Below are 45,533 nucleotides of genomic sequence, written 5' to 3'. Positions count from 1 at the left end.
GGCATCTCTAACGCTTATTTTAGCGTACCAGCCAGCTACCTTTGCATTGGGGCATCTCACTTTTAAAAGCAGTGGCAGTAACACTTTAGCTATTTCCGGAGATGTCTATTTAAGCAATGGTTTCTCAATGATCCACACGACGCAGCTGGTATAAGACGAATTGAGACTGCTTATGATAATCTCTATGGTGATCCTGATACCTTACCTTATCTTTATGGTTGTCCTAATGACAGTAACAAAGCCAGATTTATTAAACAAAAACTAAAAAACAAGCCCCAAGGAACAGTAGTATACTTAGATATGCCTTGCATAGACAAATTCATGAGTGAAGTTGCTGCTAGTACAAATCAAGCAGTAATAGCAGGTTTGCTTCTCTGCGGGCTATTTGGGGACGGTGCAAAAGGATTGAAAGAAATAAAAAAGAAAGGTGGGCATACAGCAGTGCAGTATCCGGGCGAGTGCTGTCATGAGATACGTGGAAAAGATACCGCAACTATGCCGAATACTGCATTAAATATAGTAGAACCCAATGAGCATGACATTGTTACGTTAGAGCGCACACCATACAAGACAACATTATCTCAATGGTTATCTGACTTAAAAAATAAAATAAAATAATCTAGATAACGCTTACCCCACGCTTTCTCTACTTCCTTCTGAAAAACCAAAGTGCTGTGAACATAGCGATCGCGGAGCAGACCCTTTAATTAATAATGCAGAGTCGCTTTAACAGCGGTGGGTTTATGGACTTGTTTGGGATGGCTGATGGGTTAGCTTACACTCTATGTCTGTAAGAAGTAGCTTACATAATTAGACTAAAAGCTAACCTTGTAGTTGATTCAGCAGGTTACTTCAATTAGATATTCTTATCTATTCCTCTTATGTATACTAAGCCTTATTTGCAGGGAATCTAACCTTTTGTAGACGCTAGTGAAAGTATCATTAAGACTCTCAGAGGCAATCCTTAATGCGCTTTCCGGGGTCTCTTTGAGGTGAGTGTCAACTAGCTTTATAAGTCTCACAGTTGAAGCTAACTCCTCTATGCAAGCCTCTATGGCTACAACCATTTCTATATAAACCGGGTCTTCCATTTTCTATTTCCTTATTTATTGATAGTAGTAGACAATTACCTGACAATGACTTCTTTTACTAAAAGGGGCTAAATAAAGCTAGGTTAGTTAATGTTCAGTAATTTGATAATTTCACCTTCAGATACATTGTAAATACTGGATAGCAAAGCTACTGATTTTTTATCTGTACACTCAAGTTGTTTAGCGATCGCAATTGCGGTTTCCAGGGGCAGGGCTTGGTGGTTCGATTGAGTTAAAAGGTCAATGGTGGTTCGAGTAGTTTGCCTCCGCTTATAAACTTGGTCATTCATGCTAGGACTATGACCAAGACTCATAGCTCGCTTTTCAAGACTAACCCCTGCCATCATTCCGTTTAAGTTGGCTAAATGACGTAGAGCATGACTCTGTGTAAACTCAGTACCTTTCAACCAGTTACATAAGTTGTTTCTAGCAGTTTTAGTATATTTGTGGCGGATTGAAACAGGATTAGTAGTTTCTAAAGTAACTTGGGGCAGTATTCCTCCCCTGATACCTAGAACTTCAATCAAGTTTGGGTGAGTGGGTGGTAATAAGGGAACTGTCAGCCTATAGCCTGTTTTGGTTGTAGTGCCAATTAATGTTTCATCACCTACAACAGCAATCATCTTACTATTATTAGGGTCATTCAACGCGGGTATAGTTATTCCATCCTTGGTTATAAAAGGGGAATCTATATTTTTAACAGCAAACACTTCACTAATTCTTAGCCCATAAATGACCTGCATTGAGAAAACAAATAACCAAGATTTACGAGATTCAATGTTATATCTTTTATCTCCAATAGGGACATCTAGTATACATTCTCGCATCTCTAGAAAACCTTCAATAGACACACTTTGCAAATCGTCTCTAAACTTAGATTGAGTTGATTTAATCTTCTGAATCTCTTGGTAAATAGATTGGTAGCCACACAGTTCAGTCAGCTTCTTCATAGCCCTAATGCACATACTAAACATCTTACTACCCGTTTCCTTAGTGTTTATCGCGGTTAATATATCTGAGTAATTAACTATGTTCTCTAACGGCAAGAGTTTAAAGTACCTACCATAGGCATCATTCCAGCAACTTTGATGAGAGGGATTACTTCTATTACGCGGCTGCCTCTTTCCATTACAACTAGACCAGTAATTATTTTCTACTAGTTGAATAGCCTCTGCAAAGGTAATCAGGTCATTTTTGATTACATTACTTTCTAGAATTGTCTCTTCATACCAGTGCCAGAAGTCTATCTCACTGGTAAATTTCTCTAACGCCTGACTCACCAGTTGAGCTTTCTCTAGGGATTTAACTATACCTATCTCAGTGAATTCACAATTGCAGGCTTTGGAAGTTCTTTTATCACCTATTTTGAACTGAAGAGCCACATAGGTAGCAGATGCTCTGACTTCTCTCTTTAAACCTACCCCTTTAGGAGTCTGCTTTTGTATGCTTTTAAATAAAGCTAGTAAGCGTTCATAACCAATTAAATGATTATCCAGATTGCTTGCTGTATCTGGGTTTGAACTTTCCCTCATTTTTCCCTCATTCCACCAATAAGTTGAGGGAAATCTGAGGGAAAATCTACATAAGTCAGGTTATTAACTGGTCGAAAGTGCCGATAATCAAATCACTTTCACAATTAAATTCCCGCTTCAGCCAGTTTTTTAACTGCAACACTAGCGCCAATGTCAAAAGTCTGATATCATGAGTCCTAGTGTGGGTGAGTAGCTCAACGGTAGAGCAGTTGACTCTTAATCAATTGGTTGCGGGTTCGATTCCCTCCTCACCCACTAATAGTTTTTGACTAAATGAAGATAGTTTATACCTAGTCGCTAAGTAAATATCTAGCTTCTTCGCGTTGTGAGAGAAAATAGAGAGAGTGCGATCGCTCCAAAGACTGAAAACGCTCCAAATAGCGAAAAGTTTTTGATGATATTGAGTTAAAATTGCTGTTGCGGTATCACAAGCTTGTGGCGAGATAAGAATATAAGGGAAAGCAATCAAGTAAACCAGGCTTGAGGAATGGTTGCCCTCAATTGTAATATTTCATTGCTACAATGGAATGTTTGCCCGGATGTACTTATTAGTACAAAAGTTCTATATTAGATTAGGTACATAGGGTATCTAATCCCAATTCTAAACTATGGCACGTGGCGAAACCCTCAGAAAGCTATTCAGAAGCTTCTCTCGCAATGAGAGAGAGGAGTTTTTGGCTGCGGCTATGGAACTTATTGAAGAAGAAAAAAATAAAAACCATATCCTGCTGGCTAGAGATTTGGAAAAGCTGCTGCACAATGGAAATGGATACACTAAACCCTTAGCTGCTAACCTAGCTCCCTGGAACCAGTTTCCTGAACCGCCTAAAGACAAAGATACGGGACTAGCCTTACTTGAGGTAAAGAAGTTCGATCTGACATGGGATCACATCGTCCTCAGTGAAAAAATTTTTGATATTCTGCAAGAAATTGTCCTCGAAAACCGCAAACAAGACATTCTTGCAGCGTATAATCTCAAGCCCAAAAACAAATTGCTTTTCTGTGGACCACCTGGTTGTGGTAAAACCCAAACGGCAAAAATCCTCTCCAGTGCTTTGGGGCTACCACTGGTTTATGTGAACCTAACAGCCGTATTCTCTTCTTATTTGGGTGAAACTGCAACCAATCTTCAGAAAATTTTTACCTATATTGAAAACGGTGAATGGCTGGTTTTATTTGATGAGTTTGATGCGATCGCTCGTGATCGAGATAACTTAAATGAACATGGTGAAGTCAAACGCTTAGTGAATAGCCTGTTACAACTCATTGATAATGCGACGAATCAAAGTATATTTGTTGCAGCGACTAATCATGAGAAACTATTGGACAGTGCAGTTTGGCGACGATTTGATGAGGTGATCTTCTTCGATAACCCATCGCTTGAACTAAAAACGGCGCTTTTGAGTCGTTATTTGTCTGGTATCCGTTATACTGCTATTAATCTATCTACTTTTGCAGATCGGCTAGAGAATGCTACTGGAGCAGATATAGAACGTATTTGTTCTGATGCAATTAAAGCCGTGATTCTACGGGGGGAACGTATCTTAACTGCTGATGATTTAGAAGTTGCGATAGGACGTTTTTTAGAGAGGCAAAGTATAATAGCAAACTCAAAATAATTATCTACGCCAAGTCCTCATGGTAAGTCAGTTTGAACACCTAAAATTGCCAAGAATAATCAATATCGAATTACCACGACGACGACATCGTGGTGGAGGCGGTGGTGAAAAACGCACTGATTTTATTGAACATGGTAAGCGTTTATTAGATCAAATTTCTGGACTGACTGAGCCTACAAATCAAAATAGTAACCCTTTCCGTCTTGACCCAAAATTAATTTTTAAGATTAAAGCTGCTAAAAAACTTTCAGACGATCTAGTTAATCAGATAGCACTAAACATCCTAGCACGTGAACCGGATAAAGCCATAGTTGTCTTCTCGTCTGACATGGAGCTAATACAATTTAAGAAACGTTTAGAAAATTACAGTCAAATTACAGAAGGACATGAATATTCATATTTAGGGGCAATTGACGAATTAGTTCCCCTCGAACGTGAAGATCGCATTGGTCGTCTGTTAGAACTCAAGCCTGTACAATCAAATGAACTTGCAGCTTTAGATTTGGAATTATGGCACACAGGTGATCGCAAAGAGATGAAAGCATCTTTAGAACATATTGCCGAAACGCTAAAATACTTTTCCAGCGATATTGCTCCCGTGAGAATGAGTGATAGCTACGTTGGTGATTATCTGTGCATAGCTAGAATTAAGGTCACTTACGAAGTTTTAGAGTTTTTACTGGAGTTAGAAACTGTTAAAGAAATTGATCGCCCTCCCCAACCTGCATTTGAGAGAACTGCTGATTATAATTTACCAATTTCTAGTTTTCCTGAAGTTGTTTCTCCACCTGAAGAGAATTGCGGTATTCTTGTTATAGACTCAGGTGTACAGCGTGGTCATCCATTAATTGCTCCAGTGCTGGGTGAAGCTGAAGTATTCCCAGATGCAAAACGGCAGTTCATAAAAGGTGGCGCTGATGATGTACATGGACATGGTACAAGTGTTGCTGGAATTGCTATCTATGGAGATGTTGAAAACTGCATTAAACAACTTTCATTCGATCCAACAGCTTGGTTATTTTCTGCCCGTGTGACAGATGAAAACTGCAAATATGATGAGGATCTTCTTGTAGAAACCCAACTTGATCAAGCTATTCAAGCTTTTGTGGAACAGTATCCCAATTGTAAAGTTATTAATATCTCATTAGGCAATGCTGAACAAATCTATATAGATGGTATGAAGCAGTTTCGATTAGCTGCAAAGATAGATGAAATTGCTTATCAATACCAACATAAAAATATTATTTTTGTGATTTCAGCAGGGAATACTGAACCACCTCATGAAGAGGCAAAATCAGATGAGCAATTAAGGACTGACTACCCCAATTATCTACTGAATCAAAACGCTCGAATTATCGATCCGGCTACTTCTGCGATCGCACTAACTGTAGGTTCTTTATCTTATGGTCGTGGTAGTATTACAGAACCTTCTGATGTTCGTCGTCAGGCGATCGCAAAATCACCAAAATACCCCTCTCCTTTTACCAGAACTGGTTTTGGAGTAGATGGAATGATTAAGCCTGATGTTGTAGATTTTGGTGGAGATACTGTCATAGACCTCAAATATCGTGAAGGTCTAAATTTACCTAAAACCAAATTGCGACTATCAGATACTGTCGCTGGAGTTTCTGTTGTTACTCTCTGCAAAGACCTGAGTTCTTTATTTCATATCTGTAGTGGTACGAGTTTTGCTGCACCTCGTGTTGCTAACATTGCGGCTCAACTCTTCACAAAATACCCAAATGCCAGTTCTAACCTCATTCGAGCATTGATTGTCAACTCTGCGGTTCTTCCTAAAGAAATTCCAGACCAATTCCAATGGAACAGTAAACAGTCTCAGGGTGAAAAGACAAAACAAATTGAAAAGCAGTTAGCAATTTATGGCTATGGACAGACTGACTTAGAACGTGCAATGTATTCTGCTGAAAACTACGTTGTTCTATCAGAAGATAATATCTTCATTCCAGTAGGCAAGTTTCATATTTATGAAATTCCCCAATTACCAGAGGAATTTTTTGATGTAAAAGGTACTCGCACACTATCAATCACCTTGGCTTTTGACCCTCCAACTCGTCCAACTCGTGGAGATTCATATTTAGGAGTCACAATGGAATTCAACCTTTTCAAGGGAATTGATCGGGAAAGTATCGTGAATGCTTATGTAGATGCTAGTAAAAGTGGTTCACCTGATAAATTTACAGAAATATCACTGGAAAACTTAAACAAAAAACATAAAGGAAAGAGTATTATTACCGAGTTATCTCCAAGTTCCACCCTTCGGAAGAAGGGAACAGTGCAAAGGGGACAAGTAGAAATAACAGCCAACGCTAAAAAATATAATAATTTGCCTATGAACCTAGTTGTGAGTTGTAATCGTAAATGGGCAAATCCAGATGAAATTGAAATGCAACGTTATGCCTTAGTTGCTTGTATTAGTCATTCTGATTCTCAAGTTAATTTGTATAATCGTCTTCAACTCCAGATTACCGAGAGAAATAGAGAGCAAGAGCGACAACGAGGAAGAGTTTAACTGATGATAGAGTGTGGAACTTACTGCCTCATCTTGGAATTAAGTCAGCGATCGCTTTTACTTCAATTATTCCATGTATATACACAACTACTTCCTCGACTCCTGACCATCTCCAAACCCTTGACGAGCAAAGATTTCAATCATCTCACTGCGGGTTAAATTATTTTCCTGCGCTAATTCATCCAATTTTGCCCAAGCCGTATCTGTAAGCCGGATAGACCGCAACTTTTTAGACTCATCACCATAATCAGCCTGAAATCTCCCCCCAGTTGTGCGCTTGCGTCTGGGTGATTTATGCCTTGTTCCAGAATACTTGTCACCATGTATATCTATTTTACTACTGGTGATTAAATTAACCAGATTATCAATCAAGTGATCGCTCTCCATCGGTAAAATCTCACGACCATGCAACATATCCTGAGTAATCGTAAAATACACCAAAGTCCCCAAAAAAACTCGTGCTGCTACTGGTGCATCAGGTAATTGCAATTCTGGATGCGCTGCAAAATATTGAGTAATGACATCTAAACTAGTTTTATCTACATTGCGAACAAAAACTTGAGCTAATGACGGAAAACGCCCAGACTCAGCAATAATCAACCTCACAAAACTTAATAACTCCTGTGAACAAGCGATGTTATCTAAAATACTATTGGCGATGCGACGCAGAACTATCTCCGGTTCTCCTGCGAGAAATTGCGGATCTTCAGGATTAAAAATCTCCAAATATGTTTTCTGCGCTAATTTTTCAATCAGTGCAGTGAATAATCCTTCCTTATCCTGAAAGTAGCTGTATACCGTTGTTTTCGATACACCAGCGGCAGCTGTCACTCTATCCATAGTGGTTGCAGCGTAGCCGTGTGTCAAAAACTCCTGCATTGCACCAGCCAAGATAGCATCAACTTTCTCCACTAACAGCAATCGTTCTACAGGACTTTCTTCTACTTCTTTGTTCTTTTTTCGCATATCAGCTACCCAGATTAATTCCCAGATTAATTATTTTAGCGATGACTCTTGACAAGATTGTAATGAACGGTTTAGTTTAGTTACAGACAACTAAACTAATTAGTTTAGTTCCCATCTTAAATCATAGGGGAAAACTTATGGTGCGTGATGTAACAACTAAAAATTCCGCATTTTTGAAACCTACTTCCCGTCAACTGATATTGCTGACAACAGCTTTATTCATGGCAATTCTGGGAATAAAAGGGTATAAAGTATTACAAGCTCAATCCAAAACCACTGTAATCCAAGCTGCCCAAATAACTACACCGCAAATCAAGACGGTGACAGCATTAGGGAGAATTGAACCTAAAGGAAAAGTAATTAAACTTTCCGCGCCTACATCTAGTCAAGGTAGCCGAGTAGAGACACTGTTGGTTAAAGAAGGAGATAAAGTCAAAACAGGGCAAGTAATAGCCATTTTAGATAATCGTCCTCGTCTCCAAGCCGCTTACCAAGAAGCACAAGCAGCGGTGAAAGTTGCCCAGGTAAACTTAGAAAAAGTACAAGCAGGCGCGAAAGTAGGCGAAATAGAAGCACAAAAAGCCGATATTGCCAGAATAGAAGCCCAAAAGCTCGGAGATGAAACCGGACAAAGACAAGCAGTTGCCAGATTAGAAGCGCAATGGCAAGGTGAGACAAGCGCACAACAAGCAACAATTAATAGACTACAAGCCGAACTCAAAAATGCTCAAGTAGAACTGCAACGCTATCAGCAACTTTACCAAGATGGGGCAATTTCTCAGTCTTTATTTGATACTAAACGTCTCAGTTTTGATACCATCACCCAACAGTTAAGTGAAGCCAGAGCAAACCTCAACCGCATTGATAGCACAGGACGCAAGCAAATTAGTGAAGCCAAAACTGCCCTAACCCGGATTAACGCCACTGGTAGCAAACAAGTTACTTCTGCCAAAGCCACCTTAAACCAAATAGCCGAAGTTCGTCCGGTAGACGTAGCAGCAGCCAAAGCCGAAGTTAGCCGTACCATAGCTGCCGCACAACAGGCCAAAGCTAATTTAGACCAAGTTTATGTGAAATCACCCCAAGATGGTGTAATATTTGACATTTATACTCGTTCCGGTGAAGTGGTATCCAACGACGGAATTGTGGAAATTGGGCAAACCAACCAGATGTATGCAGTTGTAGAAGTTTACCAAAACGATGTAAGTAAAATTACTCCTAAACAAAAAGTAAAAATATCTAGCAACTCCCTAGCAGGTGAATTGCACGGAACAGTAGATTGGGTTGGCTGGAAAGTACAACGGCAAAATGTGATCAACTCTGACCCCAGTGAAAATATTGATTCTAGAGTTGTTGAAGTTCATGTACAGCTAGATCAAGAATCAAGTAATAAAGCCGCAAAATTTACCAATTTACAAATCAAGGCAGTAATTTCACTATGATAGGATTTATTCAAGGACTCCAACGACGCACACCTCTAGGATGGTTACAACTCAGCCATCATCGAAGTCGCTTGTTAGTTGCTATATCAGGGATTGCTTTTGCAGATGTGCTAATTTTTATGCAGCTTGGCTTTCAGAACGCCTTGTATGACAGCAATACTACCTTAAATCGTGGAGTGCTTGCAGACATCGTTTTGATCAGTCCGCAAAGCCGGAATATGCAAAATATGTCCACCTTTTCACGGAGGAGGCTGTTTCAAGCTGCTGATGTACCCGGTGTGAAATCCGCCCAAGCCATGTATATCGGTTTAGTCACCTGGAAAAATCCCCAAACACGTCGCAAGACTTCAGTACAAGCAATTGGCTTTAATCCTGAGCAATCTGCATTAGATATACCAGAAATCAACGCTCAATTAGATAAACTAAAATTAGCAGATAACTTTCTTTTTGACCGTGGTGCTAGAGGTGAATATGATCAGGTTTTTAGCAAAATTGATGCAGGTCAAAGTGTTCCCACAGAAATAGAAAAACGGACAATTAATATTAGTGGATTATTTAAATTAGGAGCATCCTTTGGGGCTGATGGGACGTTAGTTTCTAGCGATGAAAACTTTTTACGCATCTTTCCCAAACGAAAGGTAGGAAGCATCGATCTTGGATTAATTTCCATTCAACCAGGATATGAACCAGAACAGGTAGCAGCAGCATTAAAATCACACCTTAAAGATAATGAAGATGTGAAAGTTTTCACTAAACAAGAATTTATCAAATTTGAAGAAGATTATTGGAAAAAAGAAAGTCCCATCGGCTTTATATTTACTGTAGGTGTATCTATGGGATTTATTGTCGGTGTCATTATTGTTTATCAAGTTCTTTCCACAGATGTAAATGCCCATATTAAAGAATACGCCACATTTAAAGCAATGGGATATCAGAACGCATACCTATTAGGCGTAATTTTTGAAGAAGCAATTATTTTAGCAGCATTGGGTTTTATTCCTGGATTTATAGTACCTTTAGGACTTTATCAACTGACTCGCAACGCCACAAACTTACCAATATACATGACCTTAACAAGAGCGTTAATAGTTTTTCTATTGACAATCATCATGTGTACAATTTCTGGCACAATAGCCACTGGTAAACTACAATCAGCCGATCCTGCGGATATGTTTTAAATACATCAAAATTACTCTCTGCGTCTCTGCTTTAAAAATCTCTTTGAAACCTCAATTATGCAAACTATTAATTCTCCCAAACCAGTAATCTCCATCCAAAACCTTGACCATTATTTTGGAACTGGACAACTCAAAAAACAAGTTTTATTTAATATCAACCTTACAATTAACACAGGTGAAATTGTCATCATGACAGGACCATCTGGGTCAGGTAAAACTACATTATTAACCTTAGCGGGTGGATTACGTTCTGCTCAATCTGGAAGCTTGCAAATATTAGGTGAAGAGTTATGCAAAGCTAATGCTAAACAACTCACCCAAGCGCGACGAAATAACGGTTATATCTTCCAAGCTCACAATTTACACGGTAGCTTAACCGCAATTCAAAACGTGAGAATGGGTTTAGAATTACATCCGAAAATCTCAACTCAAGAAATGCTCAATCGTTCAAAAGTAATGTTAGAAGAGGTAGGATTAGGAAATCGAATTAATTACTATCCAGATAGTTTATCAGGAGGACAAAAACAACGGGTAGCGATCGCACGCGCATTAGTTAGTAACCCAAAAATTATTTTAGCGGATGAACCCACAGCCGCACTTGATAAACAATCGGGACGGGATGTGGTAGAATTAATGCAGAAATTAGCGAAAGAGCATGGTTGTACAATTTTGCTAGTTACCCACGATAACCGCATTTTAGATATTGCTGATCGCATTGTTTACATGGAAGATGGTCATCTGGTTAGAGATGGTGTAGGTGTTATGACTGCATGAAAGTAAAATTACAAGGATAAAAATTAGGAATTTAATTAATCAGGTAAAAAGTCTTGATTTAAACATTCATCTGTATTAAAAGGAGATTCTACAGGAAAAATATCCAGCACTAAACCAGTTTCATCACTGGCTTGTTTTCTAGCATCTTGATAACATTCAATAAATACTTCTTGAAAATAAGTCTTTAGGCTAGGACTATCTTTAAAACTTCTTGTCAATCTACGCCGATGTTCTCTAATAGTTGATTTCCAACTGTTAGTTCGTTTTTCTGATTGATATTTGTATTTTAGCAGGTGCATTAACAGAATAATTAGGTTGCTTTCTAGCGCCTGTTTTTCATTTCTGCCCATGCTTTCAATTTCTTCAATCAGATTTTCTAAATCAACATCTGCAAATTTACCTGCTTTTAACTGTTTGGCTGTTGTTTCTATCCACAGATAAAAATCTTGGTTGTAGAGATTAGCGTTTGTAGTTGCTGTTGCTTGAGGTGCTGTCATATAATTATATAATTATTTAACCTCCTGTGATTCTATTATAACAAATCCTGGAGGAGACATTTGGCAAATGCTTTTAGCCAGATTTTCGGCAAAGGGAGCATATCCTAATTTGTCATCTTTCGGATTAGTTAAAGGATTATCTGCTGACAAAATATTGAAATCTTCAGTTTCCACGTTAGAATTACTCCTAGTTTTTGATCGCTTTCATTAAATACTGCGTCAAAGTAAAAGCATCAACACCTAATTCTGTCCTTTCTTCTGCTGCTAAAATACCTGCTTGAGAATGCCACCAAGCCGCAGTTGCTACAACATCTTCAATAGGAGTTTGTTTATTTGCAGCTTGCGCCAATAATCCACCCATTAAACCAGTTAACACATCACCGCTACCACCACGGGCTAAAGCTGGGGTACTTTCAGGATTTATCCAAACGACACCTTCAGGATTAGATATGGCTGTTCTTGCCCCTTTTAACAACACTATAGCCCCAGTTTGAGCAGATGCGGTTTGTACTGCTCTTATTCTGTTCGTATAATCAATATCAGGAAACAAACGCTCAAATTCACCTGTATGGGGTGTGAGTACAGTTGCAGCTTGACGTTTTTGTAAAGTGGAAATAGTTCCTAATTGTGCCAAAATATTTAAAGCATCAGCATCAATAATTAAAGGAACTTCACTTTCAATTACCTGTTGTACTATTGGCATAGCATCTTGAGTTAAACCGGGGCCGCAAGCAATTACAGTAAAAGAACTTAAATGGGTTTTTCCTGGTAATTGTAAATGAGAAATTGCTCCCGTTTCTGTTTCTGGACAATCGATAATTAATGCTTCTGGTAAATGTGACACCAACAGCGGTTTAATAGATTCAGGTACAGCAATTGATAACATCCCCACACCGGAAGCCCGCGCACCCAAACCAGTTAAAATTGCTCCACCCGCATAACGTCGTGAACCACAAATTAATAATAAATGTCCTGATTTATATTTATGTGTAACTGGGGAACGAGGTAATGGTAAAGTCGCAAGTGCGGTTGTTTTAGTAATGCGGTTTATTTTCGGTGGATTTCCTAAAACAGCATGAATATCTGCTAAGGGAATATCAAAATCAATTAATTCAGCTTTGCCAATATATTCTAATGCTTGTTCTTGCAATAAACCCTGTTTCCATAAACCCAAGCAAAAGGTGTAATTTGCCCGAATTGCAGTTCTTAAAACCTCACCTGTATCTGTATGCAAACCGGAAGGTAAATCAATACTAAAAATCTGCTGATTCCATTCATTAAAATGATTAATTGCGGAAGCAATAGTATCGGTAATTTCTCTTTCTAAACCAAAACCAAATAATCCATCAACTAAAAAATTACAATTTGGTAATTCTTCAAGTTCTTGATAACAAGTAATTCCTATACTTTGAGCATATTGGAAATGTTGAGAAGTTAATTCTTTTAGTTTAGAAAAAGGTTGATAAATCCAAACTTGATAACCACGAAAATGTAATTCACGAGCTACTACTAAAGCATCACCACCATTATGACCGGGACCGACTAGAATTCCTACACGCTGTCCTTGGGGAATAATAGCCTGTAAGCGATCGCTAATTAATCTCGCTACTTTTTCCATTAAAGCCGCAACAGGCATCCCAGCGGCAAATATCCGCCCCTCAATATCCCGCATTTGTGCAGCAGTAACGATAACTTGTTCTTTAGTCATTTGGAATAGGGAACAGAGAATAGGGAACAGGGAATAGGGAATAGGGGAAAAACTTTTCCCAGTTACGAATTACGAATTACGTATCCCTAGCGGGACCGGAGGCACTATTACGAATTATTTGGTCACTCATTTTCCGTAGTAAACTCTAGCATCACCGTAACCTGACTTTTGTAGATAATTATTCCATTGTTCTGCCATCGAGCGATCGCTAAACGGTCCCACAGCTATATGCGCTCCTCGTGGTTGATTTCTCTGGAACACATTGCTATTTCGACCTATGTTTTTTTGAATTTGTTGGGCAATGTATCGTAAATTATTTTTGTTACTGGGAATGATCACATAGTAAGCATTAACAGGTTTAGTAATCACAGAATAACTACTAGGAGAGGAAAACGGCACCGCTGCACCCGAATAGTAAGCTATTGGCTCCGTATTAGAGAAACTGACAACACGAGCGCCACTAACACCTTTTAACTCCAGTTCTCTCACTCGTTCTTGGGCGTTAGATTGTCGGGTAAAAATACCTGACTGGATAACGTTACGTCCATTGTACTCCCGAATATAAGCACTGCTCTCCACCTGACGGACTTGTTGAAGTGTTTGCATATTACTGCTGTCAACATAGACAAAGTAACGCTCAAAGTTTTGGTTAGATTGACTAATTTGTGTGGTTGAGTAGGAATCAGAATTTTGGTTTGGTTGATTAAACTCCACCGGTTCCATTGGTTGCAACTGTGGTAATGCTGATTGCGCTATTAAAAAACCATTTTTGGATATTTGGGCTTGTGCTGGGTTATGTTGGGGAATTAGCACCAACAATCCCCCAAAAACTAGAAAAAGTATGGATAGGGAAGTAAATTGACTGGGCATTTTACTAGACATATATTTTTTAAACCAAATAATCTTACAGTTACATATTTTTTACCAGACATCATTTTAAATAGGCAATGAGGAATTTTCAATACTTGTAACTAAGATAAAAACCGAAGTGCTTTTCTCGCCAAGCTTTACGGAAGTATATGCTACAATTGGAGAGTCTGGTAATTGCAGTGCTGTGCTAAGATGAAAAACCTGCACTAGCAATAAAAATTTAGCACTTTTAAAAGTGTGGTTTATGAAAAAAGTCGTCGTTGGTCTTTCAGGTGGCGTTGACAGTTCTGTAGCTGCCGCTATTCTACATAATCAGGGCTATGATGTAATTGGTTTGACCCTTTGGCTAATGAAAGGCAAAGGGCAATGTTGCTCTGAAGGAATGATCGACGCGGCTCAGATTTGTGAACAACTGGGCGTTCCCCATGAAATTGTCGATATTCGGGATGTCTTTCAAACAGAGATTATCGATTTCGTTGTCACTGGTTATAGTGCGGGAATTACGCCGTTGCCTTGTTCCCAATGTAACAAGACAGTGAAATTTGGACCAATGGTAAAATATGCTCGTGAAAAATTGGAATGCGATCGCATTGCTACCGGTCATTATGCCAAAATTCGCTACGATGAAACCAGCGGACGTTACCAATTGTTACGTGCAGTTGACCGCAACAAAGACCAATCTTACTTCCTCTATGATTTGTCTCAAGATTTATTAGGTGCTTCTATATTTCCCTTGGGTGAACTGAATAAAACCGACACCCGACGCATGGCGGCTGAATACGACTTAAAAACAGCTGATAAACCAGAAAGTCAAGATTTATGCCTAGTGGAAAGTAACGGTTCCATGCGGGCATTTTTAGATAAATATCTAGCTCCTAAACCAGGTGATATTGTCGATACCACTGGTAAAATTTTAGGTCAACATGATGGAGTGCATCATTACACCATCGGACAGCGTAAGGGTTTGGGGATTGCTGCACCGGAAGCGCTGTATGTAATCGAACTAGATGCTGTAAATAATCGTGTTGTCGTGGGCGATCGCACCAAGGGAACTGAGGCAGAATGTACAGTAAATAGAGTAAATTGGGTTTCTATTGCTGAACCAGCAACCCCCATTCGTGCAGAAGTGCAAATTCGCTATCGTTCTCAACCTGTACCCGTGACAGTGATTCCTTGTGAAGATTCCCGTGTGCGTTTAGTGTTTGATGAACCTCAATTCAGCATTACCCCTGGACAAGCTGCGGTTTGGTATGAAGGGGATAAGGTTTTAGGTGGAGGGATTATTGAGCAGTTTTAGTTAAGAATAAACCCATACTTACCCCTCCTCGCTCTTTGGTGGAGGGATTTTTTGTTTTTACTGGTAATAACAAATTATGTTTTAAATCAGGACTGATGCCAAGCGTGATAAAAATCTGGATAGGGAAGATGTTGGGCGCATTCCCAGATGAAGGAATACTGGTAATCATCCAGATTATTACAGCAATTTAATTGTTTCAATAAAAACAATCGTTCTTTATTATCAATGACTATCTTTCCTAAGGTTTCTATCGCCTTTAACTGGGTTGAAGAACTATCTGAGCTATTAATAATTTGTACTAAAACTGCAACTGCTTTTTGATTACCAGGATTGATTTTACCTAAGCCTTTAGCCACTATTGAACGGGTTGATTCATTCTCTGATGTATCTAGTAGTTGTGATAAATTTTTAATTACTTGTTCATTGTCAGGAGCTATTACCTCTAAGATTTCAAGTATCAGACTATGAGTGTATTCATTTTCTGATTTATTTATAAGTTGCAATAAAGTGGAGATAGCTTTTTCATTACTAGGGTTGATATTCATTAAACTATAAGCTGTTTGCTTACGGATATAGTCAGGTTCTGATGTATCTAGAATATCTATCAAAACTGTAATAGCTTTTTCATGATCAGAGTCTATAATTTGTAAAATTTCAGCCGCTTTTTTACGAATATAAATTTCCGATGTATTTAAAATTTCCTCTAAAGTTGTAATAGCTTTTGTATTACCAATATCTACTTGCCATAAACTATAAGCTAACTGACAACAGAAGTATTTATCCTGGAATGTATTTAAAAGCTGCTCTAAATTGATGATAGCTGTTTTATTACCGGGGTCTATTTGAGCTAAACTTTCAGATGCTAACTTACGGGTAAAATCATCCTGCGATGTATTTAGAAGTTGCGTTAAAGCCATAATAGCTGTTTTATTGCCAATGGTAACTTGACTTAAACTTTTAGTCGCAAGACCACGGACTGAATCACTGGGTGATGAATCTAAAAGTTTTACAAAAGTTATGATTGCTGTTTTATTCTGGGGGTCTGTTTTATATAGACTGTCAGCTACTTCCCAAAGCAGTTTTTTTTCTTGTAAACTACCCAGAAGTTTTTCTAAAGTAGCGATCGCTGTTTGATTACCAGGGTCAATTTCTCCTAAGTTTTTAGCCGTAATAGGAAGGATGTATGTATACTGTGGTTTATTTATTAATGCTGTTAAAAATGCGATTACTCTTGGATTTTGATAACCTATTTTACCTAAATTATCGATAGCTCTAATACAGGCGTTTTTATCCTGTGATGTCTTTATTTCTTCTATGAGATGAGTTATTGATTTATTAGCTACAAGCATTGCTTTTTCACTGAAAGGGATGATACTTTCTATGATTTTAATTATTTCCTGATGAATTAACTCAAACTTCAATTTAGCTATAAGTATTGCTTTTTCATTAAAAGGGATGAGACTTTCTATGATTTCCTGATGAATTAAATCAAAATCTAATTTATTTAGGAATTCTATTAAAGCTGCTACTGCTTGTTCATTACCAGCACCTATTTTTTGCAAAGCTTGAGCAGCATTTCTTCTGGTGTACTCAAATTGTGATTGAGATACAATTTCTGCTAAAGTTGTGATAGCTTGTTCTTTCTTAGAGTTTATATTTATTAAGTTGTCATTGGTCTGTTTATAAGTGGTCTGATCCTGTAATGTATCTAGTATGTCCATCAAAACTTTAATTTGATTTTCTGAAGAATTTTGCATACAATTGCAACCTATATTCCCATTATTATCCTCTGATTTTTCTGGGGGTTTCAACAAAGCATGAATAACTCGTGAAATATCTGTTTCTTTTAGTGCTACTGTGACTTGATTTTCAGCATTATAATTAAAAAGAAAAGCAGAACGATCTAATTTCCAACTAACAAGCTGTCTGACTATTTCATCTGCTTGATCACAGTCTTTAAATTTAGCGATCGCCGCAGCCGCTAAAAAATAGGCTTGATATTTATAAAAACCTTTACCTTCATATTTAAGACGACCATCTCCAAAATTAACCAAACAACCATCGTGAAAATTAGTCAATGCTTGAATAAATGACTCTTTTTCCTCTTTAGGTACATCTTTACGCTCAAACCACAACAATATTGTTTGTTTCCATTGTGCTTCAAAAATTCGATATCGTTGATTTTCTATTGGTTTATTTTTATGGTTTCTGGGTAAGAAAAAGTCCCAATCATCAATCGCTGTTGCCGCAAAATCCTCTACCAAAGAAGCATTAGCAAAAGCATAAATAGTTCTTTTCTCTGTATCTCTGCCTACCTGATTTAACCAACCTAATTTTAATGCTAATTTTAGCAATGAGTTTTCATCATAACTTGTTTCCAAATATTCATTGAATACAAAAGTCCTGACATTTTTATCTAGAGATGCTTTAGCTAATTTCCCTAATTTGACTTTGAGTTCTATTAAACTTGGGTTTTGCATATTAGTAGAAAATACTTTTGATAAATTGAACTACAAGAATAACGAATCAGGACTGATGCCAAGCTTGATAAAAATCTGGGTAGGACATCTTTTGAGCGTATTTCCAGATCAGATGATAGCAGTTACGATCTAACTCATAGCGACGTAAGGCTTGAAGTAACACACTTCCATCTTTATTACCAGGGTCTATTTTCCGTAAGCTTTTAACTGCCTCTTGACGGATGTACTTATTCTGTGATGTATCCAAAAGTTGCACTAAAGCTGCAATCGCTATTTCATTGCCAATGCCAATTTTCCCTAAGCTTTCAGCTGCCCATTGAATGTATTCTTCATACGGTGATGTATCCAGAAGTTGCGCTAAAGCTGCTATTGCTGTTTGATTGCCAGGATCTATTTTCCCTAAGCTTTCAGCCGCCTGCAAACGGGTATCTTCATTCTGTGATGTATCGAGGATTTGCACCAAAGCTGTTATTGGTGTTTCATTGCCAATGCCTATTTCTCCCAACTTATAAGCCACCTGATAACGGGTAGACTCATCCTGTGATGTATCCAGAAGTTGCGCTAAAGCGGCGATAATTTTTTCATTGCCAGTAACTATTTCCCCTAAGCTTTCAACCGCCTGCAAACGGGTGGAATCATCCTTTGATGTATCCAAAAGTTGCACTAAAGCTGTTATTGCTGTTTCATTGCCAGGATCTATTTTCCCTAAGCTTTTACACGCCTGGAAACGGGTGGAATCATCATCCAGCAATTTTACTAAAGCGGAAATTGCTTCTTGATTGCCAATGCCTATTTCTCCTAACTTATAAGCCACCTGACAACGGGTATACTCATCCTGTGATGTATCCAGAAGTTGCGCTAAAGCTGCAATCGCTTTTTCATTGCCAGTAACTATTTCCCCTGACCTATAAGCCGATTGGAAAATGATTGCTTTTTGATTGCTAGGGTCTATTTTCTCTAAGCTTTTACACGCCTCAAAACGGATGCGGATATCCTTTGATGTGCCTAGCAGTTTTACTAAAGCGGCAATGGCTTTTTCATTGTTATTGCCTATTTTCCCTAAGGTTTTAGCCGCCTGCAAACGGGTGGAATCATCCTTTGATGTATCCAGCAATTTTATTAAAGCGGCAATGGCTTTTTCATTGTTATTGCCTATTCTCCCTAAAATATAAACCAAATAACCACGGGTGTGATTGTTATCTAATGTATCCAGGGATTGCGCTAAAACGGCGATAGTTTTTTCATTATTGGGATCTATATTCTCTAAGCTTTTAGTCGTATGCGAAGGGGTGAACTCATCTTCTTCCTCTAATGGATCTAGGAGTTGCGCTAAAGCTGGGATCACTTTTTTATTGCCACTGCCTATATTCCTTAAGCTTCTAGCGGCAAAGTAAGAAGCATGCTCAGACCTTGATGTGTCTAGTATTTGTATTAAAACTGCTATAGATTTTTCATTGCCAGGGTCTATATTTCCTAAGCTTTCAGCCGCCAGCCAGCGAGTTAAATCATCTAGTAATGTATCCAAGAGTTCCACTAAAACTGCTATGGATTTTTTATTGCCAGGGTCTATATTCTCTAAGCATTCAGCCAGATGGCAACAATCATAACTAATACTACTTAAGCGGTCTTTATGAGGGTATATATCCCATAAACTTTTAGCCACCTGGAAATTACGGCTATATTCATCCTGTAATGTATCCAGAAGTTGCACTACAACGGAAATAGCTTTTGTCCGATTCGTTTCTTGCAGCGCTAACGTGGCTTCCTCTTGAATAATCATAAAACGAGAATAATTTAATTTCCAATTAACAATCCGCTTGACTATTTTATCGGCTTGATCGCATTCTTCAAATTTAGCAATTGCCGCAGCCGCTAGAAAATAAGCTCTATAGCCATAAAAACCTTTACCTTCATATTTCACACAGCCATCTTCAAAAGCCCTCAGTGCTAGAATGAATGCCTCTTTTTCCTCTTTCGGTAAATCTTTACGCCCAAACCACAACAATATTGTTTGTTTCCATTCTGGTTCAAAAATTCGATATCGCTGATTTTCTATTGGTTGATTTTTATGGTTCCTAGGTAAGAAAAAGTCCCAATCATCAATCACTTTTACTGCTAAATTTTCTGCTAAAGAAGTATTAGCAAAAGCATAAATAGTTCTTTTCTCTGTATCTCTGCCTACCTGATTTAACCAACCTAAGTTTAATGCTAATTTTAGCAATGAGTTTTCATCATCACTTGTTCCTAAGTATTCATTTAATCTAAAAATACTGGCTTTTCTATCTATAGCTGCTTGAGCTAATTTTCCGAGTTTTATCTTGAGTTCTTTTAAACTTTCATTTTGCATATTGGTTTAAGATTTACTTACAACTCAGGCTACACAAATAATGAATCAGGACTGATGCCAAGCTTGATAAAAATCTGGGTAAGACATCTTTTGAGCGCATTTCCAGATGAGGTCATACCGGAGATAATCTAGTTTAGTAGTGTCATTTAAAGCTTGAAGTAGGATAGATAGATCCTTATTACCGTGATCTATATCTATCTTTTTTAACAGGCTACCTGCGCCCTGCATAGTATGATCATTCTCTGATTCACAAAAAATTTTCACTAAATTGGATATATTTTTTTTATTGCTAGGATCTATTTGTTCTAAGCGATAAGCTGCCTGTAAACGTTTGTCCTCATCCGGTGATATATCTAGAAACTGCTCTAAAGTGGATATTGCTTTTGCATTGCCAGGGTTTATTTTCCCTAAGTTATAAGCTGCCTGGAAACGTTTATCCTTGTCCTGTGATGTATCTAGAAACTGCTCTAAAGTTGGGATGACTTTTTCATTACCAGGAGCTATTCTGTATAAGCTATAAGCTATCTGCAAACGGGTATTTTCATCCTGTGATATATCCAGGAGTTGCTCTAAAGTTGCAATCACTTTTTCATTGTCAATACCTATTAAACCTAAGCTATTAACTATGTATTTACGGATATCCTCATTCTGTGTTTTATCTAGGAGTTGTACTAAAGCTGTGATAGCTTTTTCCTTGCCATTACCGTCTATCATCCCTAAGCTATCAGCCATATGCTGACGGATGTACTCATCCTGCGATTCAGATAAGAATTGCACTAAAGTAGCGATCGCTTTTTCATTGCCAGTGCTACCTATCTTTCCTAAACTTTCAGCCGCTTGCCTACGTCCTAACTTGTGCTGTGCTGTATTCAGGAGTTGTACTAAGGCTGAGATCACTTTTTCATTACCAGGATCTATTTTTTCTAAGTTTTCAGCCGTTCGCCTCAGTATCAACTCAGATTCTGATATATCTATGAATTTTACTAAAGCTGCGATTGCTGTTTCATTACCAGTGGCTATTTCTCCTAATCTTCTAATTGCTGAAACAAGGGCATCTTCAGATTTTGATTCAGATAAAATTTGCACTAAAGCGAAGATTTCTGTTTCATCCCCAGAGGTTATTTTTTGTCTACTTTTAGCCGACTGGTTAATAGTGTTATCATCCAATAAGTCATTATCATCAACTAGAAATCCAGATCCATACCCTCCTAATACACTATAACGAAATCCTACTTCCGCTTTTTCATTCTCAGGGTCTATTTTCCATAGGCTTTCAGCCGCCTGACTACGTTGGGTAAGAGTATCTGATTTATCCACAAGTTGCACTAGAATGGAAATAGCTTTTTTCCGATCCGTTTCTTGTAGTGTTGCTATGGCTTGCTCTTGAATACTGCTAAAACGACAATTATTTACTTCCCACTTAACAATCTGCTTAACTATTTTATCTGCTTGATCGCATTCTTTAAATTTAGCAATTGCCCCAGCAGCTAAAAAATAAGCTTGATAGCCATAAAAACCTTTCCCGAAATATTTCACACAGCCATCTTCAAAATCTATCAGGGCTTGAATAAATGCCTCTTTTTCCTCTTTAGGTATATCTTTCCGCTCAAACCACAACAATATTGTTTGTTTCCATTCTGGTTCAAAAATCCGATATCGTTTATTTTCTATTGGTTTATTTTTATGGCTTCTGGGTAAGAAAAAGTCCCAATTATCAATCGCTATTGCCGCTAAATTTTCTGCCAAGTAAGCATTAGCAAAAGCATAAATAGTTCTTTTCTCTGTATCTCTGCCTACCTGATTTAACCAACCTAAGTTTAATGCTAATTTTAGTAATGAGTTTTCATCGTCACTTATTCCTAAGTATTCATTTAATCTAAACCGACTGGCTTTTCTATCTAGAACTGCTTGAGCTAATTTTCCTAATTTGACTTTGAGTTCTATTAAACTTTGGTTGTGCATATTAGTAGAAAACAATTTTGATAAATTGAACTACAAGAATAACGAATCAGGACTGATGCCAAGCTTGATAAAATTCAGGGTAGGTCATATTTTGTGACCATTTCCAAATTAGATCATACTCTTGATTATCTAGCTGATAATGACTATAGGCTTGAATTACGAGGGATTTATACTTTTTATCATTGCATACTTTGTTTAGGCTGACAGTTGCTCGAGAACGAGTGTCCTCATCCTTTGATATTTTCATAATTTGTAGTAAAGCTGTAATAGCTTTTTCATTATCACAGAATCTATATTTTTTAAACTATTAGCTATATCACAACGAAGAAGATCATTTTGTGATGTATCTAATACATGAACTAAAGCAGCAATAGCCTTTTCATTATCAGGATCTATTTCTTGTAGGCTATAAGCTGCATAAACCTGGACAAGTTCAGATTGGGATGTGTCTATAAGTCTTACCAAAGCATTAATAGCTTCTTCATTACCTATATATCCTAAACTTTTAGCTATTTGAGAAAGTGTGGACCGATCTTGGGATATTTCTAAAAGTTGCACTAAAGCATTGATAGCTTCTTGATTGTCAGCACCTATATTTCCTAAACATCTAGCAACTTCAAAAAATATAGACTCATTCTGAAACCGATGAATAAGTTGTACTAAAGCAGCAATAGTTTTTTCAATATCAGAGTAGATTTTTTCTAACAAACTAATCAGTCTCTCATGCCTATCTTCACCCTGTGAGATTTGTATAAGTTCTAATAAAGAATCAATCATTGTTTGATTACGAGAAATTGCCTTCTTTAAGATAAAAACAGATTCATAAATAATTTCTTCATTATTAGATGTATTAATGATTTGAATTAAAGCATTAATAGATGTATTGATGATTTGAATTAAAGCATTAATAGATGGGGTATTTACAAAGTTTATTTCACACAAGATATCAGCTATTTTTCCAAAATTTTCTTCATCTTTTGATGTAGATAGTATGGTTTCTAAAACACTAACAGCTTTTATTTTGTCTGTTTTTTGCAGTGCGTCTGTAATTTTATCTTGAATACAGCTAAAACTATTATCTAATTTCCAGTTAACAATTTGTTCGACTATTTCATCCGCTTGCTCACATTCTTGAAAATTATCAATTGCCGCCGCCGCTAAAAAATAGGCTTGATACCCATAAAAACCTTTACCTTCATATTGCACACAACCATCTTCAAAATTAATCAGTGCTTGAATAAATGCCTCTTTTTCTACTTTCGGTATCTCGTTATTTTCAAACCATAATAATATTATTGATTGCCATTCAGGTTGAAAAATGCGGTATTGTTTGTTTTCTATCGGTTGATTTTTATGGTTTCTGGGTAAGAAAAAGTCCCAATCTTCAATTGCTGTTTCTGAAAAATCTTCTAGTTCCATAAATTTACTATAAATAAGTAGACGTAAATATTATTTCCACAGTTGCGAACTGCTTGCAGCAGCGCTATCGCTATTTCGCAAAAATTATCACAAAATTCAGTATATCACGCAAATAAATGGTAATCTTAGCCTCTTTCCATGAATTTTCTAATCACCAGCTAGTAATCACCTAAAAATGTCACAATAATAATTGTGAACTTTTTTCAATCCTCATTATGAAAGCAACTTGGAACGGTACAGTTTTAGCCGAAAGCGATAACACAGTAGTCGTCGAAGGAAATCATTACTTCCCTGCTGACGCTATTAACAAACAGTATTTTACCGATAGCAACACCCACACCACTTGTCCTTGGAAAGGAGTTGCTAGTTACTACAGTGTTGAAGTTGATGGACAAGTCAACAAAGATGCCGCTTGGTACTACCCCAGCACCAAAGAAAAAGCTAAAAATATAGAAGGTTATATTGCCTTCTGGAAAGGTGTAAAAGTCGAAGCTTAGACTAACTTAAATTATCATAGGCATTCGTTTAGCCAGGGAATAAATTCCCTGTCTAATACCTAAAGTCGGTTAAAACCGACTAATTTGGATGAGCTTATTTATCCATTTCCAAATTCAAAAATTGTCGTTATGAGACGGGAAAGCAATTTCCCGTTTTTGTTGGATTTTAAGAAGGTTGTTTTACATCTTTCTCTATTCTTTAGCAATGACAATATCATTAGATTTAATCACAGCATAAGCTTCTGAACCCTCAACCAATTCTAACTCCTCAGCCGAAACTCTGGTAATCATGGAAGTTAACTCAACCTTATGAACAATCTCTAGAGTCACTTCAGTATTCACAGTTCCTGTAGTAACTCGTTTCACAACTCCCTTAAGAACATTGCGTGAACTAACTTTTAATGGTTTTTTGGAATTAATAATTTCCAACTCATAAGTGTGAGTTTCCACTTTTTCTTGTGCAGTTGGTAGCGATGTTGGCGGTGAAGAGTATTTATTAAGACCACGTACTAATTCCCGCAAAATCTCAGTTTTAGTTCGCTGAGAGTGCTGACAGAATTCCTCTAAAATCTTTTTCTCCTCTTCTGAGGTTTGAAATGTCACCCAACCCTGTTCTTTTCTTGGCATAAAATTACTAATTTATTGAGTTAGTATAATCTTGATACAATACTAGCAAGAGTCAATGTTTTTTAACTACTTGTACAATTGAATAGAACATATCAAAGCGACTTATTTTGTGAACTTTTATATCGGATGTGCAGTTTGGGCATATAAAGGTTGGGTGGGCGAACTCTATCCCCCAGGAACTCGCACCACTGACTTTCTACATCTTTACAGTCGTCGCTTCACTACAGTGGAAGGTAATACCACTTTCTACGCTGTACCTAACCCAGAAACCGTTACCCGTTGGACTACAGAAACACCGCCAGGTTTTGAATTTTGCTTGAAATTACCGCGAGACATCACCCATCAAAAATTATTGCGACCCCACATCCCTGATGCTTTACAATTTTTAGATAAAATGCGTCCTTTGGGTAAGCATTTGGGACCAATCTTTGCCCAACTACCGCCCAGTTACTCACCTGCATTACTGGATGATTTAGCGGCTTTTCTGGAAGCTTGGCCTAGTAGAGATGTACCTCTAGCCCTAGAAGTAAGACATCCTGACTGGTTTCAACAACCCCATAGGAGTAATTTGACAACACTGTTAGAGAAGTTAGAGGTGGGGAGAGTGTTGTTAGACTCACGCCCTATTTACAGTGGAGATGATGACCCACAATTAGCATCAGAACGGCGTAAACCTCAGCTACCAGTGCAATTTAGTGTTACAGCACCTTTTACTTTGATTCGCTTTATTTCTCATCCGCAGTTGTCAGTTAATCAGCAGTTTATGGAAGAATGGGTAATACAGATCCAGCAGTGGTTAAAAGCGGGAGTGCGGATTTATTTCTTTGTCCATTGTCCTACAGAAGATATGTCTCCTCATAATGCCCGTTATTTCCAACAGCTATTAGAACAAAGCGGTGTAACAGTTCCCTCTTTACCTTGGAACAACCTTAACCAGCCACCTAGTCAACTGACTCTTTGGTAGTAATTATAACTAGTAACTGACACTAAATTGGTTGGCTTTAAGTATAAACCATCAAGTGTTATGGATACCAAGTACAAAATATGTTTTATATTGGTATATAGATTTTAGGTAAGATTATGGAAGAATTTAGGCCAAAAGACGGTGAGATGAATCGGCTTCTATATGAAAGCTCAGTTTCCTACAAAGGATATCTGATCATTCCATTTATTTTTGGTAAAGTAGATAATTACGAAATTTTTTCATACAAACTATTGTCAGAAATTGGACGAAAAAGCCATTTTCATAAGGTGGAAAATCCTGCTAAAGTGTATGGAATTAGTATCAGAAATATTGTTGATATTGCCCAAGAACATATTGACATCAATGCAGAGTTTATCAGTTATGAAGATGGTTTTAGATCGCGCTACGTTTATCGCCACAATTTAATAATTGTGTTTAAGGAAAAAAATAAATTTTTCTATGACCATTATCCACCCGAATTTTTAAATAATCTAGCAGCGCCAAAATTGTTCTCATCAGAATATGAGTGTCTAAGATGGGTTCAAGAAGGACTTGACGGGAGGAATATTAGGAAAAACTTACAATAAATTTATTTATAGTCTAGATGTGATTGTGGCTGAGGATAATTAACTGATAAAGAGCTAATTTGAAAATTTGTGATCTTACTTAAGATAGTTTGATTTCTTTTCACCTACTTAGCTTAAATCAAAAAGTTTATCGTTAAGTAAGCGATCGCTAAAATACTGTAATAACACATATGTTGGTGCTGACTAGACAAGCAGGATTTGAGTTCACCGCAATTTTTCAAACCCCCAAGTCTAGATAATGCTAACCGACCTAGCAATTAATTCCCAGGGTTACACACCTTATCTGTTAAATCTGAAAATCTCAACTATGAATGCTACCATCTGGCATAATTGCCCCTGTTAGAAAGGTTTCACTCATATCTGTGTCATCTAAATTAGCTCCTGTCAAATTCACCTCACACAAATTTGCTTCACTTAAGTCAGCACCAGTTAAATCAGCATTTTGCAAATTTGCTTTCCACATTCTCACACCCCCCATTTTCGCACCACTCAGGTTTGCACCCTGTAAGTTAGCGGCTGAAATTGAGGCCATGTGTAAATTAGCATCGGACAAATTAGCACCAGTTAACAATGCACCGCTGAGGTCTGATTCATTTAAATAAGCAGTTTTCAATATAGCTTGAGTTAAATTAGCACCACAGAGAATAACTTCCGATAAATGCGCTCTTTCTAATGTTGCTCCTTGAAGATTGGCTTTACTCAAATTAGCTCCACTTAAGGAAGCTGCTGTCAGATTTGCTCCTCTTAAATCTGCTCGACCGAAGTCTACACCACCCAAGTTGACTCCTTGAAGATTTGCTCCTGGTAACGCAATGCAGCTAAAGCTTCTCTGACCTGTTGCGTACTTAGCTAAAAGTTCTTGAACATTCATACTTTTTTAGTTCTCGTACTTAGTTGGAACACTGAGTTGATGGTGTTTGCTTGACACCACCTAAAATTAGGGCGATAGCTTCTCTTCGAGACGCTGCGCGAACGCTAACCGCAGGTATCGCTCCTTCTGTATGTTTCTCTACCATTTCTGGACTCAAATGATCTATCTCTGGTGTCAGATGCTTCCAGTTTTCTTGGACTACAAAATAGAAGATGCAGACACTAATCAAATGAGTCAGGGTTAAGAATGGGTCTAATGGACGAAAACAGCCCTGTTTTATTCCCCTTTCTAGGACTTTTAGCAGTGGTTCGTATAAACTACCAGGGTTGACTTGCTTAAAATACAAACCCTTATTTTGAATTGCTTCTTGAAACCACAGCATCTGGCGATGGGGATAAGTCGCTTTATAAGCTATCGCACACCGAATAATTTCCTTCAACGCCTCTTCTGGGTGTAAATGGTCAAGGTTCATTTGACCTACTACTAATTCTAGCTGATTAATCGGACGCTGCAAAACCGCTTTGTACAAACCTTCTTTATTCTTAAAGTAGTAATGTATCATCGCTGTGGTAATTTTCGCCCAATGGGCTATCGCACTCAAGCCCCCTTTAACCCATGTCTAGCAAACTCTATTTCTGCTGCATCAAGAATTTGCTGCTGCGTCACCTCCGCATCTCTTACGTGACTCACAGATTTAGCAACTTTCTCATTCTTAACAAACTTCACCACAGCATTTCCAGACATATTTTGCTTGTTTAGTTTAACAAGAGTAGACAGCTATCTGACTTACTCGTTAAACTAATTAAAAAATTAGTTAATTAAATCATAGGGTTTTATAATCATGTTAGAAGGCGCACCCTGGTTATTGGCTCATCGCTCCATGCTCAAGCCGAATCAGCCTTTTAAAGTTTCTCTATATGGGAATGACTACGTACTTTGGCTAGATAGTGTTGGTAAAATTAGCTGCTTACCTAACGCCTGTCCTCATTTAGGTGCAATGCTTTCCGAAGGTTGGTGTGCGAAAAAAGCAGACGGGAGTAGTACCGTAGTTTGTCCATTTCATGCTTTAGAATTTGATAGCAATGGTTGTACAGTATTACCCAATAGCAACAAGCAGACAAAATCTTTAAGCAAACCCTTAGAATTAATTATTCAAGATGATTTTATTTGGACTTATGGCGGATATGAAGCCAAAATTTTTATCCCGACAATTTTAAAAGATTTTGCCAGTGAATATGAATTTATCGGACATAGCAAAAACTTCAGTGTCAAAACTGAACTGTTGACAATGCTACTAAATATGCACGACTATGATCATCAAAATGGCACACACCGTCCTTTATTTGAGATCACCGAAGTACAATTTCAAAAATTTATTGACAATGGACATCACTCTCATGCTTACTTTGACTTAATCAGAAAACAGCCTAAATTAAGTGACTTGCTCAAAAATCCCGGACTGTTAGCTATACCAAACACAATTAACGCCCATTTAGAAAATTTCTTTCCTTTTTGTGTAATTGTACATGGTGAAAGTCCTTTTGCTAGTGTTAAACAAATTCATTTCTTTGTTCCCGAATCACAAACACATACTCGCACCTATGTTTTGGTTTATGGTAAAGCCAAACATCCTATCGCCCATTTAATTAAAAAGAATTTTGTCCGGTTAGCAGAAGTAATTATTGAACAAGATGTTGATATTTTAGGTAAACTCTACACCAACATCCCTCAAAATATAAAAATGAGTAACGAAATAGGCATGGATTGGGCAAAACGCAACTTTGCCAATTTTCCCATGATTGTTGAACCGAATCTATCTCGATAAACCATAAATAACTCAAAAATAACGATTTAGAGATGTTGCACGAAACGTCTCTATACTTCCCAAATAAAGGTTTTAATAACGTAAGTTGTTAGTTAGATTAATTAGGGTATATAGGCATCCGATTTGATTCTTGAATAGATCTAAGTATTTGTAGGTAGGGCTATGCCTTACAAAACCATGATACGGTGGGCAATGCCCACCCTACGTATATTTCAAAAATCAAATATTAGTCCTATATCAGACTATAAAAATTAGAACTTTTCCCCTAAAATTATCTTTTCTGACGCACCCTACAGACTACAAAATCTTACGAGATAAAATAAAGGTTTGAATATAATTAAGAATATATTGTTGAGAAATAGATTATGAATATAAAAGAAATAAAAATTAGTAAATATATTACATTAGAAGAATTTTGTACTTGCAGTCAAACCTATCATAAATATGCCCAAAATATCAACCCATATCCGCAAAATATTCCCGAAGTAATTCCTGCTTTACAAGATTTAAATAAATTTATCATCGACCCAATTATAGATTACTTTGGTAGAGAACAATTTCGGCTTACCTACGGCTTTTGTTCTCCAGACTTAAAAAAGTATCTTGAGAAAAAAGACCCCATAACAGGACAGAAAAACGGTCGTGTAGCCCCTAATCTCGATCAACATATCAGCTACGAAATCAATAAAAATGGCAAATACTACTGTGCAAGGTTAGGGGCTGCTTGTGATTTTATCATTACAAACTTACCTAGTGAACAAGTTATAGATTGGATTTTACAAAAAAAAATACCTTTTGATTCCCTGTATTTTTACAGTAATCAACAACCAATTCACATTAGTTATGGAATTCAACACAAACGGGATATTTGGACATTTAATAATTCAGGAATACCCACAAAAAAAGGAATTGAAAATTGGCTAAAATTAGCAAAGGAGATTTAAACAAAATCTCTATTCCTCCTCTTTACTTCTCTGCATTTTGGTGTGAGAATCATTCCTGCTTCTTTTCCGAGTTTGTACAGCAGCTTTAAGTACTCTTAATTTATAAGCATCACAATCTTTACTCCAAGATAACTTGTAACCATTCAGAACTGCACAATTTTCTTTTAAACATTTTTCCCAACCAGAAAGACGACGAATACTTCGCCAATTATCTAAAAGTCCCCAGTCTTCTTCTTGACGAGTTAATTTCACAAACTTCTCATATTGAGGATAATCTGGAGTCACTAAAGCATCTATTTGGTGTAATATTGGCGGGTCATCTTCAAGATCATAGTCTTGATAAGTAACGTGCAAATCCCGCAAATCAATTGTCATTTCTTTAGATAAAGCTGGGTGTGGATCAATATCAAAATCAGGATAAAATAAATAGGAAATCTTCGGGTTTTTGATATGGAACTTAATCACATTTGCTTCTTCTAAGCGTCCTATTGTTCTACTAGCACAACCTTCATAAAGACGTAGTAAAGGATCAACAGATTGTAGTGCAGAAATATGAACCCAAAGAGAATTAGGTAATTTTTTACCAATTTTGCTTTCTTGACAACGTTTAATAATTAGTTCTGTATTCCCCAAGCTGCGTAGCATTTGATCAGCATCTATACAAGCTTGTTTATAAGTACTATATAAACCAATTATGTCATCTTGTACCGCTGGGGCTAATTGTCCTAATCTGGGACGACGGCTAAAATTACACAGCGCTAGATAAACCATCAAATCTTGACGGCGTTTTTCTGCGATCGCTTCCCATTCTTCAGAGTCTGTCGCCTGTATAATTACACTAAAGGCACGTCGTAAACTTCCAAATTCTGTACAAATTTCCGCTTCTTGAGATAATTCCCCCTTACTAGGAAGTCTTCCCCGTTCAGTCATAAAAGCCATCAAGGGTGCTAACAGTTCCTGATGTTCTTCAAACCGCTTCACACAAGCACGTATTCTCGGAGTACTAGCACGAGAACGGAAGCGCGAAGACCTAAATAACTGTGCTTCAGCTTCATCTCGAAACACAAAGTAAACACCCAAAGCCACAGGAATTGCATCAACTCCTAGCACTTGATCAATGTAAATTTTTAATTCTTCTTGTTCATAATATTTCTGAAATGTGTTGCGATTAGTAATTACCCCATCACCAAAAGCAATTACACCTCTTCTACTATCAGCAATTAAAACTTGGGCAGATACTAGCAGCACTTTCTGAGTTAGTTCCCAAGCTTGTATTAAAGCTTCCCGACGTTCACTTTGGTCTTCAATAACATTAATTACAAAGCCAATATTGACAATTTCCGCAGGTGTACGGTGAGTATTTGGAGAGTAGTAAGGGTCCCAACCGTTGCTAATGTAACCTTGTTCAGCGATGCGAGTAACATCTCCACCATGTCCACAACCATAATCAAAAAAGTTGGTTTCTGGACTAAATAAGCCTGATTCTAAGGCTAATCTGACTGGACGGGATAAATCAGGACGAATAATTGCTGCTTTGTGTCGCTCAATTTTTGGGGTTAAATGGGCTGTATTAGTTATTTGTCGTTGAATCAGGTTATGTCCCTGTATTTCCACCCCATAAGTTTGTAACCGCTTTTCCCAACCCTCTCTTGTCCCAATCCCTCTGGTATTATGCAATAACCCTAAAGCTTCTTGAGTGCGGGTTAAGGCTGCAAACTGCTCATAAAAGGGATAATCTGGTGTGACAAAAGTTTCTTTGCGGTGAAGAATGGGAGGATTTGCTGAGTCGCTGTAATCGCGGTAGCCAACTTCACGAGTTTCTAAGTCTACTTGAATACTAGCTCGTAATGCAGGATGGGGGTCAGTATCAAAATCAGGATAAAATAAATAGGAAATTTTAGCTTTATTAGTGCTAAATTTAACTAATGTAGCCTCTTGTACTTGAGGTGCGATACTACGGGCGCGGCTTTCATATTCCTGAAGCCAGGGGTCAAGTATGTGCAGTGCTAACACATGAATGTAAAAGGCATCAGGTAGTAATTTACCAAATTTACTGTTTTGGCAATAATCAGTGATACCCAAACCTTCGTCAGATGCCATAGCTGCAATCTTCGTAGGTATGGCACTTAGTTCAATCGGTTCTACAATTAAGGAAGTGTCTTCAACTATTTTCAAGCTATTGTCAGGTTTAACCATTGCAGTCATTAGTAGAGAACTACTGCTAACAAGAATGTTACTTACCCTGTTTTATTATTAAGATTTTAAGTCATAATCAGTATTTTATAAATTTTTTTATTAAAAAATTAATTGGGATTAAACAAATTAGCGTTAAGTTATATTTCTAGCCCCTAGTCAAAAATCAATTATTAGTCTCCCACTTCCATAACTATTTTGGTATTAGGGTTTAAATCCCTAAATTAAACTACTCATAACTAACGGGGCTGGTAATTTAGATATGCGATTTGTATAATAGGAAAATATTAGTTAGATTAAGAATGTTCAATCATTCATTCGGGATGATATCAGGTTAACTTTTGTTAATTCATTGATGTTTTTTACCAATTCTGAATGTTCATAAAGTTATAAATCTGTTTGTTAAGTTTTTAATAACAGTTGTCTCATGTTGTAGCTTTATTTTGTCAACTCATATCTAAATTGTGTAATCTAAAAACAACTAAGCTCAAGATTCAATAGAGGTCTGATGACTCCTACGATTATGCGTCAGCTTTGGTCTATAGTTGAAGCCGCCCAAGCAGTGACTCTCTTGCAGCTTGACGATGCTAGCTTGGTACAATGGTTAGTCAAACAAACCACAAAGCAAGCTTTGTTAGATCCGAACGAAACTGACTACCTTTGCGACTACATTCAAGCTAGGTTAAGTCTCATCCGCGATCTTGCGTATGAACGTGAGCAGTCATAATCATCCTGGGGACAGCGGGATGGGGAGATGGGGAGACACGGTGACGCGGTGACACGGAGATGGGGAGAAAATCACCATATGCCTATAGCTTGCGTGACGACGGAGGAGTCATACGGCAGGCTACCGTCAACACTAATTACCAATGATTAAGTAGGTGAACAGAAAAAAACCGTAGACGCGGAGCGGCTTCTCGAAGAGTAATATGTAACGAAAAGTAAAATATCCCAAAACCTCTTCTCTGTTCCCCGTTCCCTGTTAAGAGTTCCCTTGTCATAACGACAATTTTTAACGCCCACTTACTTACTGAATTCTTTGTGGTAAATAACCTTCCACTAAGCAATCAGAACCTACAACACGCCAACGAACACGTTCTAAAGGTAAAGCCTCAGTCATGGTAGTAAAACCTAAGTCGCCCACGGGCGTAGGAGCATTACTACCACCAATGATTTTGGGGGCGATAAAAGCCAGGATTTTTTGTACTGCTCCTTGTGCGATCGCACTTGCTGCTAAAGTACCACCGCATTCCCACAGCACGCTACAAAAACCTCGCTCGTACAAATGAGTCATTGCTAATTCGGGCGTTAGTGATGGAAATTCCACCACTTCTACTCCCTTTTTAAGCAGCATTGCTTGAAAATCGCGTGAACTGCCAATTTCCGTCAAAACTAAACTTGGAGCCTCAGCAACTTCCCATAGATGAGCATTTTCTGGCAAGTTGAGGCTGCGACTCATCACCACCCGCAGGGGATTATGCCCACCCGCCTGATGGCTGGTTAAATAAGGATTATCTTGTCGTACCGTATTTCCACCAACAATTACAGCATCACAAGCCGCCCGAAGTTGATGTACTTCACTACGGGCATCTTGATTTGTCACCCAAGTACTATGACCAGAACTAGCTGCAATTTTGCCATCTAAGGTCATGGCATATTTCAAAATTCCCAAAGGTCGTTTGTAAAGAATGCGATGTATAAAACCTTCATTTAGCTTTTGACAAGCTGCTTCCTCCACCCCTACAACCACTTCGATTCCCGCTGCACGTAACCGGGCAATCCCCCCTCCAGCTACCAGAGGATTAGGATCAACCATACCCACTACAACCTTAGACACACCAGCATTTATCAACCCTTCCGAACAGGGTGGAGTTCGTCCGTAGTGGTTACAAGGTTCAAGACTGACATAGATTGTAGCTCCACGAGCGCTATCTCCGGCGGCTTTAAGGGCAAAAACTTCGGCATGAGGTTCACCCGCGCGGGGATGAAACCCTTCTCCCACAATCTCCCCATCTTTGACAACCACCGCCCCCACTAATGGATTTGGTGAAGTCCTCCCCAAAGCGCGACGGGCTAGTTCTATACACCGTTGCATGATTCGGGAGTCAAATTCACTACCTACCATTTCTTGGGCTGGGATATCCACGCTGATGACAGATTGTCCTAGAAGTTGATTCTCTTGAGTGTCTTTGGGTGAAGATGCATCTGCTGGAGCTACCGCTGGGGAGTTATTCATGTTAACTAACTCTTGAACATATATATCTAGGTACTCAATAATCTTACGAATTACGAATTAATTTTGTCTGTTGCCACCAGCGATTTAAGGGATAATAAACGACAGGGGCCCACAAGCTACTCAAAATAGCAGATGCTAAAGCAACACGCTGGTAGTATGTCCAAATGTCTTCCACTTTGCGATCGCCTACCAAAGACAACTGCACAGCAAAAATAGTATCTGCCAGCACCGCCATCCCAAAGACAATTAAAGCAATAGAAATAAAGTCTTCTTGAATAAAACGCTGCTTCTGAATGAGACCAGTGAGCATCCCTACTATCCCCAAACTTATAGCATGAGAAGGGTTAGGCGATGTCATCGCATCTTGTAATAAGCCAATCACTACACCTGCGAAAGCACCAACAAAGAGCGATCGCTTCACACTCCACGCCACCACCCAAATTAGTACCCAGTTAGGACCGATACCCAATAATTCCATACCTGGTAAACGGGTTGGTAACAACAGTAGACATAACAGCACAGAGCCAGATGTGACTGCCCAATCCAGCAATTGACGCACCCAAGGATACCAATGTCTCAACCCTGGGATCAAGGATGTGGATTTTCGGTCTGGCGATGGTGCTTTTCTCTGTCTGTTACCAGGAAATCCAGGAATTTTCATCGTTTTGCCAAATTGTCAACTATTTAATCAGACTTTTTCTACTGTTGATCTGTCACATTGGGTTTTTCCGGATCTGTGTTTTCTGGCTTAGGATATACAGTTACCCAATCTAAATATCGAATTGGCGGAAAAAGCTCGACTTTCGCCACTGACGCTGGGAGTTTCTTTAAATCCAGAGACTTAACTCGTCCTACCGATAAGCCAGCAGGGAATTTCTGACTATAAGTAGAAGTAGAAATTAAATCACCAACTTTAACATTAGGAACTTTTTCGTAAAACTCTAGCACTCCTTCGGCAGAAGAATCACCACGCAAAACTCCCTTGGCTGCTGTGCGGCTAATAGTGACACCTACTTGACTTTTCAGATCGCTAACTAACAACACACGGCTAGTATTGGGAGTGACACTTTCTACCAAACCCACTAATCCACCATCTGCTTTGACAATAAAACCTTCTTGAATACCAGCATTTTTACCCCGGTTTAGAGTCACTTGTTGCCACCAGTGATCAGCACTGCGTCCCACTACCCTCGCTAGAACTGGTTTAGCTGAACCCTGATCTTTCTCTGCGTAACCTAATAAACTTTGGAGTTTTTGATTTTGACTTTCCAGATCAACTATGCGTGTTTGTAACTCCATAAACCGAGCGTCACGGATACGTTCTTCAGGACTTATTCCTGGTTGTAATATCTGTAATGGACGGGTAATACCTTGATATATCTCCAGCAGTAGTGTGCCTTGAGTCTGTCGCAGTGTCCAAGCACTACCAACTACTACGGCTAACAAACCTATTTGTAAACCCTTATGTTCCCACCAACGGCGTGCAGTAAACATTTATACCTGTGTATATTCTATAAATTATTCAGGATATTGGATTCTATAATTCACATATACAGAATCCAGTATCAATCTACTTTTTGGCTACATATTGCGAGAACGGCCGCTGAATACCCGTTCTAGTTGCTTAAAGTTTTCTAACACACGACCCGTTCCCAAGACAACACAACTTAAGGGATCAGCGGCAATATGGGTCACAATACCTGTCTCATGACTAATCAGCGTATCTAAGCCTTTGAGTAATGCACCACCGCCTGCCAGCATAATTCCCCGATCAATGATATCTGATGCTAGTTCTGGGGGTGTGCGTTCCAGTGTCCGCTTGACTGCTTCTATAATTACTGATAGCGGTTCCAACATACTTTCCCGAATTTCCGGGCCTTTAATGGTAACAGTTCTCGGTAATCCAGACAGCAAATGCAAACCTCGGACTTCCATCATAGCATCGCCATCATCATTGGTAGGATAGGCAGAGCCAATCCGAATTTTGATATCTTCAGCTGTTCGTTCACCAATGACTAAGTTATGAACTTTCTTCATGTAGTGAATAATTGCTTCAGTCAACTCATCACCCGCGATTCGGACTGATTCGCTGATTACTGTACCCTGAAGACTCAGCACCGCTACTTCTGTTGTGCCACCACCAATATCAATGATCATGTTACCAGTGGGTTCAGCAACCGGCAGTCCTGCGCCGATTGCTGCTGCTACTGGCTCATCAATCAAATATACTTCCCTCGCCCCAGCTTGAGTAGCCGCATCCATTACAGCCCGTCTTTCAACTCCTGTCACCCCGCTGGGAATACCAATGACAATCCGAGGTAAAATCAGGGATCTGCCCTCATTTACTCGCTGGATAAAGCTTTTCAGCATTAATTCGGCGGTATCGAAATCAGCAATGACACCATCACGCAGGGGACGAACGGCAATTACATTACCTGGTGTCCGACCCAGCATTTTTTTAGCATCTTCTCCAACTGCCAGCGCTACCTTTTCATTTTGATCAATGGCTACTACTGAAGGTTCTTGGAGTACAATTCCTTTACCAGATACATAAACTAGGGTGTTGGCTGTACCGAGGTCGATACCCATATCCCATGATGAGCGAAAGTTCCTAAAAAGACCCACGCGTCTCTAAGCCCCCTATTTGCGCTACTTATGACTATAACGTCAGAGTTAATTGTGCTGGATTCTATTATGTTTTTTCGCCTGACTCCAGTCAAACAGACTATTTTTTCCAAAACTTTTGTCAATTTTGATGGAAGTTTCAGGCCTCTTATTTTCTCTATTCCCAAGTCACTCAGTATAACCGTATAATTTTGGCAATAATGCCAAGTAATTTTTGAATCATTGTGTGGAATTAATGATATTGCTAATTACTTAACATATTTTAAATATTTTTACAATTAGATATTATATTATTCACAATAATATAGTACTTTTATACTAAAAGGTAACACCTATGAGCATCAATGTTGTCACTCTGATCGGACGTGTAGGCGGCGACCCGGACATAAAGTATTTTGAGTCTGGAACAGTTAAGTGCCGATTAACCCTAGCAGTTAATCGGCGTACACGTGAAGGCGAACATACAGACTGGTTTAATCTAGAACTGTGGGGAAAAACGGCAGAAGTAGCAGGTAATTATGTCCGTAAAGGTAAGCAAATTGCTGTTAAAGGTTCCTTGAAATTTGATTCCTGGAGCGATCGCCAAACCGGAGTCAACCGTTCTAGTCCAGTTATTCATGTAGAACAACTAGAGTTACTAGGTTCTAAGCGTGACGGAGACGGCGGTATGGCTGATATGTCTCCAGATAATTTCTAATGTAGTCAGGAGTCAGGAATCAGGAGTCAGGAGTCAGGAGTCAGGAGTCAGGAGTCAGGAGTCAGGAGTCAGGAGTCAGGAGGAAGAATAGAAGAAAATCAGAATCATCTAGAACCTTCCAAATGACTAATGACTAATGACTAATGACTAATGACTAATGACCAATGACCAATGACCAATGACCAATGACCAATGACCAATGACCAATGACCAATGACTAATGACCAATGACTAATGACCAATGACCAATGAATGACCAATGACTAATAACTAATAACTAATAACTAATAACTAATTTGCAGCGTTACTGATGCTTGTACTTCTTGTTCACCAGCAACTATGGGGGTAGAAGCATCTGCATTAGCTAACTTAGCTTCAGCCCGGTAAAGCATGGGTGGCGGTGGCGCACTTGCACCATTGACTTGAATACTGACGATTTCTTTCGACTTCAACCCCAATGTGCCGAGAACTGTTTCTGCTTGCTGTTGAGCATCCTGAGTAGCTTTTTTAAGTGCTTGTTTTTGGGCATTGGCGATCGCATCATCACTAGCGACAAAACTCACACTGCTAATTTGTGTCGCCCCAGTTTTTACAGCTTCGTCTAACAACGTACCAGCTTGATCAACAGGAATACGAAAACTCACCGTATTGGTGGCAGCATAACCCGTAATTTTTTGTACATTATTAGTGTAGCTATATACTGGGTTAAGCCGAACCCCTGTAGTTTCTAATTTTTCTACGTTGCGGCTTTTCAGCAGATTGACTACAGCTGATGACCTGCGGGCTGCTTCTTTTTGTACTTCCTGCGCTGTTTTACCTTGAACCTCTACACCTAAATTCACTTGCGACAAGGTGGTAGGAATTGTTTCCACCCCACGACCACTCACCGTCAAAGTGCGCCATAGTTTTTCTTTTTCTTGTGCCGATGCAGGTAATGTAAAAATCATAAATAACAGTAAGCTCAAAGACAGTCTTTTCCAAAACTCACCCTGCTGAAAACCAGAACTGGATAAAGTAGCTCTATGCATCATTAGATGTACACTCCTCAAAAAATTTATACCGATTTTCCAGCTTTTAGGGAACTTTCACGCCAGAGATGTTCACAACTAAAATCCAGATGTTAATTACATTTGGATGTTTATACTTTGACATTGCCGCAATCAAAAAGTTGCTTGGTTACATTTTTGGCAACTGAAAAAATCACAGTAAAATTTGTGCAGGTTTGATGATGGCTGATTGGCTGCTAAAAACAGAACCAGAAAATTATTCTTACTTTGATTTAGAACAAGACTGTAGTACAGTATGAGATGGAGTCAAGAATCCCCTAGCCCTGAAACATTTGCGGACAATGCTCCCTGATGATTTGGCTTTGATTTATCGAAAAACTGGGTTTTAAACCCCGTCCTTATAGGAAAGCTGGTGCTATGAAGCAGAAACCTAAGTCGTGAGTCTTAGGAATCCCCGTCGCTTTGACTCGCAGGGTGGATGTCAACTCTTCACCTTACGCTGACCCCACCTCAAACGATAGCAAACTGGCAGCTATTGATTTACGGGCAGTACGCAGGGTAACTCAACCCATCACCCTCAGCCAAATTAAACAAGATAGTCATTTTACCGACTTTGATTTGGTCAGACTTCCAAGACTTTACGTCGTCCCCGTCTCAGATTTCCATTGGCAGCACTTAATAGATTTGGCAGAAAACATCAATTAATTTATACCTAGATTATAAAACCTACAGTAGATTGGTGCAAATAAACTTAACTATTTAACGAAAGATTAACAAGGCTCAAACCTTTTTCTCTCATCTATAGCAGCCACATACCTACGAAAAATATTCACGTCTGCCGCCTACTCAATATCTAAAAAACTAAAAAAATGATGGTTACTGTAAGTAGCAGGTATATGTCTAGGGCTATGACATGGTTTCGATAACAAGGTAAAAATAAAGAGAAGGATATTCACAGAACCAATGCAGTTTTTCAATGCAATCAATTTGACTGTTCCCCTGTTGGCAAGTGCCACAGAAACCGTAGACAGTTCGATGGTAATAGCCTCTGTGCTACTGAGTTTAGTGGTAATTTACTTCGCCAGCAAAGTGGGAGGGGAATTATCAAACAGAGTCGGTTTACCCCCCGTATTAGGTGAACTTGTTGGTGGTGTAATCATCGGTGTCTCTGTACTCCATCTGTTAGTATTTCCTGAAGGTGGTACAGACAGTTCTAATTCTTTAATCATGACTTTCCTGCAAATCACTGCTGGTTTAAGTCCAGAAGCCACACCGCAAGTGTTTGCCGCACAGTCAGAAGTCGTTTCTGTTTTAGCAGAACTGGGTGTGATTATCCTGCTATTTGAAATTGGTTTGGAGTCAAACTTAAAAGATTTAATGGCAGTCGGTATTCAAGCTGTCGTTGTCGCAGTCGTAGGGGTAGCAGTACCCTTCGCAGCCGGAACTGTAGGGTTAATGGCTTTGTTTGGCATCAGTGCTATACCAGCGATTTTTGCTGGGGCGGCTTTGACTGCTACTAGTATTGGTATTACTTCCAAAGTCCTCTCAGAACTAGGACGGTTGAATTCTAAAGAAGGACAAATTATTCTGGGTGCAGCTGTAATCGATGATGTACTTGGAATTATCGTCCTGGCTGTAGTTGCCAGTTTAGCGAAAGATGGCGCAGTAGATGTGGGTAATGTCATCTATTTAATTACCAGCGCTACTGGTTTTCTCGTCGGTGCGATTGTGTTGGGTAATGTTTTCAATAAGTCCTTCGTGGCGATCGCAGACAAACTCAAAACACGCGGTGAATTGATCATACCCGCCTTCATTTTCGCTTTTGTGATGGCCTATTTTGCTGCCGTTATCCACTTGGAAGCAATTCTCGGCGCTTTCGCAGCAGGTTTAGTTCTAGAAGAAACAGACAAACGCAAAGAACTGCAAAAGCAAGTTATTCCCATCGCTGATATACTAGTGCCGATCTTCTTCGTCACTGTTGGGGCAAAAACTGATTTTGGAGTATTAAACCCAGCAATCCCCAGCAATCGGGAAGGTTTAATTATGGCAACTTTCCTGATTACAGTCGCCATAATCGGTAAAGTAATCACAGGTTTAGCCGTGTTTGGACAACCTAACATCAATCGTTTGGCTATTGGTGTAGGAATGATTCCTAGAGGTGAGGTCGGCTTAGTGTTTGCTGGTGTAGGGGCTGCTAGTGGTGTTCTTTCCAAACCACTAGGAGCAGCAATTATTATGATGGTAATTCTCACCACTTTTTTAGCTCCCCCTCTGTTAAGATTCGTATTTCCTGAATCAACAACCGCAGCTACTTTAGACGGTTCAGATGATACATCATTAGCAGTAGCAGCAGCAAATCATGCTGGAGCGTTGGAAGATTCCTCAGATTCATAGGAGAGTCTGAATAAGTAGTCGGTTTGTGAGTTGTACTTGTCCATAGTTGATTATGGACAAGTATATTTTGGCTTATATAAAGCTTATTTTCCTACTGCCTTCAGCAAAACTGCTGTAATACTTAACGGAAACTTATCTTTCTCAATCGCCGTCTCCTGTGATAATCAATTTTTAGTTGTTTTTTATTCTGACTAAGATGTTGACAAAATTAAAGAATTCAAAATTCAAAATAGCCTAACGGCAAAGCTTGCACCTACAAAATTTTAAAAACTGAGGAGCAAGGCTTTTCATGAATTTTAAATTTTGACTGATTGTTCATTATTCATTTTGTCTTTGTATTAGTGCCAGAGTCGCAGTTTAAAAACAAGTTCTATTGGCTATTTAATATCTTTTTAAAAGAATTTAGGATTGTTATAGTTAGAAATTGTCATCGTAAATCCAAAATTCATTAGATATCTCGAAATGTAAATCAGGAGCAATAACTTTGAAAATATACTCATTACTACCCGGTACTCTTGGAACTATCGTCTTACTAGCTTCGCCAACTTTAGCGGCAAAATTAGAATCTTGGCGGTTTGATGCTAATCAAAACCAACTAGAAATTAATACTTCTGGTGCTGTACAACCCCAAGCACAACTAATTTTTAACCCCACTCGCTTGGTAATTGACTTGCCAAATACCAAATTTGGGCGATCTCAATTAACTCAACCAGTAGGTGGTGCTATTCGCTCAATTCGAGTTGGACAGTTTGACCCCCAAACAGCACGCATAGTTGTGGAGTTCACTCCCGGTTATACTTTAAACCCTGATTTAATTAAATTTGTCGGCACAACTGCCAGTCGTTGGAAAGTACAATTACCAAAGCTAGAATTTGAGAAAGTTCCAGCTTCTAGCAACACTAATACTTATAGTTTAGTGACAATAGACTCTCAGGCTCAACCTGAGTTTTCAACAGCCGCCAACACCACAGCCGGAATTACTCAAATTCAGAAAATACAAGCCACAGGGGATGGTTTTTTTATTCGTACCAGTGGTGGTAATCCCCAGGTGAGGATAAATCGTAGCCGTGATAACACCACCATTTTTATGGATATCTCCGGTGCTACTTTATCACCTGGTCTAGCACCAGGGAATTTACCAGTAAATCAGCATGGTGTCAGCCGCATCGAATTCACCCAACTGCGAACAAAACCAACCTCTGTCCGCCTCACCTTGCGAGTAGATAAAAATAGCCCCGACTGGCGGGCTAGTATCAGCAGTGTTGGTGGCTTAGTTCTACTACCGACTAAGGGTGTTGTCCGCTTACCTGGAAATAATAATCAATCAACACCGATTCCATCTACCATTAACCGCCCTGTTAGCGACACCCCGGCTACTATTCAATCTGTAGAACTAGCTGCTAATGGCACACAATTACTAATTAGAGCCGACCAAGCTGTATCGGCTACTGGTGCTTGGGATAGGTCTAGTGGACTATTTCGCATCACAATCCCCAATGCTAAGTTAGCTAGTAAGGTACAAGGTCCTACTTTAAATACCAATAGCTCTGTTCTTCGGGTACGTATGCAACCGCAAGCACCCAACAGTGTAGTTGTTTTTGTTCAGCCAGCATCTGGTGTACAAATTGGGGCGCTTAATCAAGTTAGCGACCAGATTGTAGCTCTAGAATTGCAACGATATGGTCAAGTACGACCCCCCATTAGCTTACCTCCCTTACCATCAGCCAACAGTGGACAATTACCAGACCCAAATATCAGAACTCCCCAGCCCCGTCCGCGTGCCTCAGTTCCAAAAGGAAAATTATTAGTTATCATTGACCCTGGACATGGTGGTAAAGACTCAGGAGCAGTTGGTATTGGTGGAATACAAGAAAAAAATATCATCTTGCCCATTAGCAAAAGGGTAGCAGAGATTTTACAGCAAAACGGCGTACAAGCGGTAATGACACGGGATTCTGATTATTTTGTGAGCCTACCGGGACGAGTACAAATGGCCGAAAGAGCTAACGCTGATGTATTTGTCAGTATTCATGCTAATTCAGCCGGAGCCAGTCGTCCCGAGGTCAGTGGTTTAGAGACTTATTATTATTACGACAATGGTGTGACTTTAGCTCGCATTGTCCATAACAGAATTCTTCAAAGTCTCAATGTCAGAGACCGCAAAGTGCGGAAAGCCAGATTTTATGTTCTCAGAAAAAGTTCTATGCCCTCAATTTTAGTAGAAACGGGTTTTATCACCGGTCAGGAAGATGCTGCTAAACTTAGAACCTCAGCTTATCAAAATCAGATGGCCGAAGCGATCGCTCAAGGAATCCTCCAATATTTAAGGCAAAGATAAGTAATTCACCTTCGTTTGTACCACTCGCCACATTTGACCATCAACATTTTTTGAATATTCAATAGTCCCCATCACCAACCTGATTGGATTAGTATTTCTACTTAGAAAAAGGGGATTTTATGATTACGGTTAATTTTGATAGTTATTTTTGGTGTAATCTGATGCTTTGCAGGCTAAATTAATTTACGCTTACAGCATGGCAAAATTAAAAACCTATGCTATAGTGTTACGCCATTAGCTGTGTCTCGATACCAGCGCAAAGCTAAAGTTTGGGCGGTAAAGGTGTGAGGATTTGCCAAGATGTTGAGATATTGACGACTCCCATGAATGCGAATCAGGAGAAACGACTGTGAAACTACACTGGTTAATACCCAGCACTTTTGGAACTATCTTCATACTATCGTCGCCTGCAATGGCTGCGAAATTAGAATCTTGGCGCTTTGATACCAATCAAAACCGCTTGGAAATTAACACCTCTGGTTCTGTTCAGCCCCAAGCACAACTAATTTTTAACCCAACTCGGTTAGTAATTGATTTGCCAGGTACTACCTTTGGTCGTCCTCAGTTAACCCAACAGATCGGTGGAGCAATTCGTGCTATCCGCATTGGGCAGTTTGATGAACAAACAACGCGCCTAGTTGTAGAACTTACTCCTGGTTATACACTAGACCCCACCCTAATCAAATTCACGGGAGCTAGTAGCAGCCGCTGGATAGTAGAATTACCACAGATAGAAGCTGAAGCACTACCATCCTCTGGCTATACAGGAGAGCAAGCTACAGAAACACCCAAATTTATACCCCCTCAATCACCATTCACCCCCGCAGTTACCCCTAAAAATACTTACAATATGGTGACAACATCTCCTGTCACCCTTCCTAACCGTGACATAGCAGTCAACACCACCGGGGGAGTAGTTCAAATTGAAAACTTGCGAGTCACAGGGGATGGTTTTTTCGTTGGTACCAGTGGTGGTAATCCCCAGATTCAAGTTAATCGTAGTGAAGATAACCGCCTAATTAATATTGAAATTGCCGGCGCAGCTTTATCACCAAAACTTGGACAAAGGGATTTGTTGATTAATCGCTATGGTATCAGCCGTATCCAATTTACCCAACTGTCAAGTCAAACACCTAGTGTCCGTATGACTTTGCGGGTAGATAGCAACAGCCCGGACTGGCGAGCCACAACTAGCAATACTAACGGTTTTGTTTTACTGCCTAATCGTCTGGTGAGATTACCAGAAAATCAACCTTCTACAGCAATTGTTCCCAACTCTCCAGCCACAATTGGGTCTGTAGAACTGGCTGGTAATGGTACACAACTATTAATTAGAGCCGACCAAGCTGTATCTGCTACTGGTGGCTGGGATAGAACCTCTGGTTTATTTCGTATCATTATTCCCAATGCTAAGTTAGCAAGTAAAGTACAAGGGCCTGCTTTTAATGCTAATAGTCCTGTCCTCAGAGTACGTCTACAACCCCAAGCCAACACTGTAGTTATCTTTGTTCAACCTGCCTCTGGTGTACAAATTGGGGAACTTAACCAGGTGGGAGAAAAGCTTTTAGCTCTACAGCTAGAACGCTCTCGGCAGGTAACACCCCCAATAAATTTACCTCCTTTACCATCAGTCAATAGCAGACAACTACCAGATCCTATAGATAGTTCTCAAATACGTTCTCAGCCACAACCGCGTCTATCTGTTCCTAGAGGAAAACTACTAGTAGTTATTGACCCCGGACATGGCGGTAAAGATTCCGGCGCTCCCGGTTTAGGCGGTTTGTTAGAAAAGGATGTCATTTTGCCAATTGGTAAAAGAGTGGCTGCGATTTTAGAGCAAAATGGCGTACAAGCTGTGATGACGCGAGATGCTGACTTTTTTGTGGAACTACAAGGACGGGTAGATATAGCCAAGCGAGTAAATGCGACTTTGTTTGTCAGCATTCACGCTAATGCAGTAGATAGTCGTCCTGATGTGAATGGGTTAGAAGTATATTATTACGACAGTGGTTATGG

General features: G+C 39.0%; 39 protein-coding genes and 1 tRNA gene (1 of these 40 only partly in view). 19 read left to right on the top strand and 21 right to left on the bottom strand.

Annotated features, from left to right (window positions below; genetic code table 11):
• Positions 1-300 precede the first annotated feature (300 nt).
• Positions 301-618: a chemotaxis protein CheB gene (locus H6G68_RS15445; protein WP_339327866.1), complete on the top strand. Its 318-nt coding sequence runs from the start codon at positions 301-303 to the stop codon at positions 616-618.
• Between the two features lie 556 nt (positions 619-1,174).
• On the opposite strand, the gene H6G68_RS15440 is transcribed toward H6G68_RS15445, so the two are convergent.
• Positions 1,175-2,623 (bottom strand): site-specific integrase, encoded by a 1,449-nt coding sequence (locus tag H6G68_RS15440; RefSeq protein ID WP_190907424.1) that lies wholly within the window; start codon positions 2,621-2,623, stop codon positions 1,175-1,177.
• A 183-nt stretch (positions 2,624-2,806) separates the two neighbouring features.
• On the opposite strand from H6G68_RS15440, the gene H6G68_RS15435 reads away from it, so the two are divergent.
• The 3 genes from H6G68_RS15435 (at position 2,807) to H6G68_RS15425 (ending at position 6,772) form a co-directional block, all read left to right on the top strand.
• Positions 2,807-2,878: transfer RNA gene (locus tag H6G68_RS15435), tRNA-Lys, on the top strand.
• Between the two features lie 353 nt (positions 2,879-3,231).
• On the top strand, positions 3,232-4,242 hold the full coding sequence (locus tag H6G68_RS15430) for an AAA family ATPase (RefSeq protein WP_190907423.1): 1,011 nt from the start codon (positions 3,232-3,234) through the stop codon (positions 4,240-4,242).
• A 46-nt stretch (positions 4,243-4,288) separates the two neighbouring features.
• A complete protein-coding gene (locus H6G68_RS15425; RefSeq protein ID WP_242045280.1) occupies positions 4,289-6,772 on the top strand; it encodes a S8 family peptidase in 2,484 nt (827 codons plus the stop codon).
• Between the two features lie 87 nt (positions 6,773-6,859).
• Here the strand turns inward: H6G68_RS15425 and H6G68_RS15420 are convergent, their stop codons facing one another.
• Entirely contained in the window at positions 6,860-7,738 is an 879-nt protein-coding gene (locus H6G68_RS15420; protein ID WP_190907421.1) for a TetR/AcrR family transcriptional regulator, read from the bottom strand.
• A 137-nt stretch (positions 7,739-7,875) separates the two neighbouring features.
• Between H6G68_RS15420 and H6G68_RS15415 the strand changes: the two genes are divergently transcribed.
• From H6G68_RS15415 to H6G68_RS15405, 3 genes are read left to right on the top strand one after another with little or no spacing between them, the layout of a single operon-like run.
• Positions 7,876-9,180, top strand: coding sequence for an ABC exporter membrane fusion protein (locus tag H6G68_RS15415; protein ID WP_190907420.1), 1,305 nt, complete (start codon positions 7,876-7,878; stop codon positions 9,178-9,180).
• Positions 9,177-10,358 carry an ABC transporter permease DevC gene (gene devC / locus H6G68_RS15410; protein WP_190907419.1) on the top strand — a complete coding sequence of 394 codons (1,182 nt, stop codon included), beginning with the start codon at positions 9,177-9,179 and terminating at the stop codon, positions 10,356-10,358. Before H6G68_RS15415 ends, devC begins: the two co-directional genes overlap by 4 nt.
• A gap of 57 nt (positions 10,359-10,415) precedes the next feature.
• A complete protein-coding gene (locus tag H6G68_RS15405) occupies positions 10,416-11,132 on the top strand; it encodes a DevA family ABC transporter ATP-binding protein (RefSeq protein ID WP_190907418.1) in 717 nt (238 codons plus the stop codon).
• Between the two features lie 35 nt (positions 11,133-11,167).
• On the opposite strand, the gene H6G68_RS15400 is transcribed toward H6G68_RS15405, so the two are convergent.
• From H6G68_RS15400 to H6G68_RS15385, 4 genes are all read right to left on the bottom strand, one after another.
• On the bottom strand, positions 11,168-11,629 hold the full coding sequence (locus H6G68_RS15400; RefSeq protein ID WP_190907417.1) for a DUF29 domain-containing protein: 462 nt from the start codon (positions 11,627-11,629) through the stop codon (positions 11,168-11,170).
• Positions 11,630-11,641: 12 nt separating this feature from the next.
• Positions 11,642-11,803, bottom strand: a complete 162-nt coding sequence (locus H6G68_RS15395; RefSeq protein ID WP_190907435.1) for a hypothetical protein — start codon at positions 11,801-11,803, stop codon at positions 11,642-11,644.
• A gap of 13 nt (positions 11,804-11,816) precedes the next feature.
• Positions 11,817-13,337 (bottom strand): NAD(P)H-hydrate dehydratase, encoded by a 1,521-nt coding sequence (locus H6G68_RS15390; RefSeq protein WP_190907416.1) that lies wholly within the window; start codon positions 13,335-13,337, stop codon positions 11,817-11,819.
• A gap of 126 nt (positions 13,338-13,463) precedes the next feature.
• On the bottom strand, positions 13,464-14,219 hold the full coding sequence (locus H6G68_RS15385) for a hypothetical protein (protein ID WP_190907415.1): 756 nt from the start codon (positions 14,217-14,219) through the stop codon (positions 13,464-13,466).
• 232 nt (positions 14,220-14,451) lie between these two features.
• Between H6G68_RS15385 and mnmA the strand changes: the two genes are divergently transcribed.
• Positions 14,452-15,504, top strand: a complete 1,053-nt coding sequence (gene mnmA / locus H6G68_RS15380) for a tRNA 2-thiouridine(34) synthase MnmA (RefSeq protein ID WP_190907414.1) — start codon at positions 14,452-14,454, stop codon at positions 15,502-15,504.
• Between the two features lie 86 nt (positions 15,505-15,590).
• Here the strand turns inward: mnmA and H6G68_RS15375 are convergent, their stop codons facing one another.
• Genes H6G68_RS15375 through H6G68_RS15360 form a run of 5 tightly spaced genes read right to left on the bottom strand, consistent with a single transcriptional unit; the run spans position 15,591 to position 23,712 of the window.
• A complete protein-coding gene (locus tag H6G68_RS15375; RefSeq protein WP_190907413.1) occupies positions 15,591-17,984 on the bottom strand; it encodes a HEAT repeat domain-containing protein in 2,394 nt (797 codons plus the stop codon).
• Positions 17,985-18,030: 46 nt separating this feature from the next.
• Complete coding sequence (locus tag H6G68_RS15370) at positions 18,031-20,331, bottom strand: HEAT repeat domain-containing protein (RefSeq protein ID WP_190907412.1); 2,301 nt, start codon at positions 20,329-20,331, stop codon at positions 18,031-18,033.
• Between the two features lie 45 nt (positions 20,332-20,376).
• Positions 20,377-22,293, bottom strand: a complete 1,917-nt coding sequence (locus H6G68_RS15365) for a HEAT repeat domain-containing protein (protein ID WP_190907411.1) — start codon at positions 22,291-22,293, stop codon at positions 20,377-20,379.
• Positions 22,294-22,339: 46 nt separating this feature from the next.
• The gene (locus H6G68_RS27905; RefSeq protein ID WP_422596169.1) at positions 22,340-22,540 is read right to left on the bottom strand and encodes a hypothetical protein; all 201 of its coding nucleotides are present in this window, start codon (positions 22,538-22,540) and stop codon (positions 22,340-22,342) included.
• Positions 22,537-23,712 carry a HEAT repeat domain-containing protein gene (locus H6G68_RS15360; protein WP_190907410.1) on the bottom strand — a complete coding sequence of 392 codons (1,176 nt, stop codon included), beginning with the start codon at positions 23,710-23,712 and terminating at the stop codon, positions 22,537-22,539. Before H6G68_RS15360 ends, H6G68_RS27905 begins: the two co-directional genes overlap by 4 nt.
• A gap of 212 nt (positions 23,713-23,924) precedes the next feature.
• Between H6G68_RS15360 and H6G68_RS15355 the strand changes: the two genes are divergently transcribed.
• A complete protein-coding gene (locus H6G68_RS15355) occupies positions 23,925-24,209 on the top strand; it encodes a DUF427 domain-containing protein (RefSeq protein ID WP_190907434.1) in 285 nt (94 codons plus the stop codon).
• Positions 24,210-24,401: 192 nt separating this feature from the next.
• On the opposite strand, the gene H6G68_RS15350 is transcribed toward H6G68_RS15355, so the two are convergent.
• Positions 24,402-24,836, bottom strand: coding sequence for a TOBE domain-containing protein (locus tag H6G68_RS15350; protein WP_190907409.1), 435 nt, complete (start codon positions 24,834-24,836; stop codon positions 24,402-24,404).
• A 109-nt stretch (positions 24,837-24,945) separates the two neighbouring features.
• Here H6G68_RS15350 and H6G68_RS15345 point away from each other — a divergent pair, with 109 nt between their 5' ends.
• A complete protein-coding gene (locus tag H6G68_RS15345; RefSeq protein ID WP_190907408.1) occupies positions 24,946-25,800 on the top strand; it encodes a DUF72 domain-containing protein in 855 nt (284 codons plus the stop codon).
• Between the two features lie 146 nt (positions 25,801-25,946).
• Positions 25,947-26,387 (top strand): hypothetical protein, encoded by a 441-nt coding sequence (locus H6G68_RS15340; RefSeq protein ID WP_190907433.1) that lies wholly within the window; start codon positions 25,947-25,949, stop codon positions 26,385-26,387.
• Positions 26,388-26,688: 301 nt separating this feature from the next.
• On the opposite strand, the gene H6G68_RS15335 is transcribed toward H6G68_RS15340, so the two are convergent.
• From H6G68_RS15335 to H6G68_RS27790, 3 genes are read right to left on the bottom strand one after another with little or no spacing between them, the layout of a single operon-like run.
• Positions 26,689-27,258 carry a pentapeptide repeat-containing protein gene (locus tag H6G68_RS15335; RefSeq protein ID WP_190907407.1) on the bottom strand — a complete coding sequence of 190 codons (570 nt, stop codon included), beginning with the start codon at positions 27,256-27,258 and terminating at the stop codon, positions 26,689-26,691.
• Positions 27,259-27,277: 19 nt separating this feature from the next.
• Entirely contained in the window at positions 27,278-27,859 is a 582-nt protein-coding gene (locus tag H6G68_RS15330) for a TetR/AcrR family transcriptional regulator (protein WP_339327865.1), read from the bottom strand.
• Entirely contained in the window at positions 27,856-28,002 is a 147-nt protein-coding gene (locus H6G68_RS27790; RefSeq protein ID WP_339327864.1) for a hypothetical protein, read from the bottom strand. The genes H6G68_RS15330 and H6G68_RS27790 overlap by 4 nt, the downstream gene beginning before the upstream one ends.
• A 97-nt stretch (positions 28,003-28,099) precedes the next feature.
• Between H6G68_RS27790 and H6G68_RS15325 the strand changes: the two genes are divergently transcribed.
• Both H6G68_RS15325 and H6G68_RS15320 read left to right on the top strand, forming a co-directional pair.
• Entirely contained in the window at positions 28,100-29,083 is a 984-nt protein-coding gene (locus tag H6G68_RS15325; RefSeq protein ID WP_190907406.1) for a Rieske 2Fe-2S domain-containing protein, read from the top strand.
• Positions 29,084-29,448: 365 nt separating this feature from the next.
• Complete coding sequence (locus H6G68_RS15320) at positions 29,449-30,027, top strand: hypothetical protein (RefSeq protein WP_190907405.1); 579 nt, start codon at positions 29,449-29,451, stop codon at positions 30,025-30,027.
• 9 nt (positions 30,028-30,036) lie between these two features.
• Here the strand turns inward: H6G68_RS15320 and H6G68_RS15315 are convergent, their stop codons facing one another.
• Positions 30,037-32,223: a DNA phosphorothioation-associated putative methyltransferase gene (locus H6G68_RS15315; RefSeq protein WP_190907432.1), complete on the bottom strand. Its 2,187-nt coding sequence runs from the start codon at positions 32,221-32,223 to the stop codon at positions 30,037-30,039.
• 505 nt (positions 32,224-32,728) lie between these two features.
• On the opposite strand from H6G68_RS15315, the gene H6G68_RS15310 reads away from it, so the two are divergent.
• Positions 32,729-32,947, top strand: a complete 219-nt coding sequence (locus H6G68_RS15310; RefSeq protein WP_190907404.1) for a hypothetical protein — start codon at positions 32,729-32,731, stop codon at positions 32,945-32,947.
• Positions 32,948-33,247: 300 nt separating this feature from the next.
• Here the strand turns inward: H6G68_RS15310 and ribD are convergent, their stop codons facing one another.
• The 4 genes from ribD to H6G68_RS15290 form a co-directional block, all read right to left on the bottom strand.
• Positions 33,248-34,456 carry a bifunctional diaminohydroxyphosphoribosylaminopyrimidine deaminase/5-amino-6-(5-phosphoribosylamino)uracil reductase RibD gene (gene ribD / locus H6G68_RS15305; protein ID WP_190907403.1) on the bottom strand — a complete coding sequence of 403 codons (1,209 nt, stop codon included), beginning with the start codon at positions 34,454-34,456 and terminating at the stop codon, positions 33,248-33,250.
• Positions 34,457-34,499: 43 nt separating this feature from the next.
• The gene (gene mreD / locus H6G68_RS15300; RefSeq protein ID WP_190907402.1) at positions 34,500-35,117 is read right to left on the bottom strand and encodes a rod shape-determining protein MreD; all 618 of its coding nucleotides are present in this window, start codon (positions 35,115-35,117) and stop codon (positions 34,500-34,502) included.
• A 38-nt stretch (positions 35,118-35,155) separates the two neighbouring features.
• The gene (mreC, locus tag H6G68_RS15295; RefSeq protein WP_190907401.1) at positions 35,156-35,950 is read right to left on the bottom strand and encodes a rod shape-determining protein MreC; all 795 of its coding nucleotides are present in this window, start codon (positions 35,948-35,950) and stop codon (positions 35,156-35,158) included.
• An 87-nt stretch (positions 35,951-36,037) separates the two neighbouring features.
• A complete protein-coding gene (locus H6G68_RS15290; protein WP_190907400.1) occupies positions 36,038-37,045 on the bottom strand; it encodes a rod shape-determining protein in 1,008 nt (335 codons plus the stop codon).
• Between the two features lie 370 nt (positions 37,046-37,415).
• On the opposite strand from H6G68_RS15290, the gene H6G68_RS15285 reads away from it, so the two are divergent.
• The gene (locus H6G68_RS15285; RefSeq protein WP_190907399.1) at positions 37,416-37,778 is read left to right on the top strand and encodes a single-stranded DNA-binding protein; all 363 of its coding nucleotides are present in this window, start codon (positions 37,416-37,418) and stop codon (positions 37,776-37,778) included.
• Between the two features lie 284 nt (positions 37,779-38,062).
• On the opposite strand, the gene H6G68_RS15280 is transcribed toward H6G68_RS15285, so the two are convergent.
• The gene (locus H6G68_RS15280) at positions 38,063-38,806 is read right to left on the bottom strand and encodes an SIMPL domain-containing protein (RefSeq protein ID WP_190907431.1); all 744 of its coding nucleotides are present in this window, start codon (positions 38,804-38,806) and stop codon (positions 38,063-38,065) included.
• A gap of 441 nt (positions 38,807-39,247) precedes the next feature.
• On the opposite strand from H6G68_RS15280, the gene H6G68_RS15275 reads away from it, so the two are divergent.
• The 4 genes from H6G68_RS15275 to H6G68_RS15260 form a co-directional block, all read left to right on the top strand.
• Positions 39,248-39,490 carry an EVE domain-containing protein gene (locus tag H6G68_RS15275; protein WP_199332610.1) on the top strand — a complete coding sequence of 81 codons (243 nt, stop codon included), beginning with the start codon at positions 39,248-39,250 and terminating at the stop codon, positions 39,488-39,490.
• A gap of 258 nt (positions 39,491-39,748) precedes the next feature.
• A complete protein-coding gene (locus tag H6G68_RS15270; protein WP_190907398.1) occupies positions 39,749-41,179 on the top strand; it encodes a cation:proton antiporter in 1,431 nt (476 codons plus the stop codon).
• 484 nt (positions 41,180-41,663) lie between these two features.
• Positions 41,664-43,517 carry an N-acetylmuramoyl-L-alanine amidase gene (locus tag H6G68_RS15265; protein ID WP_190907397.1) on the top strand — a complete coding sequence of 618 codons (1,854 nt, stop codon included), beginning with the start codon at positions 41,664-41,666 and terminating at the stop codon, positions 43,515-43,517.
• Between the two features lie 349 nt (positions 43,518-43,866).
• On the top strand, positions 43,867-45,533 hold the 5' portion of the coding sequence (locus tag H6G68_RS15260; RefSeq protein WP_190907396.1) for an N-acetylmuramoyl-L-alanine amidase. The gene runs 235 nt beyond the window's last position; 1,667 of the gene's 1,902 nt are visible here — the first part of the coding sequence; it begins with the start codon at positions 43,867-43,869; the stop codon falls past the right edge of the window.

The organism is Anabaena catenula FACHB-362 (assembly GCF_014698735.1).
Taxonomy (GTDB): Bacteria; Cyanobacteriota; Cyanobacteriia; order Cyanobacteriales; family Nostocaceae; genus Anabaena; species Anabaena variabilis_A.
Note: the sequence above shows the minus strand (reverse complement) of the source record. Positions and strands in the feature narration are given on the sequence as shown.

Bases quoted from the DNA above. Each gene is read 5' to 3' on its own strand.
- H6G68_RS15445 (WP_339327866.1), top strand. From the start codon at position 301: ATGCCTTGCATAGACAAATTCATGAGTGAAGTTGCTGCTAGTACAAAT.
- H6G68_RS15440 (WP_190907424.1), bottom strand. From the start codon at position 2,623: ATGAGGGAAAGTTCAAACCCAGATACAGCAAGCAATCTGGATAATCAT.
- H6G68_RS15430 (WP_190907423.1), top strand. From the start codon at position 3,232: ATGGCACGTGGCGAAACCCTCAGAAAGCTATTCAGAAGCTTCTCTCGC.
- H6G68_RS15420 (WP_190907421.1), bottom strand. From the start codon at position 7,738: ATGCGAAAAAAGAACAAAGAAGTAGAAGAAAGTCCTGTAGAACGATTG.
- H6G68_RS15415 (WP_190907420.1), top strand. From the start codon at position 7,876: ATGGTGCGTGATGTAACAACTAAAAATTCCGCATTTTTGAAACCTACT.
- devC (WP_190907419.1), top strand. From the start codon at position 9,177: ATGATAGGATTTATTCAAGGACTCCAACGACGCACACCTCTAGGATGG.
- H6G68_RS15405 (WP_190907418.1), top strand. From the start codon at position 10,416: ATGCAAACTATTAATTCTCCCAAACCAGTAATCTCCATCCAAAACCTT.
- H6G68_RS15400 (WP_190907417.1), bottom strand. From the start codon at position 11,629: ATGACAGCACCTCAAGCAACAGCAACTACAAACGCTAATCTCTACAAC.
- H6G68_RS15390 (WP_190907416.1), bottom strand. From the start codon at position 13,337: ATGACTAAAGAACAAGTTATCGTTACTGCTGCACAAATGCGGGATATT.
- H6G68_RS15385 (WP_190907415.1), bottom strand. From the start codon at position 14,219: ATGTCTAGTAAAATGCCCAGTCAATTTACTTCCCTATCCATACTTTTT.
- mnmA (WP_190907414.1), top strand. From the start codon at position 14,452: ATGAAAAAAGTCGTCGTTGGTCTTTCAGGTGGCGTTGACAGTTCTGTA.
- H6G68_RS15375 (WP_190907413.1), bottom strand. From the start codon at position 17,984: ATGCAAAACCCAAGTTTAATAGAACTCAAAGTCAAATTAGGGAAATTA.
- H6G68_RS15370 (WP_190907412.1), bottom strand. From the start codon at position 20,331: ATGCAAAATGAAAGTTTAAAAGAACTCAAGATAAAACTCGGAAAATTA.
- H6G68_RS15365 (WP_190907411.1), bottom strand. From the start codon at position 22,293: ATGCACAACCAAAGTTTAATAGAACTCAAAGTCAAATTAGGAAAATTA.
- H6G68_RS27905 (WP_422596169.1), bottom strand. From the start codon at position 22,540: ATGAAAATATCAAAGGATGAGGACACTCGTTCTCGAGCAACTGTCAGC.
- H6G68_RS15360 (WP_190907410.1), bottom strand. From the start codon at position 23,712: ATGGAACTAGAAGATTTTTCAGAAACAGCAATTGAAGATTGGGACTTT.
- H6G68_RS15350 (WP_190907409.1), bottom strand. From the start codon at position 24,836: ATGCCAAGAAAAGAACAGGGTTGGGTGACATTTCAAACCTCAGAAGAG.
- H6G68_RS15340 (WP_190907433.1), top strand. From the start codon at position 25,947: ATGAATCGGCTTCTATATGAAAGCTCAGTTTCCTACAAAGGATATCTG.
- H6G68_RS15335 (WP_190907407.1), bottom strand. From the start codon at position 27,258: ATGAATGTTCAAGAACTTTTAGCTAAGTACGCAACAGGTCAGAGAAGC.
- H6G68_RS27790 (WP_339327864.1), bottom strand. From the start codon at position 28,002: ATGTCTGGAAATGCTGTGGTGAAGTTTGTTAAGAATGAGAAAGTTGCT.
- H6G68_RS15325 (WP_190907406.1), top strand. From the start codon at position 28,100: ATGTTAGAAGGCGCACCCTGGTTATTGGCTCATCGCTCCATGCTCAAG.
- H6G68_RS15320 (WP_190907405.1), top strand. From the start codon at position 29,449: ATGAATATAAAAGAAATAAAAATTAGTAAATATATTACATTAGAAGAA.
- H6G68_RS15315 (WP_190907432.1), bottom strand. From the start codon at position 32,223: ATGGTTAAACCTGACAATAGCTTGAAAATAGTTGAAGACACTTCCTTA.
- H6G68_RS15310 (WP_190907404.1), top strand. From the start codon at position 32,729: ATGACTCCTACGATTATGCGTCAGCTTTGGTCTATAGTTGAAGCCGCC.
- ribD (WP_190907403.1), bottom strand. From the start codon at position 34,456: ATGAATAACTCCCCAGCGGTAGCTCCAGCAGATGCATCTTCACCCAAA.
- mreD (WP_190907402.1), bottom strand. From the start codon at position 35,117: ATGAAAATTCCTGGATTTCCTGGTAACAGACAGAGAAAAGCACCATCG.
- mreC (WP_190907401.1), bottom strand. From the start codon at position 35,950: ATGTTTACTGCACGCCGTTGGTGGGAACATAAGGGTTTACAAATAGGT.
- H6G68_RS15290 (WP_190907400.1), bottom strand. From the start codon at position 37,045: ATGGGTATCGACCTCGGTACAGCCAACACCCTAGTTTATGTATCTGGT.
- H6G68_RS15285 (WP_190907399.1), top strand. From the start codon at position 37,416: ATGAGCATCAATGTTGTCACTCTGATCGGACGTGTAGGCGGCGACCCG.
- H6G68_RS15280 (WP_190907431.1), bottom strand. From the start codon at position 38,806: ATGCATAGAGCTACTTTATCCAGTTCTGGTTTTCAGCAGGGTGAGTTT.
- H6G68_RS15270 (WP_190907398.1), top strand. From the start codon at position 39,749: ATGCAGTTTTTCAATGCAATCAATTTGACTGTTCCCCTGTTGGCAAGT.